Source organism: Pseudomonas fluorescens, from assembly GCF_002837185.1.
GTDB lineage: Bacteria > Pseudomonadota > Gammaproteobacteria > Pseudomonadales > Pseudomonadaceae > Aquipseudomonas > Aquipseudomonas fluorescens_AM.
Genome location: NZ_KZ477992.1, coordinates 47,865 through 105,535, shown reverse-complemented (window position 1 = coordinate 105,535; position 57,671 = coordinate 47,865). Strand labels below are relative to the sequence as shown.

Below are 57,671 nucleotides of genomic sequence, written 5' to 3'. Positions count from 1 at the left end.
CTCGACCTGCAATGCTTGAGGGCAACTTCATATCCCGCGTGATCGAACCGGGAAGCATCCCCGAGTTCGAGTCACTGCTCGAGCCGCTGGTGTCAGCGCGTACCTCGCTCTCCGAAAGGGACACTGCCGACGTCGTCTGGTTTATCCGAAAGTACAAGAGCGATGTATTCCGGCTGCTGCCGGACACCGTCCCGTTCCGGGAGATCCGGGCGCAGGTTGGCAGTGCACTTATTCAGAATGTAGCTGGGGATGCACGGGTAGACGCATTCCTGCAGCGAAACGTCGACACGGCGACTGACGTGCTACGGCTCGCTGTCGCGCTGAATGGTGGAGACGTGTCACTCGCGACAGCCTCGACACGTTTCACGGCGATGAAGCGCTCGATGCGGCGCCTGCTGTTGCGCCTGCTCGATCATGCACCCAACGCTGCAGAAGACGTAATGCGCCATGCTGAGCGATGGAAACGCCTGGCTGAAGTACTGCATCCCGGCGATTACGCCGACAAGTACCCACGAGCGCTAGCTGCCATCACGGCGGCGCGTCGCAATGAAGCGCCAGACTCATTTGGATCACGTGTCGAAACATTACTTGCCCAGCGTCACATCGCCACGCTTATCCCCATACTACAAAACCGTCCTGGCGAGTTCGCACGACGGCTGGATGTAATCCTGCGGCGCGCGACGGAACCTGAATCGGTTCTCGACGCGTTCGAGGCGGTTGCGCCACAAGTCTCCTCACCTGTCCTGCTGCAGTTGCTGGCTCAGGTACGCGCTCCCCGCCCACTTCCCCTGCGAGCGTTCACACCGAAAGGAGCATTCGCCAAGGTCTATGGTATTGAGGATCGACGCGAACATCTCGCCCCAGACGTATTGGCTAGTGCGGCCAGAATCTGCGAGGAGGCTCTCGTAGCGCGTTTTGCATCGCTTGCGCCATTAGGCCGCTGTTTCATCGATCCAGCATTACGCGAATATAAAGTGCCGCTGGCGCAGCGGGCCTCATCGAAGTCGCTACGTACGCTGGTGCGGGGCAGTCGGCTGCCTATGCCTGACACGCGTTTCATACGCCTGTTCCTGTGGTGGAAGAACGGCCGTGAACGCACGGATATCGACTTGTCCGCCGCATTTTTCGACGCCAACTTCGTGTTCAAACAAACGGTGGCGTACTACAACCTGAAGGGCTTCGGCGGCTACCACAGCGGCGACATCGTCGACGCGCCCGAAGGGGCTTCGGAATTCATCGACTTCGACCTTGATGTCCTTGCCGAAAAGGGTATCCGTTATGTCGTCACGTCTATCAACTCATTCACCGAACAGCCGTACTGCGATCTTCCAGAATGCTTCGCTGGCTGGATGGCCCGCGCCGACACCGCGTCGGGTGAAGTCTTTGAGCCGCGCTCCGTGTTCGACCGTATCGATATCGCATCCGATACAGCGATCTGTCTGCCATTCGTGATGGACTTGCAGGAACGACGCATGATTTGGGCCGATCTTGGGCTCACTTCATCCCCGCGGTGGAACAACGTCCAGAACAACCTCAGTGGGGTATCGTTGATGCTCAAAGCGCTGGTGCATACCCCAAGGCCGGATTTGGAGACATTGTTCGATTTACACGTTCGAGCACGGGGCGAACGAGTGGCTTCACTGCAACAGGCACAGGCGGTATTTGCCGAAGATCAAGGAATAACACCGTTCGATACGGATTTGATTCGATCTCAGTTTCTCTAACATCTATGCCAGCCTTTGCTGTTCTTTGAAAACGACAGTTCATGCTTCGCAGCGTTCTACCCGAAACAAAAATACCAGTCAGTATCATTCCCTGGCGTTGGCGGGCGACAGACATTGTTCGCGAGGGGCAGCTCTTGGCCAGCGGCGGCCGGTCACCAATACGGTGGGGTATGAAATCGCCTCGCAATTCAACCGAGCGTACGGACGGCTTTCTGGCCTGCCGTCTGCCCGTGACGCTGCGCAATTTAGGCCACCCTCCTCCGCCAGAGCGCGTGCATCAACCATTTGAATTGGCAGCACCAAAGTTAGAAGTGAGTAATTACCGTCCCGGCAATGCTCTCGGCAAAGCCATCTCCGAAGACTGCGGTTGGTGTCGCAAAGCCCGTGCGCCGTTCGCCATTCAGTACTCGACGCGCAGCTTCCACAGCTGCCAGTGGCGTATAGGAATAACCGTTCACGGTTTCGATTACAGACGTTGCGGTTGTTCCATCAGCACCTATGACCTCAACCACTGCGCGTGCGCGATGCGTATCCCGTTGCTCTGCCGTGGGTCCGTCAGGCAGTTGCGACAGATCACCTTCTGGAAACGCATCGCCCGCGATATGCACATACATCGCGATATTAGCAATGCCCGTCGAATGCCAACCGGTGACCAGGTCACCGAAAGATAGGGGCACGCAAAGCACCGGCCCCTGGCCAAAGTCAAAGTCCCGTGGCATCGCATCAGGCGCCGCAACCAATTCGCCGTCCACCCTTGCGAGTAGGCCTGCACCGATGATCTCACTCACGCTCATGGCCGACCCACGAGACATTGATCCTGGGACCTGAAGTGCGATGCTCATTGCAAGCGGATTTTCAACGCGCCTGGCAACCTGCACCGCCAGCGAATCAGTGGGGACGACGTCCCAACCAACGCCTGGCAACAGCATGACCTTATTGGCGGCGGCTTGAACGCCCAGTCTCTCAGCCAGCCGGTAGACGTTGATCTCGGCGGTGATGTCCAGATAGTCGACCCCAGCCTTGATGCACGCGCTCATCAATGGCTCTGCTGTCTGCGCGAATGGTCCCGCAAAGTTTAGTAATACCGAGATGCCAGACAGATCCGTTTCGAGAACTGCGCCAGCATCGAACACTCGATAGGGCACGTCCAACTGCGCGGCAAGGGTCGCAAGCCGTTGCTGGCTTCGCCCGGCGATTATAAAATTCAGATCAAGTGCTTTTGCCCGCTGGGCCGCCATACGACCGGTATATCCCGTGGCTCCGTAGATCAGTAGTGCGCTCATTGGACTTGCTGCCACTTTTTATAAACGAATTCCAGGCTGTACCCATCCGGGTCCAGTACATTAGCCGCGTAATAATCGGGGTCGTAGTGTAAGCGGGCCCCTGGCGCGCCATTGTCGACGGCGCCCTTTGCTATGGCGGCGGCATATGCAGCGTCAACTTCTGCCTTGTTGGTCGCGACGAAACCCACGTGGACAGTTCGCGCTTCAGGCAGCCCCTGACGCAACCAGAAAAACATTCGGCCATTGGCGCCAAAACCTTTAAGGTCGGGGTGTCCCGGTGGGCCGTCCTTGCCGTCGTAGTCCAAACGCGCGGTGATGCCCAGAGGCGTCAGTACAGCCTCGTAGAAACTGATAGAACGTGCGATATCGCTTACCGACAAAAAAATATGATCAAGCATGGGGGTAACCTCGTCTTTTCAGATGTTGTAGCCGCCAGCGACTTCAATGGTCTGGGCATTGATCCAAGTGCTCTCCTCGGACAGCAGCATGGCAATAACCCGCGCGACATCTTCAGGCTCACCCACCCTGCCTAGCGCTGTTTGCGCCGCCAGCATCGCTTCGAACTCATCGTTCAGCCCGCCCCCCAGCTCTGTACGGATGGCACCCGGTGATACGGCATTGGCCCGTATGTGCCGCTCGCCGAACTCTTTCGCCATATAGCGAGTGAGCACTTCGAGCCCGCCCTTGAAGGCGGCGTACGGTGCAACTCCGGCTGTAGCTACTCGGGTAGTGGCACTTGTCAGATTGACAATACTGGCGCCCTTCGCAAGGAGGGGCAGCAGTGCCTGGGTCAGAAAGAAAGGCCCTTTGAGGTGCACGTTGAACAGATCGTCAAACTGCACTTCGCTTACGGTGGCCAATGGGTTGAACAGGCCATAGCCGGCGTTGTTGACTAGGCCACTGAGCGTCGTGGCATTCCACGTTTCACGCAGGGTTACCACGACTGATTCGCGAAATGCCCCGAAACTGCCAACATCCGAGACATCGAGCTTGAGCGCGATGGCTTTCCCACCTGCGTCCTTGATGTGCTCCACAACCGAAGCCGCCGCCTGGGGGTTGGCGTTATAGGTCAGGATGACACCCATACCTTTCTTGGCAATATGCTCGGCGGCACTGGCACCGATTCCGCGGCTGCCGCCTGTGATCACGATGACGCTCATATCTGTCTACTCTGTGGTTGGAATGTGCGTCCAGAGTAATAATCAGCGCCTGGCAGGTCATATCGTTTCCTACTCGAAACCTGCCTGTTTCTACTTTTTTCTTGCGCGAAGAGTGGTTATACCTTCAGCATGCCAACCATGGACAACCAACTCAAAGAACTCAGGTTACTGGCGGCCGGCGCTGAAAATCGCCGAACCGAAACAGGCATCCCGCGTGTGGCCATGGTTCAGGGCAAGATCCCCGAGCACCTGCTCGCGGCGGTCTATGACCCCATGATCAATCTGATTCTGCAAGGCAGCAAAAGCATGACGGTGGGTAATCGCACGCTTAGGTATGATCCTGCGACCTACTTTGTCATGTCCATCGATCTACCAGCCGTGGGTTCAGTACATCCCTGCGCATCTGGCGAGCCATACCTGGCAGTCAGTCTGACGCTTGATCCGGCAGTCCTGGCGACATTATTCGCCGACTTGCCCAAACCTGCCGTACGTATGGAAAATAATCCCGGCTTTTCGGTGGCCTCGGTTACGACCGAGTTGATGGACGCCTGGATACGCATGCTCCGACTGATGGGAGATCCAGATGCCATCGCAGCTTTGGCCCCGGTTTACGAACGGGAGATCATCTTCCGCGTCCTACAAGGGCCGCATGGATGGATGCTCAGAGAGATCGCAGCGCCTGATACCGCCATGGCCCGCGTTAACATGGCTATTCAATGGATTCGCCGCGACTTCGCCGAGCCCATCGGCGTAGAACGCTTGGCGGCACGAGCATCGATGAGCGTCTCGGCATTTCATCGCCATTTCAAGGCGGTTACCAACTTGAGCCCTTTGCAGTATCAGAAACGCGTGCGCTTGCTCCAGGCGCGAACACTGATGGTGGCAAATGCCAAAAGCGTCATGGCTGCGGCCTTCGAGGTCGGCTACGAAAGCGCCACGCAATTCAGTCGCGATTATGCTCGGGTGTTCGGGCTACCCCCTGCAAAAGATGCGGGGCGGATCCTCGGGGAAACGAGAGACGTCAGCCGCTAGTCAGTGAAGTGAGCACTCAACCGACGCCTCTCAGGCCGTGCTGCACGGAGTCAATTGAAGCCAAATCAGTGAGCGGCAATACCGGAACGAATAGCGATCACGGCATACTTTACCTGATCCACCTTGGGCCTCTCCTGACGCTGAGGACTCCACCATGAAACACCATTGGAAAACCTCTGACATTGCTGCCTGCAAAGCATCCGGAATTTGGTGGACCGACGCGCAGAAGCGTCCATCCATAGCGGCTGCTCAGTGCCCAGGCAAGCCAACGATGTGAAGAATATCGCTAAATTTTGTGAGATAAACGGCTTTGCAATCGTCAGGCAGGGATCCATAGCCCCAACTGGCAAAAGCAAACGGTATTCCGTATCCGCGTGCAGCTTCAAAATCGTTCCTATTGTCTCCGATCATTATCTTGGGAAGCTTTGCGTGACAGGCACGCGCGGCCAATGCACCCAGGTGTCTGGGGTCAGGCTTCTTGAAAGACACGGTATCCCCACCACAAACGATATCCATAAACCTCAACAGGTCGGTTTGCCTAAGGATATCGATGGCAATGGATTCGTCTTTATTCGTACAGACAGATATTTGCCAGCCCGCTTCTCGCAACGCGCCAAGGGTTTCAATTACCCCGTCATAGGGTTTTGTCATCGGATGGTCAGTGTGTTTGTAGCGCGAGATGAAGGTATCAATCGCTTCTTCCCTATCATCCACCCCTCGCAGGGAGAACGCTCGCCCGGCAAATGAGCGCATTCCGTCACCGAGGAATGTTGAAGCCGTTGCGACCAAAAGAGGCTCAAGATCCCGCTCGATAAGAATTGCGTTCAGTTGCGCTGTCATGTCGCCCGCAGAGTCGACGAGCGTGCCGTCCAGGTCAAAAATGATTGCGTCTGTCTCTACTGGATGTGCAATGTTCAGGTCGCTTATCGACATGGAATTTTACTCACGTTTTGCAGAACGCCTTTCAGATTGCAGGGCTCTGGGAACAGCTTCGTTCGCTGCGCATCAGCCCATACACCGCAGCGGATGCGAGTAGCGAGAACATAGCGGCAATCACAAATGCGCCCGCGAATCCCTGGCTGTAGCTCTGCTGAGCGAGCCCATTCAGCGTTTCGGTTAATTCGTGGGGATACATCGCGATAGCACGTTCGAAGTCGCCTGCCATGACGTACTCGAAAAATCCGGGTTTAGCAGAAACCCCCGCGTCTATCAGTTTGTTTTCAATCGCAGATTTCACTCCGCTGGCGAGCACCGCTCCCAGCCCGGCGAAACCCAGCAAGATGCCGGTGAACCTGGATGTGGTGCTGATGCCGGACGCCATTCCGGCGCGACTCCGAGGAACCGTGCCCATGATGGCCTTCTGGGTTTCGCCATTCAGCAATCCACCGCCTGCTCCCAGAATTGCCATGCCGGAAATCAGCAACCGTGGTCCCTGCTGAACGGCGGCGAACATCAGAATAAGGTTACCCAGTGCAACGATTAAAAGGCCCAGTGCCAGGATTTCTGCGCTCCCAAGATAGCGCGAAAGGCGCCTGCCTACTTGCGGAAAGACCAGCATCGCAGTGGCAAAGGGAAGCATGGCGATACCCGCTTCGACTACCCCGTTTCCACGGCCATTTTGTAGAAAGAGTGGCAGCAGCGATGCCATGACCTGTGCAGATGAGGCATACGCGAGCATCGCAAGCACGGCGCCGACGAAGGGTCGGGCTTTGAACAATTGGAGATCAAGCATTGGGTGGGTGCGACGTTTTTCAACCCAGACAAAAACGGCGAACAACAGCAGGCCTGCGATCATGCTCAGGAGAACAGGGGTGCTCGACCATCCACGACCGGGGCCAGCGATCAGTGCCCAAGTGGCACTGAACATCCCTAGCGCGAAAAGCCCGATTCCCGGTATGTCCAGAGTCCTGGGCGTGGGGTCACGAGATTCATCCACCAGCGTCACGACCGCTGCCGCCAGCAATAAGCAGACTGGGATGTTAATAAAGAAAGCCCAACGCCATCCCAGTGAACTGCTGATTACTCCACCAATGAGCGGCGAAACAACCATCGTAAGTCCCATGATTGCACCCCATATCGCCCAAGCGTGGCTGCGTGCTTTTTCATCGTGAAAAGTGTGTCCAATGATGGCTAGGGCAGGAGCAAGCAGGAAAGCAGCGCCGACTCCTTGCACCGCTCGCGCCAGATAAAGGCCTGGCGCTGAAGGCGCCAGACCGCAGGCCAGAGAAGAGACTGCAAAGAGAGCTATTCCAACCAGGAAGACGCGTCGTCGGCCATATCGGTCAGCGATGGAACCGGCTGGAAGCAGGAGGGCAGCGAAGCAGAGCACGTAGGTGCTTATGACCCACTCGATCTCTGCAAATGAAGCATGAAGATCCCTGGCAATGGTTGGCAAAACGATGCCCACGACGTTCGTATCCAGAACTGTCATGGCACAGCCTGCCGATGCGACAACCAATATGGCCGCTTCTTTTCTCATGCAATGACAGCCTCTTCTAATAACGGGAACGGTAACCGCACTGTTTGAAAAGGGCTTTTATTTAAAGGCAGCTAGCCCGGCTTGAGCGATCTCTTCATCGTGCTGTGGTGTGTCCGCAGATACCCCTACAGCCCCAACGGTGTGTCCATTGACGATGATCGGAAAACCACCACGCATCAGCACAAAGCCTTGGGCGGTGATGGCGGCAGGTCTAGTGCCGTTGATGGCATCTTCCAGCGCGCCACTGGGACGACGGAATAGAGCGGCTGTGCGTGCTTTTCCGGGGGCCAGCTCAACGCCTGCCGGCACAGCAGCGTTGTCCATTCGAGCGAGGAGAACAGGCGAGCCGGCGTTATCGACAACTGCGATCACGCACGGCCATCCAGCCGTTTGCGCTTTTGTTTGCGCTGCTGTGAGGATTTGTTGAGCCGCGGCAAGCGTCAGAACGGGCTGGCTGGGCAAACTCGATGCTGCGGCTGGCAGAGAGAGCAGAGCAAGGGATCCAGCAAGAGCCAAGGCAGTCGCGAGGTGAGGAAGACGGAACATGGTGAACTCCTGATGTCGTGAGTCCAATGATTGGAACAGCGGTGATAATTCAGTACAACAAAGCTTTATGGCTTTATAATTCAGAAAAACTGAATATCAGGTTCCGCTGCCATGGACATACGCCATCTCCGCGCCTTCGTAACAGTGGCGGAAAATCTACATTTTTCACGCTCGGCCGAGCAACTGGGCGTTTCTGCCCCAACTCTCACTGCGCAGATTCAGGAAGTGGAGAGCTTGTTAGACGCTCGGCTTTTTAATAGAACAAAGCGGACTGTCGCTTTAACGCCAGCTGGGGAAGCGTTTTTGACAGAAGCGCGCGCCACTCTCGAACAATTCAAAAGAGCTGTTAACGTGGGCCAACGTGCAGGCCGAGGCCAGGTTGGCCGAGTGGAAATCGGATACGTGGGTTCAGCCGCCTTTTTCGGGGTACTCCAGGACCAGGTCCAGCGCTTTCGCAATCAGTGGCCAGCCGTCATGGTGAACACCAAGGAACTCCCTACCGAGCAGCTCACGGCACTTCTTGAGGACGGTCGGATTGACGTGGCCTTTGTACGGATGCCGGTGCATCTGCCCGACGCTATCTCCAGCCGTATATTGGCCCGAGACCGATTCTGCGTTGCGTTGCCAGCGGACCATTTTCTGGCAAAGACAGTTGATGACATTCGCCCGAGTGCGCTTGCTGGCGAGTCGTTTGTGCTACCTGAACAAGGATTAGGGTTGCGTGAAGTGGCCAAGCGCGGGAAATTCGATCCATACATTGGTTCGGTGCCCGGAAGTCTGGTCGCCGTGCTGACACAAGTGGCACTGGGTGTGGGTATAGCCGTCATTCCCAGCGTTCTGATTCAAACTGTTCAACTGCCCAATGTGGTCTTTAGGGAGATCGCTGGGCCTCCCATTTTTTCAGAGGTGGGTGCTTTGTTTCGCCGCCATGAGAAGTTGCCAATTGTGTGCAACCTGATTAGCCAGATCCTAGAGACCGACGAAGGCGTATGGAACAGCGACCCCCTTCGAAGTTCGCAGAAATAAATGCCCTGAGGCGTAGGCTTGCGGTGGGAGATAGGCCGAGGTGGCTGCTTCTCAAGGGTCTCCAATAACGGGGTGGGTATGGGAGACACCCATCAGCATGTCATCATTGTTCACGTTTTTTAAACGTTGCGGCCAGTTGCGACTGAAGGCTATCGGCTAGATGCTGTTCCTCGTTTAGCAAAGGAATGAATCAAAAGCGGACAGCGGGTGGCCTGCAAGCACCGCTCCCGACGAGGATCGCCCCTGTGCGCATGGCATTGCCCTTTTCGCTTGATGCGCAGTGATATTTACGATTTCGCGGGCGCCAATTACATCGACGATTAGGCGATCTGATCTGTCCCCCCAAAAAGCCGAAAGCCCGCAATTACGCGGGCTCCAGGGCATTTCTTGCTAGTAGGTGCCGGACGCTGCCGGACGTCCCATCATTCCCACTCAATCGTCGCCGGCGGCTTGCTCGACACGTCATACGTCACGCGTGAAATACCTTCGATTTCATTGATGATACGGCCACTGACAGTCTCCAGCAGTTCGTACGGCAGGTGTGCCCAACGCGCCGTCATGAAGTCGATCGTCTCAACGGCACGCAGGGCCACGACCCACGCGTAACGACGGCCATCGCCGACCACGCCTACAGACTTGACCGGTTGGAACACCACGAACGCCTGGCTGACCTTGTGGTACCAGTCGGCCTTGCGCAGTTCTTCGATGAAGATGTGGTCGGCGCGACGCAGCAGGTCGGCGTATTCCTTTTTCACTTCACCGAGGATGCGCACGCCCAGGCCCGGGCCCGGGAATGGGTGGCGGTAGACCATGTCGTACGGCAGGCCGAGCTCCAGGCCCAGGCGACGGACTTCGTCCTTGAACAGTTCGCGCAGCGGCTCGACCAGTTTGAGGTTCATTTCCTCAGGCAGGCCACCCACGTTGTGGTGGGACTTGATCACGTGGGCCTTGCCGCTCTTGGCGCCGGCCGACTCGATCACGTCAGGGTAGATGGTGCCCTGGGCGAGGTACTTGATGTTGTCCAGTTTGTTGGACTGGGCATCGAAGACGTCGATGAAGGTGCGGCCGATGATCTTGCGCTTCTTCTCCGGGTCGGACTCGCCGGCCAGGTTGTTGAGGAACTGCTCCTCGGCGTTGGCGCGGATCACCTTGACGCCCATGTTCTCGGCGAACATGGCCATTACTTGCTCACCTTCGTGCAGGCGCAGCAGGCCGTTGTCGACAAAGACACAGGTCAGTTGGTCGCCAATGGCTTTGTGCAGCAGCGCAGCGACCACAGAGGAGTCAACACCGCCGGACAGGCCGAGCAGCACGTTGTCGGTGCCGACCTGGGCGCGCACTTGGGCGATGGCGTCTTCAGCGATTTTCGACGGGGTCCACAGGGCTTCACACTCACAGATGTCGAGGATGAAGCGCGACAGGATGCGCCCGCCTTGCTTGGTGTGGGTCACTTCCGGGTGGAACTGCACGCCGTAGTAACGACGCTCGTCGCTGAACATGCCGGCGATCGGGCAGCTTGGGGTACTGGCCAGGATGTGGAAGTCCTGCGGCATTTTGGTGACCTTGTCACCGTGACTCATCCACACGTCGAGACCGAACAGGCCATCGGCGTCGATGTGGTCTTCGATACCGTCCAGCAGGCGGCTCTTGCCGACCACGTCGACACGCGCATACCCGAATTCACGCAGCTCGGAGCCTTCAACCTTGCCGCCCAGTTGCTCGGCCATGGTCTGCATGCCGTAGCAGATGCCGAACACCGGTACGCCCAGGTCGAAGACCGCTTGCGGGCAGCGCGGGCTGTCGGCTTCGTGCACGGACTCGGGGCCACCGGCGAGGATGACGCCTTTGGGTGCGAATTCGCGGATCGCTTGGTCGTCCATGTCGAACGGATGCAGTTCGCAGTACACGCCGATTTCACGCACGCGGCGGGCGATCAGCTGGGTGTACTGGGAACCGAAGTCGAGGATCAGGATGCGGTGGGCGTGAATGTCGAGGGCCATGAAAGAAACTCTGAAAAGCAGTTGCAAGCTTCAAGCTGCAAGCTGCAAGTAATCGGAAGCCGCGCGGAGACTGCTTCAACACAGCTCCGCTTGCAGCTTATAACTTGTGGCTTAGAGCTGTCGGCCTCAGCCGACCCGATAGTTTGGCGCTTCCTTGGTGATCTGCACGTCGTGGACATGGGATTCAGCCATGCCGGCGCCGGTGATCCGCACGAACTCTGGCTTGGTGCGCATTTCTTCGATGTCGGCGCTGCCGGTGTAGCCCATCGAGGAACGCAGGCCGCCCATCAGTTGATGGATGATCGCGCTCAGGGTGCCCTTGTACGGCACACGGCCTTCGATGCCTTCCGGGACGAGCTTCTCGGCGCCTGCCGAGGAGTCCTGGAAGTAACGGTCGGAAGAACCTTGCGCCTGGGACATGGCACCCAGCGAACCCATGCCGCGGTAAGCCTTGTAGGAGCGGCCCTGGAACAGTTCGATCTCGCCCGGCGCTTCTTCGGTACCGGCGAACATCGAGCCCATCATCACGCAGGAAGCACCGGCTACGATGGCCTTGGACAGGTCACCGGAGAAACGGATGCCGCCGTCGGCGATCAACGGAACGCCAGTGCCTTCAAGGGCCGCGGCGACGTTGGCGATGGCACTGATTTGCGGCACGCCGACACCAGCAACGATACGCGTGGTGCAGATCGAGCCAGGACCGATACCGACCTTGACCGCATCGGCACCGGCTTCGGCCAGGGCTTTGGCGGCAGCGCCGGTGGCGATGTTACCGCCGATCACCTGGACATCAGGAAAGTTCTGCTTGACCCAGCGCACGCGGTCGATCACGCCTTTGGAGTGACCGTGGGCGGTGTCGACCACCACCACGTCAACCCCGGCAGCGACCAGCGCCGAAACGCGATCGCCAGTGTCTTTACCAGTGCCGACCGCAGCGCCAACACGCAGACGACCTTGGTCATCCTTGCTGGCCAGCGGGTAAGCCTTGGCTTTTTCGATGTCGTTGACGGTCATCATGCCCTTGAGGGCGAATTTGTCGTCGACGATCAGCACGCGCTCGATGCGGTGCTTGTGCAGCAATTCGCGCACATCGTTCTTGTCGGCGCCTTCCTTGACCGTGACGAGGCGCTCTTTAGGCGTCATCACTTCGCGGACGGTGACTTCAAGACGGTTCTCGAAACGCACGTCACGGGACGTGACGATGCCGACCAGGTCGCCATCGTGCAGTACCGGAACGCCGGAGATGTTGTGCAGGCGGGTCAGTTCGAACAGATCGCGCACGGTAGCGTCGGCTTCGATGGTGATGGGATCTTTCACCACACCGGCTTCGTAACGCTTGACCTTGCGCACTTCGGCAGCTTGCTGCTCGATGGTCATGTTCTTGTGGATGATGCCGATGCCGCCTTCCTGAGCCATGGCGATGGCCAGACGGGCTTCGGTGACGGTGTCCATGGCAGCGGAAACCAGGGGAATATTCAGCTCGATGCCACGGGTTAGGCGGGTCTTGAGACTGACTTCGTTAGGAAGCACCTCGGAATAACCGGGCACTAGGAGAATGTCGTCGAATGTCAGAGCTTCTTGGCTGATACGCAGCATCGCGGGGGCTCCCGAGCGGGAAAATGGAAGCGCGCCATTATATACATGCACCCTGTCGGGCTCAATGTAAAACTCTGACAAACTTGGTAATACTGATAGATGGAGAGAACCTGCTGCGTTTCTGTAGGAGCGAGCTTGCTCGCGAAGAACGCCAAGGCACCGCGTAAAACCAGGCAACCCGCGTTATCGTTGACGATTTTCGCGAGCAAGCTCGCTCCTACAGTTCGACTTTGACCCAACTCATTTTTTGATCGAGCCAATCGGCAAATTCATCGATAAAACTTTGCTTGAACCCCGCCTCCGCCCAGTTGTTGAAGATAAACCCCAGGTTGGAAAACCCGCACGCCTGCAGGAACAGAAAGCCGTTGATGTCATCTTCATGCCCGCACAGCGGGCAGGTGAAGTTGTCGGTGTGGCCGGGCATCCAGTCTTCCAGGCTTTCGAACAGCGCTTCGCCGACTTCCTTCAGGCACTCCGGGCAGCCGGCTTCTTCGAGAAAGCCCTTGGCCGGCGTGTAGATGCAGCGCTTGTAGATGATTTCAAGGCCATTGACGGGCTCGTTGAACGGCAGCGCTTCAGGGTGCAGCACCACCGCGCGGGCGCCGTCGGCCAGGGCGTAGGCCATGCGGTTGCCGGTGCGGCCGCAGGTGGTCAGCTGTTCCTTGATGATGTTCTTGCGCACCAGCCAGCGCACGATTGCCCGGGCGCGGGGTTCGTGGACGGGCAAGGTGGAGATTTTCGGGACAAGGATGCTTTGGGAATTCATGGGAGTCCTGCGGTGGGGCTGCTGACGTCATCGGCGGCGAGCCCCCTCCCACATTTTGAATTGTGAACACAGTCAACTGTGGGAGGGGGCTAGCCCCCGATGGCGCCCTGAAGGCTGGCAGCTTAATCCCTGCCCCACACAGGTCAAGTACTCAAATACCGTCCAATCAACGCAATCCCACTGGCCAGCACCAGCCACGTCACCAACCGCACAAACGCCTCGCGGGACATCCGCATCGTCAGCCGGCGCCCGCACCACAAGCCCAGCGCCATTGCCGGCAACAGGCACAGCGCCAACATCAGCAGCGGCAATTCGGCATACACCCCGGCAATCAGAAACAGGCTCAGGCGCACCACGGTGCTGCAACTGATCAACGCACTTTGCGTGGCCCGCGCCGCCTCCTTGGACAGACGGCTGTTCAGGTAGATCGCATATAAAAAGCCGCCGCTGCCGAACAGCGCACCAAACAAGCCGCCAACCGTGCCCATGGGAATCGACCAGCCCGCCGCCAATTGCGCAGGTCGCGCCTTCACCGCCAGGCTGTAGACCGCGTAGGCACTGATAAACAGCCCCATCAACAACAGCAGCAAGTCGGAATGCAGGTTGAGCAAAAACACCACACCCAAGGTGCAGCCGATGGCCATGCACGGCAGCAGTCGCAGCAACTCCGGCTTGCTGACATCCCGACGTGTTTGCAGCAGGCCACCGAAGGCGGCGACAAAATCGAGCAAGACCAACAGCGGTATGATCTTCGACAACGGCATGAACACAATGAGCACAGGCCCTGCCACCAACGCCGTACCGAAGCCGGCGATACCGAAAACGATATACGCCACAACGATACCGAGGCCGATCACCAGCCACTCAACCGCGCCAAACGACCACTGGCTCATCAGCTCAACCGGACTCATGGGTAATTCCTTGAAAGAGAATGCCGACACTTTAGTCATCCGTGAGCATTGCGCCAGCGCGAAGGCGCACGCAGGTGGAGCAGTTCTGTCAAACCTGGCACGAATGCCTATAAACTGCCGCCCATGATTAAAGATCCTTTTGCCCGATTGGGCCTGGACCGCGAAGTCCTGACTGTCAGCCAGCTCAACGGCCGCGCGCGGGTGCTGCTGGAAGACGTGTTCACCAATATCTGGGTGGAAGGCGAGATCTCCAACCTCGCCCGCCCGGCTTCCGGCCACGTGTATTTCACCCTCAAGGACAGCGGCGCCCAGGTGCGTTGCGCGCTGTTTCGCAACAACGCTGCGCGGGTGCGCCAGGCGTTGAAGGATGGCCTGGCGGTGAAAGTGCGCGGCAAGGTCTCGCTGTTCGAGGGCCGTGGCGACTATCAATTGATCCTCGACACCGTGGAGCCGGCCGGTGATGGCGCGTTGCGCCTGGCCTTCGATGCCTTGAAGGAAAAGCTCAGCGCCGAAGGCCTGTTCAGTGCCGAGCGCAAGGTGCCATTGCCGGCGCACCCTCGGCGCATCGGTATTATCAGTTCGCCGACCGGCGCGGTGATTCGCGACATCATCAGCGTATTCCGCCGCCGCGCGCCGAACATTGAACTGACGTTGATCCCGACCGCCGTACAAGGCCGCGAGGCCATCGCGCAGATTGTGCGTGCATTGAAACTGGCCGACGCCCGCGGTTTCGACGCGCTGATCCTGGCCCGTGGCGGCGGCTCGCTGGAGGACCTCTGGTGCTTCAACGAAGAAGCCGTGGCTCGCGCGGTGGATGCCTGTGTCACGCCCATCGTCAGCGCGGTCGGCCATGAAACCGATGTGTCGATCAGCGACTTCGTGGCGGACGTGCGCGCCCCTACCCCGTCCGCTGCCGCTGAACTGCTGGCACCGGACGCCAGCCACCTGGTGCGCCAGGTCGAAAACCTGCAGCGCCGCCTGGTGCTGTTGATGCACAACCGCCTGCGCCATGATCGCTTGCGCCTGGAGGGCATGGCCCGACGCCTGCGACACCCTGGCGAACGTCTGCGCCAGCAGGCCCAGCGCCTGGATGACCTGGACATGCGCCTGCGCCGCGCTTTCGAGCGCAGCCTCACTACCCGTCGCGAACGCCTGATTCGCCTGGAAACCCGCCTCGCCGGCCAACATCCGGGCCGTCAACTGGCCCTGCTGCGCCAGCGCCTGGACAGCCTCGCCGAACGCCTGCCCCGCGCCATGCGCGAAGGTCTCAAGGCGCGGCGCCTGCAGCTGCAAAGCCAGGTGCAGACGCTGCACGTGGTCAGCCCACTGGCCACCCTGGGCCGTGGCTACAGCATCCTGCTCGACGAGCGTGGCCAGGCGATTCGCAACGCCGCGCAAACCCACACCGGCCAGCGCCTGACCGCACGCCTCGGTGAGGGCCAATTGCAAGTACGGGTGGAAGACAACCACCTGACACCCGTCACCCTTTCGCTACTGGATTGACTGATGCCACGCTTTCTCAGCTTGTTGATGCTCGTTTGCCTGACCTTCAATGCCCATGCCGACAGCTACATCACCCGCTTGCTGAACAAGCCGGTGCCCGGCGGCGTCGCTGTCGTGGACCTGGGCACGGCGGCGACCGCGCCCAAGGCCACCTACCTCAACAGGCCGGTGCTGGTGGTGAAGGAGCAAAACACCTGGCTGGCGATTGTGGGCATCCCGCTGACGGTCAAGCCCGGCACCGAACGCATCACCAGTGGCGCGCGACAACTGCCGTTCGTGGTGGGCTTCAAGAAATACCCCGAGCAGCGCATCACCTTGAAGAACAAAAGCCAGGTCAACCCGCAACCGGCGCAACTCAAGCGCATCGAGGGCGAACTGGCCGTGCAGCTCAAGGCCTACCGCAGTTTCAGCCCGAACACACCGAGCAACCTGCTGCTGGACAAACCGGTCAACGGGCCGCTGTCGAGCAAGTTTGGGGTAAGACGGTTCTTCAATGGCGAGGAGCGCAATCCCCATTCGGGACTGGACTTTGCCGTGGGCGCGGGTACGCCGATCAAGACGCCGGCGGCTGGCAAGGTGATCCTGACCGGCAACTACTTCTTCAACGGCAACACCGTGTTCGTCGACCATGGCCAGGGCTTTATCAGCATGTTCTGCCATATGTCGAAGATTGACGTGAAAGTCGGCGACCAGTTGGGGCGTGGCGCGGTCGTGGGCAAGGTCGGCTCGACGGGTCGGGCAACCGGCCCGCATATGCACTGGAACGTCAGCCTGAACGACGCGCGGGTTGATCCGGCCATTTTCATTGGTGCGTTTCAGCCCTGACCGGCGTGTCAGTCGTTGGGCGCCGGCGAGAGCTGCCCCTCTTGTCCGGCGCCTCCACTGCGTGACATTCAATGCGATGCGCTGCCATCGCCTTACACTTTCGGCAGGAACTGTCTGATGCCCGATATTCACCCAATCAACGAATTACACGGAGCGTAATGAGCATGAACTGACACATGGACATCCAAATCCAGTGAGACTCACTCTATGTTCTCCCTTACCCCACCGCTATCAGAGCGGCATCAGCCACTCTCCTCGACTTCTTCCGCCACCCTTGCGCCCCTTGTATCACCCCCCGCTTTACCAACGCCCGCCTTCACCGCACAAGAACCTGCGCCCGCCTCAAGCTATGCCCCAGACAGCCCGGCCGCGCCCAACTCGTATGCCATGAATCCCGCCAAAATGCGGTACGCGCAGTTGGTGAAGCATTTCAAGCCCACCAAGCAATTAGCGCTGAGCCTTGAGCACGGTCTTCTGACTGAAGACATGCAACGGTTACACAGCAGGCAGCCGAAGTTTGAAACATTTGTACAGACACAGCTTGAAAAAGCGTTTCCGGACGTCAGGCCTCTCGATGCCCACCTTCTGTATTTCGACCGCTACCGCGTCGGCGGTGACGCTCAGTCGCCGGAATCTTCCGAACCCCTGATGACCGCGTTGGCCAGAATGGTGAAAAAAATCCTGGCCAACCCGAACGCGCTGATGCGCCCTGAGCGCAACATACGCACCGAATTTGCTACGCGACAAACCGCTGACGAACCTGGAACACCCGCCCTTACGTCAAGCTCATTGCAATCGATTGCCCGAAGCATTGCCACGCAATATCCCCAGGCACTTGAAGAATTCTGGAGTACGCCCGGGCAAGCGGAGGGGGAGCCGAAACTGCAGCTGTCGCCAAAAGACCATCTGTTGATCCTGCATAAAAAACAATTGTCGATCCTGGCCGCGCTGCGTGTGGCCGACGGCACCCTGAGTGCGCAAAGCAAGGAGCTGATCGACAACGCGCTGCGCTATCCCACCTTGGCTGCCCGGGAAAAGAAATTCGCCCATGGCGCTCGCCTGGGCGTATATCCCGTGACTGTCGATAACAAGACAGAACGCGGCGCGATGCTGGCCGGCGCATTTCTCATCACCCACAATGACGGCTCCCATGGCAGCCCGCCGACTTGGCCGAATGGGCGCACCTTTACGCTCAACGAGGCTAATGGCCCGGTGGTGCTTTACACACCCGGCGAAGGTTTCGAGGAGTTTGCCACGCCGGCCCAGGCACGCCAGGCCTTGGCCAACCGCCTGGATCAAGGCGCAACCGATGCGCAGCTGTTACTGCAGACCCTGCCACCCTCACTGCAAAACCGGCCTGGTTCGTTTACCGGGGAAGACCTGATGCGCAGTGTCGAGCCGTCATCAGGGGATGTACTGGCAGACGCCATACCCTGGATGCTCAAACGTCAGCAGGCAGAGATCGACACCCACCTGAGCAAAGCCCTGGCCCCCGCTGACGGCATCAATCCACTCACCGACAGCGCCTCACTCCAGAGCATTGACGATACGGCCGACGCGTCTTATCTGCTTGATGGCACCAACGCCATGCAGGCTCGCGATGCCAAACTGGCAGACAAATACCAACCCGAGTGGTTAAAAAATCTGAATCCGCTGCAAGAAGCGTTTTTCACGCGCCTGGAAGAGGAGCAAGAAAAAAGCTTGAACAAGCTGACTCCGCTGCTGGAGAAAATCCCTTCACTGCCGCGCTTCTCCCGTGAGCGGATGAATGCCGCCATCAAGCAGCAATACCCGAATGCACACATCGATGCCGATAAGCTCATGGTTCAGGTGCGCACCCGGACCGGTGTCCAGGGCGGCAGGGGAACCGGCCAGCCTCTCTACGCGAACCAGCAAAGCGTAAGCCTGACAGACCTGGCGTTGAAGAACCCCAGCGGCTTTCCAGCCGTGGAGAGAGGCACGTTCACCGATGTAAAAATGACCCTGCCGCTCGTTGACACCACAGGCAACCCCGTCCTCGATCTGGCGGGCAATCCGGTAACCCTGGGCACCGACGACCTCAAAAAACTGGTCAGCGTCACTGATGTCGGGGGTGAATACGTCAAACTGCTGAAACGCGAGATGACCACTGATGCCGAGTCGGGCAGCGCTGCGCAATTGCGTACGGCTTGGAAAGACAGCCTGAAAGCCACCCAGACTAAAGAGGCGTTTCTCGCAGAACTTAATCCCGAGGCCTACGCGGAACCGGCAACCGAAGACACCAGCACCAAGCGTGCGGCGCAATGGGTGGATGCGGTGGTGGAGCACCCCGATCCTGCAACGCGCCCCCAGGTGGATGGGAAAACCATTGTTGCCAACAGCCTTATCCACCGTGGGCTGGCGGTGCAGGGCGTGATGGTGATCGGCAACCAGAGTGACGCGTCACTGGTGCTCTACACCCCCAAAGCGCCTGACGGCATCACCTTTCGTGAGGTGGCTGACCACAAGAGCCTGGACACCCTGTTGGCCAAGGGCGAATGGGCATCCTATATCGCGCAAAGAAAATCACCGGTCAGCAAGGATCAAATTGAGGAGTTCAAGGACGCGCTTAAAAAGCGCGCCTACAACCCAATGAAGATGATAGACCCCAAGCTGGTCATCTCATCGGTCAAGCTATTGGGCGGCGCTTTGAGCCTTGAGCCCATCAACGCCAATGCTCAGGATCATCTGTACCAACAACATGTACAGATGATGATCGACCGAGCTGATCACCAGTCCGTGAGCAGCGCCGAGGTCGCAGAGCAATCAAAACTCAACAAAATCGAGTTCGGCATTGAAGTGGCCTTGATTTTCGCGGACTTGATACCGGTGGCCGGCAAAGGGATATCCACCGGGATTCGTCTGGGCAAGGCCGGCGTCACCGCGTTACGCGCCAATAGCCGAATCTTGCCGCACCTGATCAAAAAGCCCGGCCTGGCACGCGCGATCTACAGCGACTTCACTCTGGCGGGATCGCGTATCTACAATGTTCGCGCGGCGCCGATGCGTCCGGTATTCAGAGCGTCAACGACGGCGGGCACACTGACCCCACAGGCGGGCTCGAGGGCGTTAACTGCTCCGGTCATACCAGCGGCGCCCGCGCTCGCCGGCACCAGCAGTGGCATTGCCAGCATCGGTTCGCACACCCCCACCACCGTCGCCTTGCCAAGCCGTGATTTAAGCGCGTTTACCGTGCCCAGCGAGATCATCAGTGGCCGCCCCTTGAGACCCGATGGTACTTATAACGTTGACGACAACTGGTACGTACGCTTTACCGACAGCACCGGCACGAACGGGGTTTACCAGATCGACTCGGTATTTCACGCCCGCAGCGGACAAGTCAATATTGTTGATCCCAACGCCCCGTTGACAGCGCCCAGGGGGAGCCGAATCGTGGCGTCCCTGCAATCGGCTGGAAACGGCGAATGGCGACTGAATGCGTTACGGGGAGGAGCACCGACTCAGGGAGCAGAGACGCCAGTCAAAAAAGCCTTGCCCGAGACCGAATACCTCAGCCGCAACAACGGTCAACTGTTGGAAGCCGACTTCACCCCCAAGTCGCTGCCAGTGGCCAGGCATTGGTTCAGGCGAGATGCACAACGGTTCTACCACGCTATGACCGCAGGGGGACAAATGCCGCCACGCCCGCCTCGCCTTGACCTGGCACCCAACACATCGCCCGCTGGACTCCTTAAGGATGCCTATCAGATCAGTGACGTTGTGGTGCTGGGCGAGAGCCATAACGAAATCGCCAGCTTTCAACTGCTTAAAGAGAACATGCAAACCCTCAAAGACGCCGGCGTGAAAGCCATCTATCTGGAAAATGTCCAAACCAACGCCGCGGGCCAAGTCGTGCCTGCTGGAATGGGCAGTGGCCGCCCGCCCGGGGCGTCGCCGACACTCTTGGAATTAACCAGTCTCGCCCAGGAAAACGGTATAGCGATAAGAGCCTTGGACCATCGCTTCCTGACTCGACGGGAGGACATGCCGGGCTTCTATCGCGACATCGGCGACAATGACAAGGGCGTGACTCGTTTGCAGGAATTCAACTATTACGCAACGCGCATCCTGCAGAGACGCAAACCCGGCGAAAAAGTGCTGGCCCTGGTAGGCAGGGCTCACATGAATACGTCCCGAAACGTTCCAGGACTGGCCGAACTCAGCGGTGGCGTAGGGATAGGCGTGTACCCGGCCACGACCTATAACAAGAGCATTGCCATCAGCGGTCCATCAATCCCGAAAGACCCCGGACGCGTCGTGACGGGCAGCCACACGGCCGGAGACTATCAAGCCTTTCAGAAAATCACCTGAAGGAGCATCGCTGCAAGTACGGCAGGCAATGGTGAGTCCTTCACCATTGCACCACGCTGCTGAGCGCGCGCCCTCGACGCTCGTTCTTTAAATTGTGCACCTCAAGAAGGCTCGGCAATAAAACAAAAGAAAATTTATAAATCTGACAATAAATTTCTCAAAAGATAACAAAATGGAGAAATCCTATCGATTTTTCAAGATCACTTGCCATCTGCCGTGCCCACGATTAGGGTTGGGCTTATGAAAACCTCTCACACCCTCATTCAGCTCCGCCAGCACCGCAGCCTGTGCCTCGTCAGCGCACGACTGCCAGGCTGAATCGATCTGTCTCGCCCCAAGCGTCGCCCCCCAATAATAGTGAATCGGCAGGCCGCCTCTTCTCGGCCCTACAACAAAGGATTTTGCGATGAGCATGCTCAAAGACCCGTCTTCGAAGTACCGCGCGTTCCCGACCATCGATATCCCGGACCGCACCTGGCCGTCGAAAACCATCACCGCCGCGCCAATCTGGTGCAGCTCCGACCTGCGTGATGGCAACCAGTCGCTGATCGAGCCGATGGACGCCGCGAAAAAGCTGCGTTTCTGGAAGACCCTGGTCGCGGTCGGCGTGAAAGAAATCGAAGCCTCCTTCCCGGCCGCATCGCAAACCGATTTTGATTTCGTGCGCACCCTGATCGAAGACAACCACATCCCCGAGGACACCACCATCCAGGTGCTGACCCAGGGCCGTGAAGACTTGATCGCGCGCACGTTCGAATCCCTGCGCGGCGCCAAAAAGGCCATCGTGCATTTGTACAATGCTACGTCGCCGTCGTTTCGCCGCATTGTCTTCAACCAGGACAAGGACGGCATCAAGGCCATCGCGGTCAACGCCGCCAAGCTGTTCGTCAAATACGCCGCGCAGCAGCCGGAAACCCAGTGGACCTTCGAATATTCCCCCGAGACCTTCAGCGCCACGGAGCTGGAGTTCGCCAAGGAAGTCTGTGACGCGGTGATCGAGGTGTGGAACCCGACGCCCCAGCACAAGATGATCCTCAACCTGCCGGCCACCGTGGAATGCGCCACGCCGAATATCTACGCCGACCAGATCGAATGGTTCGGTCGCCATATCAACCGTCGTGACAGCGTGATCATCAGCCTGCACACCCATAACGACCGTGGCACTGGCGTGGCCGCCACCGAGCTGGGCCTGATGGCCGGCGCCGACCGTGTCGAAGGCTGCCTGTTCGGCAACGGCGAACGCACCGGTAACGTCGACCTGGTCACCGTGGCACTGAACATGTACACCCAGGGCCTCGACCCGCAGCTGGATTTCTCCGACATCGACGGCGTGCGCAAAGTCGTCGAGGAGTGCAACCAGATCCAGGTGCACCCACGTCATCCGTATGTCGGCGACCTGGTGCACACCGCGTTCTCCGGCTCGCACCAGGACGCGATCCGCAAGGGCTTCTCCCAGCAGAAAGACGATGCACTGTGGGAAGTGCCGTACTTGCCGATCGACCCGGCCGATATCGGTCGCAGCTACGAGGCGGTGATCCGTGTGAACAGCCAGTCGGGCAAGGGCGGCATTGCCTACCTGCTGGAACAGGAATACGACATCAGCTTGCCGCGCCGCATGCAGATCGAATTCAGCCAGGTGGTACAGGCCGAGACCGACCGCGTCGGCCTTGAGATGACCGCGCCGCAGATCTACGCCTTGCTGCAACGTGAATACCTGCAGGCCAACACCCCGTACGCGCTGGTCAGCCATCGCCTGCAGGAAGAGAACGGCAACAGCCATGTGGAAGTGGAAGTCTCCGGCAAGGGCCAGGGCGAAACCAACCTGCACTGGAAAGGCAAAGGCAATGGCGCGCTGGAAGCGCTGGTGGCCGGCTTGCCGATCGGCGTGGAAATCATGGATTACAACGAACATGCGATTGGCGCAGGCACCAACGCCAAGGCGGCGGCCTACATCGAACTGCGCGTGAATGGCGAGCGTCCGGTGCATGGCGTGGGGATTGATGAAAACATCACCACCGCAAGCTTCAAGGCGCTGTTCAGTGCGCTGAACCGCTCGTTGAGCCAGCAGGAAGCGAAGGCGGCGTAAGACGTTATCGGCACAAGCAAAAGGCCCCTGGGTGAGAATCCAGGGGCCTTTTTACTTTGGGCTATGGTGGTGCCCCCGATGGCGGCCTGTCAGACAAACTGAAAGCTATCGGCATCCAGATTCGCCGGGAACTTGGTGCGATACGCCGCCAACTCCGCTGCATTCAGAATCACCTGGAATACCCCATCAGCCTCCCCCGCGCTCAGCAATGTCTCACCCTGGAAATCCAACACCTGGCTATCGCCGGTGTAGGCAAAGCCCTTGCCGTCCGTGCCGACTCGATTAACCGCTGCCACATAACACAAATTCTCGATGGCCCGCGCCGGCAACAAACGGTTCCAGTGCTGGCGCCGCGCGCCCGGCCAGTTGGCGGTGTACAGCAGCAAGTCGGTGTCCTGGGCATCGCGACTCCACACCGGGAAGCGCAGGTCATAGCAAATCAGCGGGCGGATACGCCAGCCCTTCAACTCGAACTGCACCTGACGCTCGCCGGGTGTGTAGTGGTCGTGTTCGCCGGCCATGCGGAACAGGTGGCGTTTATCGTAATGCAGCACCTCACCGTCGGGGCGCGCCCAGAGCAGGCGGTTACGGTGGCTGCCGTCCGCCGCCTGGATGATCACACTGCCGGTGATCACCGCGTTGTATTTCGCCGCCTGGGCTTGAAGCCAACGCAGAGTCGGGCCGTTTTCCTGTTCGGCCAGGGCGGCCGATTCCATGGAGAAGCCGGTGGTGAACATCTCCGGCAATACGATCAGGTCAGCGCCGTTGGCCTGCTCCAGCAGCAGCTCGAAATGCTCAAGGTTGGCCTGGCGGTCATGCCACGCCAGGGTGGTCTGGATCAGGGCAACGTTCAGGTTCGGCAAGGCACTCAAATCACGCATAGTTTTTCCGCCGCTCGTTGCAGCGTCTCCTCGCGTTTGGCAAAGCACAGGCGCACCAGGCGCTGGCCTTGGGGTGGGTTGCGGTAAAACACCGAGATCGGAATCGACGCCACGCCGTGTTCGCGCGTCATCCATTCGGACATGGCGACATCATCCAGGTCCGGGCGGATCCGGGAATAATCCACCAGTTGAAAGTAAGTCCCCGCCGATGGGCTGAAGCTGAACCGCGACGGCGCCAGCAACTGGCAGAACAGGTCGCGCTTGGCTTGATAGAACGCCGGCAGCGCATCCACGTGCTCCGGGTGCTCAGCCATGAAATCGGCCAGCGCGTACTGCAACGGTGTCACGCCACAGAAGCTGACGTATTGATGCACTTTGCGCAGCTCGGCAGTGAGGGCCGGCGGTGCAACCACATAGCCGGTCTTCCAGCCCGTGACGTGATACGTCTTGCCGAACGAGCTGACCACGAACGCACGCGCGTACAGCTCCTCGTGGGCCAGCACGCTGACGTGGGGCACGTCATCGAACACCAGGTGTTCGTACACTTCATCGCTGAGCAGATAGATATCGCGGCCGCGAATCAGCTCGGCCAACTGGTCCAGTTCCTCACGGCTGACCAGCGCGCCACTGGGGTTGTGCGGTGTATTGAGCACAATCATGCGCGTGCGCGGCGACAGCGCGGCCTTGATGCGCTCCAAATCCAGGCTGAAATCCTGCAAGCCCAACTGCAGATGCACGCATCGCCCGCCGGCCAGCTCCACCGAGGGTGCGTAGCTGTCGTAGCAAGGGTCGAAGATGATCACTTCGTCACCGGTGCGGATAACCGCCTGGATAGCGCAGAAAATGCCTTGAGTAGCGCCGGGCGTGATGGTCACTTCAAGATCCGCATCGACGCTGACACCGTAACTGCGGGCGATCTTTGCCGCCACCTGCTGGCGCAGCGCGGGCAAGCCGCTCATCGGTGCGTATTGGTTATGGCCGTTGGCGACGTGCCGGCCCACGGCGTCGAGCAGGTCTTGAGGGCCGTTGAAGTCGGGAAAACCCTGGGACAGGTTGATTGCGCCGGTCTCGGCCGCCAACTGCGACATGCTGGTGAAAATGGTCGTGCCGACATTCGGCAGCTTGCTGGTGATCATGGGAGCCCCCTTCGGGTGAGCTGCAAGTTTTAAGCTGCAAGCTGCAAGCGGGTCAAGGGGCAAACCGCCGCGCACAAAAAAGGGCGCCAACGGCGCCCTCTCTTGCAGCTTGTAGCTTACAACTTGAAGCGGCCGTTATTTCTTGTCGCGGCGCTTCTTGTCGGCCTTCTTGTGGTGAGTCATCAAACGACGCTTCTTGTTCACCTGACGGTCGGTCAGTGTGTTCTTGTTGCCTTCGTATGGGTTCTCGCCACCCTTGAACTCGATACGGATCGGCGTACCGACCAGCTTCAAGACACGGCGGTAGGTGTTTTCCAGGTAACGCACATAGGACTTGGGCACCTTCTCGATCTGGTTACCGTGGATCACGATAATCGGCGGGTTGGCACCACCCAGGTGGGCGTAACGCAGTTTGATGCGGCGGTTGTTGACCATCGGCGGCGCGTGCTCGCCCACCGCGTCTTCCAGGATCTGGGTGAGGCGATTGGTCGGCCAGCGCGTGACCGCAGATTTGAACGAGTTCTGTACGGAGGCGTAAAGGTTGCCCACGCCGGTGCCGTGCAGCGCTGAGATGAAGTGAATATCGGCAAACTCAACGAAGAACAGGCGACGCTGCAACTCGATCTTGACGAAATCGCGCTCGCTCGGCGTCATGCCGTCCCACTTGTTGATCGCGATCACCAGGGCGCGACCGGCTTCCAGGGCAAAGCCCAGCAGGTTCAGGTCGTGGTCCACCACGCCTTCGCGCGCGTCCATCACAAAGATCACCACGTTGGCGTCTTTGATCGCTTGCAGGGTTTTGACCACGGAGAATTTTTCAACTTCTTCGTGGATCTTGCCGCGCTTGCGCACACCGGCAGTGTCGATCAGCGTGTACTTTTCCTCGTTACGTTCGAACGGGATGTAGATGCTGTCGCGGGTGGTGCCGGGTTCGTCATAGACGATTACCCGGTCTTCACCGAGCATGCGGTTGACCAGGGTCGACTTGCCGACGTTAGGGCGGCCGATGATGGCGATCTTGATACCGTCTTTTTCGCTCGGGCCAGGAATGCGCTTGGCTTCCTCGCCTTCGGCGACGATTTCCTCCTCACCCTCTTCTTCCTCATCGTCATCCTTGGGAAAGGTGCTGAGGGCAATTTCGAGCATCTGCGTGATGCCGCGACCGTGGGCGCCGGCAACCGGGATCGCGTCGCCCAGGCCCATCGGGCTGAATTCGGCACGGGCCGCCTCAGGATCGATGTTATCGATCTTGTTCGCGACCAGATAGGAGCGCTTGTTGCGCTTGCGCAGGTGCTCGCCAATCATCTGGTCGGCAGCGGTGTAGCCCGCGCGGGCGTCCACCAGGAACAACACGACATCGGCTTCTTCAATGGCCAGCAGCGACTGCTCGGCCATTTTTTCGTCCATGCCATGTTCGTCACCGGAGATACCACCGGTGTCGACAATAATGTAGGAGCGCCCTTGCCACTTTGCCTCACCGTATTGGCGATCACGGGTCAGACCGGACAAGTCGCCGACGATGGCGTCGCGAGTCCTGGTCAGGCGGTTGAACAAGGTGGACTTGCCGACGTTAGGTCGGCCCACCAGGGCGATTACGGGAACCATGCGGCTCTCCACTTCGTTATTTCAGAAAATACAAAAGCCGCTGCAGGGCAGCGGCTGGTGCTCGGGGCGGCATTTGAATGCCACATGCCCTGCTCTGACACCACCACTGCAGGAGCGAGCTTGCTCGCGAAAAACCCAAGGACGACGCGTTAACTCAGCAAGCCCGCGTTATCGTTGACGTTCCTCGCGAGCAAGCTCGCTCCTACAGAGAGCATTGAAACAGGGCCGCCTGGGGGATTACCCCAAGCATAGTCAAACCTTTACTTGATGGTCAGGGCTTCCAGCTTGCCGCTGTTGCCATACACATAAAGCATGTTACCCACCACCAGCGGACGCGCACGCAGGCCGTCGCTGTCGATCCGCTCGCGACCTACAAAGCGACCGTCCACCTGGCTCAGCAGGTGCAGGTAGCCTTCGAAGTCACCGACCGCTACGTAGCTGGAGAAGACTTCCGGCGCCGACAGTTGGCGGCGAGCCAGGGAGTCGTTGCTCCACAGCGCAGTGGTGGAACGCTCGTCGACACTTTCAACGGTGCCGGACGCCAGGCTCACGTAGACGCTGCCAAACCCTTGGGCGACACCGGCGTAGCTGGACGCATCACGCTGCCAGTTGACCCGGCCGCTCTGCAGGTCCAGTGCCGCGACACGGCCCTGATAAGTGGCGACATAGAGGGTCTCGCCGGACAGCAACAGGCCGCCGTCGATATCCACGACCCGATCCAACTCGGAACGACCTTGCGGAATAGCCACACGGGTTTCCCAGACCGGCACGCCGTTCTGGGTATTCAGGGCGACCACTTTACCGGTGGACAGCCCGGCAACGGCCAGATTGTTGGTCACAATCGGACCACTGGTACCACGCAGGGTCAACACCGCCGGGGTGCTGTCGTACAACCAGCGCTGTTCGCCGGTGCTGGCGTCCAGACCGATCACACGGTCATCCTGGGTTTGCACCACGACGATATCGCCGTTGGTGGCAGGCGGTGCGAGCACTTCACTGGTCACGCGGGCGCGCCATTTCTCTTCACCGGTGCTGGAGTCCAGCGCCACGACTTCGCCTTTGAGCGTGCCGAGCATGACCATGCCGTAACCCACGCCAACGGCGCCGGAGACAGGCAGTTCAAGGTCTTTCTTCCACTTCACGTCGCCGGTCATTCGATCCATGGAGGTCACGATGCCGGTTACGTCTGCGGCCACAATGTTGTCACCGTCGATTGCCGGTACCAGCATGTTGTAGGTTTCGCCCTGACCGTCACCGATGGAGCGGCTCCACTGCTTTTGCAGGACCACTTCCTCTTTGAAGCTGGTCAGCTCCGCAGGTGGCAGTTCTTTTTTACTGTTGCTGCTGCAACCCGCGGCCAGAACGGCCAGAGCCAGCAATGCTGCATGTTTCCAACGGATCACGTCACGCATCCCCTTTGGCCAAGTCGTCCAGCTTGATTTGTAAGCCACCGACCGCCGCTTCATCAGACAGCGCCGCCTTGGCTTTTTGGTACGCAGCATTGGCTTCGTCGGTACGACCCAATTGGACCAACAGGTCGCCCTTGAGCTCTTCGCGAGTGGCTACAAATGCCTTGTCAGCATCGCCGTCGAGCAGTTTGAGTGCCTCGTCAGCCTTGTTCTGTGCCGCCAATACCTGTGCCAGGCGTTGACGTGCGATTTCACCCAGGGTCGGGTTGGTCGGTTTGTCGGCAATGGCCTTGAGCTCAGTGGCAGCATCATCCAGCTTGCCGGTGTCGACCGCGACTTTCGCGACGAACAGGCTACCGTACTGGGCGTAGGTCGTGCCGCCAAATTCGTTCTTCAGCTTGCCGGCCAGGTCTGCCACCCGGGCAGGGTCCGGCTTGCCGTCCGGCGTCAGGGTAGTTTCCAGCAATTGCTGATAAACAATCGAGGCGCCCTGGGACTGGTTGGCCTGATATTTGGTCCAGGCTTGCCAGCCGAACACCACCACTAAAGCCAGCAGACCGCCAGTAACCAGGGGCTTGCCGTTACGCTGCCACCAGTCCTTGAACTCGGCCAGTTGCTCATCATCAGTACTCGACACCCCAATACTCCTTAATCGCTAAATTCGGCTGTTCGACAGCTTCAACCCTGCACGACGCAGGTGGCCAGGTGCGCAGCGAGCGCATCAAAGGCAATGTTCTGTTGTTCGCCCTGGCCACGCAGGGGTTTGAAACCTATCACTTGCTGGGCCAACTCGTCATCGCCGAGGATCAGCGCATACAACGCGCCGCTCTTGTCAGCCTTCTTGAACTGGCTCTTGAAGCTGCCCGCGCCGGCATTGATTTGCAGACGCAGGTTCGGCAGTTGGTCACGCACCTTTTCGCTCAGGGCCAAGGCTGCCAGTTCGGCGGCCTCGCCAAAAGCGCAAAGATACACGTCCACCTGGCGGGAAATCTCTTGCGGCACTTGCTCAAGGGTCTCGAGCAGCAGGATCAGCCGCTCGATGCCCATGGCGAAACCTACGCCCGTGGTCGGCTTGCCACCCATTTGCTCGACCAGGCCGTCGTAACGACCACCGGCACACACCGTGCCCTGAGCGCCGAGTTTGTCGGTGACCCATTCGAACACGGTCTTGCTGTAGTAATCGAGGCCGCGCACCAGCTTGGGGTTGATCACGTAGGGAATACCCGCCGCATCCAGGCGAGCCTTGAGGCCCTCGAAGTGCGTGCGCGATTCTTCGTCCAGGTAATCGGCCATTTTCGGCGCGCCGACCAGTACGGCCTGGGTATCGGCGTTCTTGGTATCAAGCACGCGCAACGGGTTGGTCGTCAGGCGGCGCCGACTGTCTTCGTCCAACTTGTCCACGTGGGCAAGCAGGTACTCGACGAGCGCAACCCGGTAGCGTCCGCGGGACTCGCTGGTGCCCAGGCTGTTGAGTTCAAGCTTGACCGCATCGCGGATGCCCAACTGGCCCCACAGGCGCCAGGTCAGGACGATCAGCTCGGCGTCGATGTCCGGACCGTCCAGGTTGAACACTTCGCAACCGATCTGGTGGAACTGGCGATAGCGACCTTTCTGCGGGCGCTCGTGGCGGAACATCGGGCCGATGTACCACAGTTTCTGGGTCTGGCCACCACCGGTGATGCCATGCTCCAGCACAGCGCGAACGCAGGCGGCGGTGCCTTCCGGACGCAGGGTCAGGGAGTCGCCGTTACGGTCTTCAAAGGTGTACATCTCTTTTTCGACGATGTCGGTCACTTCACCGATGGAGCGTTTGAACAGCTCGGTGAACTCGACGATCGGCATGCGGATCTGCTTGTAACCGTAGTTATCCAGCAGGCGCGCGACCGTGGCCTCGAAATAGCGCCACAGTGGCGTCTGCTCCGGCAGGATGTCGTTCATGCCACGAATGGCTTGCAGAGACTTGCTCACATCAAATCCTTAAATTCGTTCAATCAGCCGCGAGCGATCAGCGCTGCATCAGCGGCGACCTTTTCGGCCGCTTTCTCGCGGATCAGCTTTTCCAGCTCATCCACCAGATTGTCATTCGTCAATTTCTGCGACGGTTTGCCGTCGATGTAAATCAGGTTAGGTGTACCGCCGGTCAAGCCCACATGCGCCTCCTTGGCCTCGCCCGGTCCGTTGACCACGCAACCGATCACCGCGACATCCAGCGGCACCAGCAGGTCTTCGAGACGCAACTCCAGGTCGTTCATGGTTTTCACCACGTCGAAGTTCTGCCGCGAGCAGCTCGGGCAGGCAATGAAGTTGATGCCACGGGAACGCAAACGCAGGGATTTGAGTATGTCGTAGCCGACTTTCACTTCCTCTACGGGGTCTGCCGCCAGGGAGATGCGGATGGTATCGCCAATCCCTTCGGCGAGCAGCATACCGAGACCCACCGCAGATTTCACTGTGCCTGAGCGTAAACCGCCCGCTTCAGTGATGCCCAGGTGCAGCGGCTGCACGATTTCCTTGGCCAGCAGGCGGTAGGCTTCTACGGCCATGAACACGTCGGAAGCCTTTACGCTGACCTTGAAGTCCTGGAAATTAAGGCGTTCCAGGTGTTCAACGTGACGCAATGCCGACTCGACCAGTGCCGCCGGGGTAGGCTCGCCGTATTTCTTTTGCAGGTCTTTTTCCAGCGAACCGGCGTTGACCCCGATGCGGATGGGAATACCGCGATCACGGGCCGCATCGACCACGGCGCGCACACGGTCTTCACGGCCGATATTGCCCGGGTTGATCCGCAGGCAGTCCACACCCAGTTCGGCTACGCGCAACGCAATCTTGTAGTCGAAGTGGATGTCGGCAACCAGCGGCACCTTGACCAATTGCTTGATACGGCCAAAGGCTTCGGCAGCGTCCATGTCCGGTACGGACACCCGCACGATGTCCACGCCGGCCGCTTCCAGACGATTGATCTGGGCGACCGTGGCGGCCACATCGTTGGTGTCGCTGTTGGTCATGCTCTGCACCGCGATGGGGGCATCGCCGCCCACCGGCACCGAGCCGACCCAGATCTTGCGCGATACGCGACGTTTGATTGGAGATTCGCCGTGCATGACTATTGTCCCAACTTGAGGCGAGCGGTCTCGCCACTGGTGAACGGCGCCACGTCCACAGGCTGGCCGTTGTAGGCCACTTGCGCGCCACGGGCGAAGCCCAGACGCAGCGTCAAAGGAGGCTTGCCGCCCTGATCAAGCGTATCTCCCTTACGCTTCAGACCGCTAAACAGCACTTTGCCATTACCATCGCTGACTTGCGTCCAGCAGTCAGCGACGAAGGTGATCTGTACGCGCCCGTCACCGGCGATCAACGCGGGGGTGGTGGGCGGCGAAATCGCAGGCGCAGCCGGTGTGGCTGGCGCTGGAGCCTGGGCCGGAGCGGGCGCTGCGGGAACCTGGGCCTGGGCGGCGGGTGCTGCTGGAACCGGAGCGGGTACGGCGGCAGTTGCAGCAGGTGCGCTGCCGGTTTCTGGAGCAGGCTGTTCGGCGATGGCTGGCGTTTGCGGCGCAGCTTGTCCTTCGACGACTGCCTGGTCCTCCGGCTCATCCAGTGGATGAATCTGGGTGGTGCCGTCGGCGCTCTCGACTTCGACGTGCTCCAGCGCGTTGCTGGTCAGGTCTTTATTGCGTTGGGAAGTCTGGTCCTGCCACCAGACGAAGCCACCCCCGATCACGGCAATCAGCAGCAACAGGCTGACAATGCGCAGGATCGTGTGGGACACCCGGGTTGGCTCTTCAATACGCCCGAGGCCATGCACATTGCTGCCCTGGGAGTCGGTGCCGGTGAACTGGTCGAACTGCTGGACCAGTACGGTCTGGTCGATACCCAGCAACTTGGCATAAGCGCGGATATAGCCGCGGGCAAACGTGTGCCCCGGCAGCTTGTCGAACGCGCCAGCTTCCAGGTTGGCCAGGGAGGTGCTGGTCAAATTGAGCTTGAGGGCCACTTGCGCCAGCGACCAACCATTGCTTTCGCGGGCCTCACGCAAGGTGTCGCCTGGGTTTACGCGATTAGCTGCTACAACTTCCGGGTGCGCGGCTTTCATCATTGCTCCGACAGGTATTGCTGATATTCCGGCGTACCGGGATAGAGTCGCTCGAGTTGCTGGCCAAAACGTGCGGCCGTGTCGCGTTCTTCATGAACCGTCGCCAGGCGCACACCGAGCAATAGACTACGTGCATTGTGCCCGCTGAGCAGGCTGAAACGCTCGTAATAGTCACGTGCCGGCACATAATGCCTGTCTTCGTAGGACAACTCAGCCATTTCAAGCAAAGCGCGTGGCTGGCGAGCGTTCAGGTGCAGGGCTTTTTCCAATTGCTGGCGCGCAAGCTCGCGCTGTCCCAGGTGGATCGAAGTCACCCCCAGGTTCTCGAAGATGCGCGAACGCTGGGGATAAAGAGTGTCGGTGCTGGCCTGGCGGAAATAAGCGGCTGCCTGTTCATAACGTTTCTGCTCGAACAGGAAACTGCCGTAGTTGTTCAGCAACCGCGCGTCGCCAGGACGGGAAGCCAGCGCCCTGGTGAAATAGCGATCAGCCAACTCGGGCTCGGCCTGAGCCTGGAAAACCAGCGCCAGCGCGGCATTGGCATCCGCATCGTCGGTATCCAGCTCCAGGGCCTTCTTCAATGGCACCTTGGCCTGCTCGCTCATGCCTTGTTGCAGATAGCCCAGCCCCAGTTGCACATACGCCACTCGCGCCGCCTCACGCCCCTTGTCGGTTTGCAAAGGGCTATCGTGGCCCGATGAAACACAACCGGCCACGAGACCGGTAACCAGTAAAAGCAGCGCAAGGCGCAAGGGCATAGAGATCCTCTCTCAGATTCGATTCACAGCAATTTGCGGCAGATCGTCGGCGGCGTTCAGTTCACGCACGGCGATGTAACGCTCGCTGCGGCGGGTGCGGTCCATCACCTGCCCTACCAATTGGCCACAGGCGGCGTCGATGTCTTCACCACGGGTGGTGCGCACGGTGACGTTGTAGCCGGCCTGGTGCAGTTGATCCTGGAAACGGCGGATGGCGTTGTTGCTCGGCCGCTCGTAGCCAGAATGGGGAAACGGGTTGAACGGAATCAGGTTGATCTTGCACGGGGTGTTCTTGAGCAGCTCGATCATCTCGACCGCGTGCTCGACCTTGTCGTTGACGTCCTTGAGCATGGTGTACTCAATGGTCAAGACACGCTTTTCGCCCAAGGTCGCCATATAACGCTGGCAGGATTCGAGCAGCATCTTAAGCGGATACTTCTTGTTGATCGGCACCAATTGGTTACGCAATGCGTCATTGGGTGCGTGCAGCGACAACGCCAGGGAAACGTCGATGTGCTTGGCCAGCTCATCGATCATCGGTACCACGCCGGAGGTCGACAAGGTCACACGGCGCTTGGAGATGCCGTAGCCCAGGTCGTCCATCATCAGGTGCATGGCCGCAATTACGTTGTCGAAGTTCAGCAGCGGCTCACCCATGCCCATCATCACCACGTTGGTGATGGCACGGTCGACGGTCGCCGGGACGCTGCCAAAGGATTTGTTGGCAATCCACACCTGACCGATGACTTCGGCGGCGGTGAGGTTGCTGTTGAAGCCTTGCTTGCCGGTGGAGCAGAAACTGCAGTCCAGGGCACAGCCTGCCTGGGACGAAACGCACAAGGTGCCGCGCTTGCCCTGGGGAATGTACACGGTCTCGACGCAGCTGCCGGACGCCACGCGCACCACCCACTTACGGGTGCCGTCGCTGGAAATGTCCTCGCTGACCACTTCGGGACCACGAACTTCGGCAATGGCCTTGAGCTTGTCGCGCAGGGCCTTGCTGACGTTCGTCATGGCGTCGAAATCGTCGACGCCAAAGTGGTGAATCCACTTCATTACCTGACCGGCACGGAAACGCTTCTCCCCGATTGAGTCGAAGAATTTCTCCATTTCCGGCTGAGTCAGACCCAGCAGGTTGGTTTTAACAGTCGATGTAGTCATGGATTCACCCTCACTCTTTAAGCCGATGCTTAGCGAGCGGTTACTTCAGTAGCAGCGAAAAAGTACGAGATTTCGCGAGCAGCAGCGGCTTCGGAGTCCGAACCGTGAACAGCGTTGGCGTCGATGGACTCGGCGAAGTCAGCACGAATGGTGCCGGCAGCCGCTTCTTTAGGGTTAGTAGCGCCCATCAGTTCACGGTTCAGAGCGATAGCGTTCTCGCCTTCCAGCACCTGAACAACAACAGGACCGGAGATCATGAAGGCAACCAGGTCGCCGAAGAAGCCACGGGCGCTGTGCTCAGCGTAGAAGCCTTCAGCTTCAGCCTTGGACAGTTGCTTGAGTTTCGAAGCTACAACCTTCAGGCCGGCTTTTTCGAAACGAGTGGTGATCTCGCCGATGACGTTTTTTGCAACAGCGTCAGGCTTGATGATGGAGAAAGTACGTTGAACAGCCATGGTGTAACTCCAGAAACGGTAATTTACGAAAAATTAAACCCGCGAATTATACGCGGGTTATCAGGTATTGCCTAACTGCGTAATAAGGCGGCTCAGTCTGCTTCTTCGATCCACAGGCCTTGAATCGCCTCCAGGACCTTTTCGCCACCGCGATCCGGGATGTCGTCAAAATCCGGCAGTGCCATTACGAGGTTGCGCAGCTTGACGAAGTTCACCGTAAGAGGATTGACCTCAGGGTGAGCTTCAGCAAGTTGTATAGCGATTTCTTGTACATCAACCCATTTCAGGCTCATGACAGTTCCTTGAATCAATGCGGCGCTTCGGCCGCATGGTTGAGCGAATATTTCGGGATTTCGACCGTGATGTCTTCAGTGCCGACCTTTGCCTGACAGCTTAGACGCGAAGTCGCTTCCAGGCCCCAGGCGCGGTCGAGGAAATCCTCTTCCAGCTCATCAGCCTCTTCAAGGCTGTTGAAGCCCTCGCGAATGATGCAGTGGCACGTGGTGCACGCGCACACACCGCCGCAGGCACTTTCAATCTCGATGTGGTTGTCGTGGGCGACCTCAAGGATGGACTTGCCGGTCTCAGCCTCCACGACCATACCGTCCGGGCAATGCTCGGCGTGTGGCAGAAAAATGACCTGCGGCATCAGTTATTCCTCAATTTCATTCAGGTTGCGACCCGCCAGGGCGGCTTTTACCGTCTGGTCCATACGGCGGGCGGCAAAGGCATCGGTGACTTGTGACAGGCGCTTGGTCTGCTGCTCGATGGCGTAGCCATCGTTACCTTTCATCAGTTCGGCCAGCTCCTGCATTTGCAGGTCGATGACCATGCGCTCCTCGGCGTCCAGCAAGCGCTCGCCGTCGGCATCCAGGGCGCCCTGTACCGCTTCGAGCAGGCGCTGGGCATCGACTTGCTGCTCACGCAGCACGCGGGCGACCTTGTCATCGCCGGCATATTGGAACGAGTCCTTGAGCATTTTGGCGATTTCACCGTCAGTCAGCCCATAGGACGGCTTGACCTGGATACTGGCCTCGACGCCCGAGCCCAGCTCACGGGCCGCCACGCTGAGCAGGCCGTCGGCGTCGACCTGGAAGGTCACGCGAATCTTCGCCGCGCCCGCCACCATGGCCGGGATACCGCGCAATTCAAAACGCGCCAGGGAGCGGCAGTCGCTGATCAGCTCGCGCTCGCCTTGCAGCACATGGATCATCATGGCCGTCTGGCCGTCTTTGTAAGTGGTGAAGTCCTGAGCGCGGGCGACGGGAATGGTGGTGTTGCGCGGAATCACCTTCTCCATCAGGCCGCCCATGGTTTCCAGGCCCAGGGACAACGGAATCACATCGAGCAGCAGCAGCTCGCCACCATCGCGCTTGTTGCCGGCCAGGGTATCGGCCTGGATCGCAGCACCGATGGCCACCACTTGATCCGGGTCGATTTCAGTCAGCGGTTGGCGACCAAAGGCTTCGGCAACCGCCTCGCGAACCCGAGGAACACGGGTGGAACCACCGACCATGACCACGGCACCGACCTCTTCGAACTCGATACCGGAATCACGCACCGCACGGCGGCAGGCCTTGAGGCTGCGGGCAACCATCGGTTCGATCAACGCATCGAAGGCTTCGCGGGTCAGCTGGGCCGACCAGCTACCGTAGGAAACTTCAACGGTAGCAGCGTTGGTCAGCGCTTCCTTGGCCGCACAGGCGGTTTGCAGCAAGTTGCGCTGGGCGCCTGGGTCCAGGTCGGCGGACAAGCCCGCACTGCTGATGATCCAGCCTGCGATGGCGTGGTCGAAGTCATCGCCGCCCAGGGCGCTGTCGCCCCCGGTGGCCAGCACTTCAAAGACGCCGCCGGTCAGGCGCAGGATCGAAATATCAAAGGTGCCGCCACCCAAGTCATAAATGGCGACCAGGCCTTCGGCATGCTGGTCCAGGCCGTAAGCCACGGCAGCGGCAGTCGGCTCATTCAGCAGGCGCAGCACGGTCAGGCCGGCGAGTTTTGCCGCATCCTTGGTGGCTTGGCGCTGCGCATCATCGAAATACGCTGGAACCGTGATCACCGCGCCCACGAGTTCGCCGCCCAGGGTGGTTTCCGCACGCTGGCGCAGCACCTTGAGGATATCGGCCGACACTTCCACCGGGCTTTTCGGGCCCTGGACGGTGTCGATGAACGGCATATGGGACTCACCGCCGACAAAGCGGTAAGGCAGTTGGTCGCCCAATTGCTTGACGTCGGACAAGCCACGGCCCATCAAGCGCTTGACCGACAACACGGTGTTCAATGGGTCGTTAGACGCCGCCAGCTTGGCTGACTCACCCACTTCGATACGGTCGGGGTGATAGCGCACGGCGGACGGCAGGATTACCTGACCATCGGCATCGGGCAACGGCTCGGACAGGCCGCTGCGTACGGCAGCAACCAGGGAATTGGTGGTGCCCAGGTCAATCCCGACCGCCAGGCGACGCTGGTGCGGTTGAGGGCTTTGGCCGGGTTCGGCGATTTGCAGTAGAGCCATGGTAATCAGGTCTTATCTGTCTATCAGGCGTGCATCACGGGCAGCACACTGGGTTAATCGTCGAGGCGCTCTTCTAGCTGGCGCACTTCGTAGGTGAGCTTGTCGAGAAACTGCATGCGCCGCATCAGGCGTTCGGCCTGTTCGCGTTGCGCAGCATCATCCCAACAGGCTGCGAAGCTTTCGTTGAGCTCATCCTGGGCCGCTTTCAGACGACGCTTGAAGACCGCGACGCCAGCCACGTCGGCTTCGTCCTGCAAGTCTTCGAGTTCTTCGCGCCATTGCATCTGCTGCATCAGGAAGTCCGGGTCATGCACGGTGACTTCCATCGGCAACTCGCCGCCCTTCATCGCCAGTAGATAACGTGCGCGTTTCGGGGGGCTTTTGAGCGTCTGATAGGCTTCGTTGAGGCTGGCCGATTGCTCCAGCGCCAGGCGTTGCTCACGCTCGGAAGCATCGGCGAAGCGGTCCGGATGCACGCCACGCGCCAATTCTCGATAGCGCGTGGCAAGCTGCTCAAGATCCAGCCGAAAGCTCGGCTGCAGCTCGAATAAAGCGAAATGACAAGGAGTACCCACAAGAAGCCTCAGATGTTGAAGCTTTCGCCGCAGCCACATTCACCGCGTACGTTGGGGTTGTTGAACTTGAAGCCTTCGTTCAACCCTTCCTTGACGAAATCGAGCTCGGTGCCGTCCAGGTAGGTCAGGCTTTTCGGGTCGATGATCACTTTCTCGCCGTGACTTTCGAACACCTGGTCTTCCGCAACCACCTCGTCGACAAACTCCAGCACGTAGGCAAGGCCGGAACAGCCCGTGGTGCGAACACCCAGACGAATCCCCTCACCTTTACCGCGCCCATTCAGGGAGCGGCGAATGTGCTGCGCAGCCGCTTCTGTCATGCTGATAGCCATCGTTGACTCCTTACTCGTCGCCAAATACTTAGATCAAGCCTTTCTTCTGCTTGTAGTCGCGAACGGCCGCCTTGATGGCGTCCTCGGCGAGTACGGAGCAGTGAATTTTCACCGGCGGCAGGGCCAGTTCTTCGGCCAGCTGGGTGTTGCTGATGGTGACAGCCTCATCCAGGGTCTTGCCTTTCATCCATTCGGTCGCCAGGGAGCTGGAGGCGATGGCCGAACCGCAGCCGTAGGTCTTGAACTTGGCGTCTTCGATAACGCCAGCGTCGTTGACCTTGATCTGCAGGCGCATCACATCGCCGCACGCCGGAGCGCCGACCATGCCAGTGCCGACATCAGGGTCTTCCGCGTTCATCTTGCCGACGTTGCGCGGGTTTTCGTAGTGGTCGATGACCTTTTCGCTGTAAGCCATGGTACTGAATCCTCACTCATCAGGGCCGCTCTGGAACCCTGTAGTAACGCCTGCGTTTTCCGCCACGTTGCTACAGAGCTGGGGTGGCGGCTTCTATATTTAGTGTGCCGCCCACTCGATCTTGGAAATGTCGACACCGTCTTTGTACATGTCCCACAGCGGCGACAGAACGCGCAGCTTGTTGACGGCTTCGCAGACTTTCTGCGCCGCGTAGTCGACTTGCTCTTCAGTGGTGAAGCGGCCGAAGGTAAAGCGGATCGAGCTGTGTGCCAGTTCGTCGTTGCGGCCCAGGGCACGCAATACGTACGAAGGCTCAAGGGACGCCGAGGTGCAGGCCGAACCGGACGAAACCGCCAGGTCCTTGAGCGCCATGATCAGCGACTCGCCTTCGACGTAGTTGAAGCTCAAATTCAGGTTGTGCGGTACACGAGCCGTCATGCTGCCGTTGATGTACAGCTCTTCAAGGTTCTCGACCTGCTTGTAGAAGCGGTCGCTCAGGGCCTTGATGCGCACGTTTTCGGCAGCCATGTCTTCCTTGGCTACGCGGAAGGCTTCGCCCATGCCGACGATCTGGTGGGTCGCCAGGGTGCCCGAACGCATGCCGCGCTCGTGACCGCCGCCGTGCATGGTGGCTTCGATACGTACGCGCGGCTTGCGGCTTACGTAGAGGGCGCCGATGCCTTTGGGGCCGTAGGTCTTGTGGGCGGAGAACGACATCAGGTCGACTTTCAGCTTGGACAGGTCGATCTCGACCTTGCCGGTGGACTGAGCGGCGTCGACGTGCAGCAGGATGCCCTTGGAACGGGTCAGCTCGCCGATCGCTTCAATATCGTTGATCGTGCCGATTTCGTTGTTCACGTGGATCACGGAAACCAGGATGGTGTCTTCACGCAGCGCCGCTTCGATCATGGCCGGAGTGACGATACCGTCTGTGGTCGGCTCGAGGTAGGTGACCTCGAAACCTTCACGTTCCAGTTGGCGCATGGTGTCGAGGACAGCCTTGTGCTCAATCTTGGTGGTGATCAGGTGCTTGCCTTTGGTCGCGTAGAAATGCGCCGCGCCCTTGATTGCCAGGTTGTCGGACTCGGTGGCACCGGAGGTCCAGACGATTTCGCGCGGGTCGGCGCCCACCAGGTCGGCGACCTGACGACGAGCGTTCTCGACCGCTTCCTCGGCTTTCCAGCCGAACACGTGGGAACGGGAGGCCGGGTTGCCGAAGTTTCCGTCAACCAGCAGGCATTCACTCATCTTTTGCGCGACACGCGGATCAACCGGGGTGGTCGCTGAGTAATCAAGGTAAATCGGCAATTTCATGGACTTTCTCCTAAATCAGGCTGGCTGGCGTGCCGTTAGCTCTGCGGCTGTCACTCGACGGCGGACGCTTCGATCTTGTCCAGACGCGGCGCCTTGGTGTTGCAACGGCGCTGGTCCTGACGCTGGGCTACTTCTTGCACCTCACGGCGAGTCACAAGATCAGCCAAGCTGATACCACTCAAAAACTCATGGATCTGCAGGCTCAGGTCACACCACAAGTGGTGCGTCAGGCAGGTGTCGCCGGCGTGGCAATCACCCAGGCCCTGGCATTTGGTCGCATCGACGGATTCGTTGACCGCGTCGATCACCTGGGCTACCTGGATGCCCTGCATATCGCGGGACAATTGATAGCCACCACCTGGCCCTCTCACGCTGGAAACCAGGTTGCTGCGGCGCAATTTGGCGAACAGCTGCTCGAGGTAGGACAGGGAAATGCCTTGGCGCTCGGAGATATCGGCCAGGGACACCGGCCCAGTTTGCGCGTGCAAAGCCAGGTCAAGCATGGCAGTCACCGCGTATCGGCCTTTTGTAGTCAGTCTCATGGACAAGGTACCAAGGTGTTTCAGAATGGGAGCAAGTATGCGATTCCCGAGTATTTAAGTCAACTATAAGACCTAGTACTTTAGTCAGGATTACCCGTAAAAAGGGCGCGCGAATCATAGCAGGCTGGGCCGGGGTCGAACAGCGGCACCGGACAACCAGCGATGCCAGGCACAACAAAGGTCAAATGTGGGAGGGGGCTTGCCTCCGATAGCGGTGGGTCAGTTGCCAAATAGGCCGGCTGATCAACCGCCATCGGGGGCAAGCCCCCTCCCACAGGGGATCTCTGGTGATTCCGAGATCTCAGCTTGCCTTGGTAGCGGCTTCGTCCTTGATCTCGGCGAAGTCTTCTTCGCGGAGCTCAGGAAGATCCTTCGCACAGTACGGGCTGCCCAAGTCCTTCAGTGCGCCACACATGCCCTCCAGCTTGCCATCCACCGCTTGCAGGTGATCAAGCAATTGGCCAATGGCACGCGCCACCGGGTCAGGCATGTCTTCGCTGACGCCATAGGCATCGAAGCCGATCTTCTCGGCCATGGCCTTGCGCTTGGCCTCCTGCTCGTCGCCGACTTCCGGCTTGACGATGATCCGACCAGGAATACCCACCACCGTCGCGCCGGGCGGCACTGCCTTGGTGACCACGGCATTGGAGCCGACTTTGGCACCGGCGCCCACAGTGAACGGACCAAGCACCTTGGCACCTGCGCCCACCACCACGCCGTCGCCCAGCGTCGGGTGGCGCTTGCCTTTATTCCAGGTGGTACCGCCCAGGGTGACACCCTGATAGAGCGTTACGTCATCGCCAATCTCGGCGGTCTCGCCAATCACGATGCCCATGCCATGGTCGATAAAGAAGCGACGACCGACCTTGGCGCCCGGGTGAATTTCGATCCCGGTCAGCCAGCGCCCGAAGTTCGACACCAGCCGTGCCAGCCATTTCCACCCCATGCCCCACAAGGCGCCGGACAGGCGGTGAATCCAGATCGCGTGCATGCCCGGGTAGCAGGTCAGCACTTCAAAGGCGTTGCGCGCCGCCGGGTCCCGGTGGAAAACACTCTGGATATCTTCTCGCAAACGCTCGAACATCTTTAATCCTTCCGCTTAAGGAGCTCGCCACGGGCCGCTTTCTGGGTTTCCGTGAGGATGCCACGCAATATATTCATTTCCGCCCGGCTGACCGAGCTGCGTCCATAAAGGCGGCGCAGGCGCGCCATCAAGTGCCGTGGTTTTTCAGGATCGAGGAACTCGATGGCCACCAGGGTGTGCTCCAGGTGCTCATAGAACCGCTCCAGCTCGTCCATTGTGGCCAGCTCGCCACTTTTGGTCGACGCCACTTCGTCCTTCTCCATCTTGCTCGGCTGGCCTTCAGCCGCCAGCCAGGCCATGCGCACTTCGTAAGTCAGCACCTGCACCGCCGCACCCAGGTTCAGCGAACTGAACTCAGGGTCTGATGGAATGTGCACGTGGTAATGACATCGCTGCAGCTCTTCATTGGTCAGGCCGGAGTCTTCACGGCCAAATACCAGGGCGATTTCTGCGCCACCGGCCGCCTCTTCCACCACTTTGGTGCCGCACTCACGCGGGTCCAGCAGCGGCCAGGGAATGCGGCGGTCGCGGGCACTGGTGCCGAGCACCAGATTGCAGCCGACCAGGGCGTCTTCCAGGGTGGCGACAACCTGGGCGTTTTCCAGGATGTCATTGGCGCCGGATGCGCGGGCATCGGCCTCATGGTGCGGAAACACACGTGGCTCGACCAGCACCAGCCGCGTCAGCCCCATGTTTTTCATGGCTCGCGCCACCCCACCGATGTTGCCGGGATGACTGGTATTGACCAAAACGACACGGATGTTTTGCAGCAAGGGAGGCGCTCTCGGACACGGGAAAGGGGAGCAAATCTTACAGAAGCGCCCAGGGTTATGCCACGAAAGCTAACGTCGCCCTTCACCTGAAGAAAGTTTCTGCTAAACTGCCCGGCTTTCTTTAACAACCTTAGGTGACCTATCCATGCAGCCCATGCTGAATATCGCGCTGCGCGCCGCCCGCAGCGCCAGTGAATTGATCTTCCGCTCTATCGAGCGCCTGGATACCATCAAGGTCGACGAAAAAGACGCCAAGGATTATGTATCCGAGGTGGATCGCGCCGCCGAACAGAAAATCATCGACGCCCTGCGCAAGGCCTACCCTACCCACGGCATCCTCGGTGAAGAAACCGGCCTGCACAAAGGCAGCGGCGAAGGCGAAGACTACCTGTGGATCATCGACCCACTGGATGGCACCACCAACTTCCTGCGCGGCATCCCGCATTTTGCCGTAAGCATTGCCTGCAAATACCGTGGCCGCCTGGAACACGCCGTAGTTCTGGACCCGGTCCGCCAGGAAGAATTCACCGCCAGCCGTGGCCGTGGCGCCCAGCTCAATGGTCGCCGCCTGCGTGTCAGCGGCCGCACCAGCCTGGACGGCGCCCTGCTGGGCACCGGCTTCCCGTTCCGTGACGACCAGATGGACAACCTGGAAAACTACCTGGGCATGTTCCGCGCCCTGGTTGGCCAGACTGCAGGCATCCGTCGCGCTGGCGCAGCGAGCCTGGACCTGGCCTACGTGGCCGCCGGTCGTTTTGACGCATTCTGGGAGTCGGGCCTGTCCGAGTGGGACATGGCTGCGGGCGCCCTGCTGATTCAGGAAGCTGGCGGCCTGGTGAGCGACTTCACCGGCGGGCACGACTTCCTGGAGAAAGGCCACGTGGTTGCCGGCAACACCAAATGCTTCAAGGCAGTGCTGACGGCGATCCAGCCGCATCTGCCGGCTTCGCTGAAGCGTTAAGCGAGCGAGCACAAAAAAGCACCCCGAGGGGTGCTTTTTTTATGCCTGGGATTTGAGCCAGCCCCAGCCATCAGCAGCAATACAGATCAAATGTGGGAGGGGCTTGCCCCCGATTGCAGTGGGTCAGCAAATAACCAGCTGACTGATCCACCGCTATCGGGGGCAAGCCCCCTCCCACATTTTGAACTGCACAGGTTTTGAATCTGTTCCAAGCCGGGGATTACTGCTGGTTCTGGCCCAGGATCAGACGCCCTTCCTTGTCCACTGGAATCTGGCCGCCTGGATCACGCTCCATACGCACAGTACCTTCCTTGCCATCCAGGTTGTAACGCACGTCATAGCCAACAACCTTGTCGCTGATGTCGTTCACGGTGTTACAGCGAGTCTGGGTAGTGGTGTAGGTATCGCGGTTCTGCATACCTTCCTGAACCTTGTTACCCGCGTAACCGCCACCGACCGCGCCGGCAACCGTTGCCAGCTTCTTGCCGTTCCCGCCACCGATCTGGTTGCCGAGCAGGCCGCCTGCCAGCGCGCCTACGACGGTACCGGCGATTTGATGCTGATCCTGCACCGGACGCTGCCGGGTCACGGTGACGTCCTTGCAGACCTCACGCGGGGTTTTGATCTGGGTTTTTACCGGCTGTACCGCCAGCACTTGCGCATACTCAGGGCCGCTTTTTACCAGGCTGTAGGTGGCAACAGCGCCCCCGGCAGTCACACCGACAGCACCCAATACCGCACCAACCAGCAACGACTTGTTCACGTTGAACCTCCTGACCATCACAAGCGGACCGAAAGATCCGCGCTATACCCAGCCTTGGAGCCAAAAAAAAGGCACGAGTTCAATCTCGTGCCTTTCTTGTACCGCCGATCAACAAACGCCCATCAAGGACGGTCGTCGACCTCCTTGCCAGTGCTGGCCGGAGGAATCAGGTCTTCGCTGTTGAGGTTCAGCCAGATCAGTACCACGTTGGCGATATAGATCGACGAGTAGGTACCGGCCAGAACGCCGATGAACAGCGCCAGGGAGAAGCCCCACAGGTTGTCGCCACCGAAGATCATCAGCGCCGCGATCGCCAGCAAGGTGGAGATCGACGTCGCCATGGTCCGCAGCAGGGTCTGGGTGGTGGAGATGTTGATGTTCTCGATCAACGTGGCCTTGCGCAGTACACGGAAGTTCTCACGAACCCGGTCGAATACCACGATGGTGTCGTTGAGCGAGTAACCAATGATCGCCAGCACAGCCGCCAATACGGTCAGATCGAACGTGATCTGGAAGTACGCCAGGATACCCACGGTCACGATCACGTCGTGGATCAGCGACACGATGGCGCCGACCCCGAATTTCCACTGAAAGCGGAAGGCCAGGTAGATCATGATGCCGACCAGCGCCATCAGCATGCCGAGGCCGCCCTGGTCGCGCAGTTCTTCACCCACTTGCGGGCCGACGAACTCTACGCGCTTGACCGAGGCCGGGTTGTCGCCGCCGACCTTCTGCAAGGCCTCGGCCACCTGGTGGCCCAATTGCGGGTCTTCGCCAGGCATGCGCACCAGCAAGTCGGTAGTGGCGCCGAAGCTCTGCACCACCGCCTCGTGATAGCCGGCCTTGACCAGCTCGTCGCGTACCAGGGTGACGTCGGCCGGCTTCTCGTAGGTCAGCTCGATGAGCGTACCGCCGGTAAAGTCCAGACCGTAGTTCAGGCCCTTATGGAACCAGCTGAACAACGCCAGAACGGTAAGGAGCACGGTGACGCCGAACGCAACGTTGCGAACGCCCATGAAGTTGATTGTACGTAACATGGCAGCCCCTTAAATCCACAACTTCTTGAAGTCACGCCCGCCAAAGATCAGGTTGACCATTGCGCGGGTCACCATGATGGCCGTGAACATCGAGGTAAAGATACCGAGGGACATGGTCACCGCAAAACCTTTGACCGGGCCGGTGCCCATGGCAAAGAGAATCCCGCCGACCAGCAAGGTGGTCAGGTTGGAGTCGAGAATCGCGGTAAATGCCCGGCCGAAGCCTTCGTTGATTGCACGCTGTACGGTCATGCCCGCCGCGATCTCTTCGCGGATCCGCGAGAAGATCAGCACGTTGGCGTCCACCGCCATACCCATGGTGAGAACGATACCGGCGATACCCGGCAGGGTCAGCGTGGCGCCCAGCAGCGACATCAGCGCCAGCAGCATGACCATGTTGCCCGCCAGGGCCACGGTGGCGATCACGCCGAAGAAGCGATAGATGGCGATGATGAACAGCGACACGAACAACATGCCCCACAGCGCCGCATCGACCCCCTTGGTAATGTTGTCGGCACCCAGGCTCGGGCCGATGGTGCGCTCTTCAGCGAAGTACATCGGCGCCGCCAGGCCACCGGCACGCAGCAGCAGGGCCAGTTCCGAAGATTCGCCCTGGCCGTTCAAACCAGTGATACGGAATTGCGCACCCAGCGGCGACTGGATGGTCGCCAGGCTGATGATCTTCTTCTCTTCCTTGAAGGTCTGTACCGGCACGTCTTTCTCGACGCCGTTGACCATCTGCTTGGTGTAGGTGGTAACCGGGCGCTGCTCGATGAAGATCACCGCCATGCTGCGACCGACGTTGCTGCGCGTGGCGCGGCTCATCAGCTCGCCGCCGTGGCCATCCAGGCGGATGTTCACTTCAGGCGTGCCGTGCTCGCCGAAACCGGCCTTGGCATCGGTGACCTGGTCACCGGTGATGATCAGGCCACGCTCGATCAGGGCTGGAGGACGGTTGCCTTCACGGAACTCGAACTCTTCGGAAGTCGCACGGGTAGCACCCGGCTCAGCCGCGAGGCGGAATTCCAGGTTGGCGGTTTTACCCAGGATACGCTTGGCTTCAGCGGTGTCCTGCACGCCCGGCAGTTCAACCACGATGCGGTTGGCGCCCTGGCGCTGCACGATCGGCTCGGCCACACCCAGCTCGTTGACGCGGTTACGCACCGTGGTCAAGTTCTGCTTGATGGAGTATTCGCGGATTTCCGCGATCTTGGCCGGGCTCATCGCCAGACGCAGCACCGCCTGACCGTTGAGGTCGGCCGGTACGATGTCGAAATCATTGAAGCTCTTGCGGATCAGCGTACGAGCCTGTTCGCGGGACGCTTCGTCAGCAAAACCCAGCTGGATGGCACCGTTGAGCTGCGGCAGGCTGCGATACCGCAGCTTCTCTTTGCGCAGCAGGCTCTTGACGTCGCCTTCATACACTTTCAGGCGTGCGTCGAGGGCTTTGTCCATGTCGACTTCCAGCAGGAAGTGCACACCACCGGACAAGTCCAGACCCAGCTTCATCGGGTGCGCGCCAATGCTGCGCAGCCATTGTGGCGTGGTCTGTGCCAGGTTCAGCGCGACAACATAGTCGTCACCCATGACCTTGCGTACGACGTCCTTGGCCGGCAATTGGTCTTCTTGCTTGGTCAGGCGCAACAAGCCGCCTTTGGAACCAGCTGCCAAGGTTGCCGCTTTAACCTGGATGCCCGCGTCAGTCAGCGCTTTGCTCGCGCGTTCCAGATCAGCCTGATTGACCTGCAGCGAAGTGCTGGCGCCAGAGATCTGGATCGCCGGGTCATCAGGATAGAGATTGGGAGCGGAATAAATAAAACCGATCGCCAGCACCGCCAGGATCAGTACGTATTTCCACAGAGGGTATTTGTTCAGCATCACGCCGCCCGCTTATAACGCGGGGCGCCTTGCGCGCCCCGTCGATTGGTAAAGGTTGTTACTCAGATCGCTTTGAGCGTGCCTTTTGGCAGCGTGGCGGCGATGGCGCCCTTCTGGAACTTCATTTCCACGGTGTCGGAGACTTCCAGAACCACGAAAGCATCGGAAACCTTGGTGATCTTGCCGGCGATACCGCCAGTGGTCACGACTTCGTCGCCTTTCTGCAGGCTGCCCAGCAGGTTCTTCTGCTCTTTGGCGCGCTTGGCCTGTGGACGCCAGATCATCAGGTAGAAGATGACCAGGAAGCCGACCAGGAAAATCCACTCGAAACCACCGCCCATCGGGCCGGCAGCAGCAGGCGCGGCGGCGTCAGCCATGGCGTTAGAGATAAAAAAGCTCATTTAGCACTCCAGTTGCAAATAGTGAATCTTAGGGTCGGGAAACTCAGTCCAAGGGCGGCACAGGGAGCCCGCGCTTGGCATAGAAGGCATCGACGAAGGCGGCCAATGTACCCTGTTGAATAGCCTCGCGCAAACCAGCCATCAGGACTTGGTAGTGACGCAAATTGTGGATGGTATTCAACATGCTACCCAGCATTTCCCCGCACTTGTCCAGATGGTGCAGATAAGCACGGGAGAAGTTCTGGCAGGTGTAGCAATCGCAGGTTGGATCGAGCGGCGAATCATCATGGCGATGGAACGCGTTACGGATCTTCAGCACGCCTGTATCGATGAACAGATGCCCATTGCGGGCATTACGGGTTGGCATCACGCAATCGAACATGTCCACACCGCGGCGCACACCCTCTACGAGATCTTCCGGTTTGCCAACGCCCATAAGGTAACGAGGTTTTTCTGCGGGCATCAGGCCCGGCAGGTAATCGAGCACCTTGATCATCTCGTGCTTGGGCTCGCCCACCGACAAACCGCCGATGGCCAGGCCGTCGAAGCCGATCTTGTCGAGGCCTTCCAGCGAGCGCTTGCGCAGGCTTTCATGCATGCCACCCTGGACGATGCCGAACAGCGCCGCGGTGTTGTCACCGTGGGCATTCTTCGAACGCTGGGCCCAACGCAGGGACAGTTCCATGGAGATGCGCGCCACGTCTTCGTCAGCCGGGTACGGCGTGCACTCGTCAAAAATCATCACGATGTCCGAGCCCAAGTCGCGCTGCACCTGCATCGACTCTTCCGGGCCCATGAACACTTTGGAGCCGTCCACCGGCGAGGCGAAGGTCACGCCCTCCTCCTTGATCTTGCGCATGGCGCCCAGGCTGAACACCTGGAAACCACCGGAGTCGGTGAGGATCGGGCCTTGCCACTTCATGAAGTCATGCAGGTCGCCGTGCTTCTTGATCACTTCCGTGCCCGGGCGCAGCCACAGGTGGAAGGTGTTGCCGAGGATGATCTCGGCGCCGGTGGCGACGATGTCACGGGGCAGCATGCCCTTGACGGTGCCGTAGGTGCCGACCGGCATGAACGCCGGGGTCTCCACGGTGCCGCGCGGGAAAGTCAGGCGACCACGACGGGCCTTGCCGTCGGTGGCCAGCAGTTCAAACGACATACGACTCATAAGTTGTCCTCAGGGCCGCGCGGCGCCGGGTTACGGGTGATGAACATCGCATCACCGTAGCTGAAAAAGCGGTACTCGTTGGCAATGGCCGCTTGATAAGCCGCCATGGTTTCCGGGTAACCGGCAAAGGCCGACACCAGCATCAACAGCGTGGATTCCGGCAAATGAAAGTTGGTGACCAGGCAATCGACCACATGAAACGGCCGGCCCGGGAAAATAAAGATATCGGTATCGCCACTGAACGGCTTGAGCACACCATCGCGCGCCGCGCTCTCCAGCGAGCGCACGCTGGTGGTGCCCACCGCCACCACCCGCCCGCCGCGCGCCTTGCACGCGTTAACCGCATCCACCACGTCCTGGCCGACTTCCAGCCATTCGCTGTGCATATGATGGTCTTCGATGTTCTCCACACGCACCGGCTGAAACGTCCCAGCCCCCACGTGCAGGGTCACATAGGCGGTTTCGACGCCCTTGGCGGCAATCGCATCCAGCAGCGGCTGGTCGAAATGCAGCCCTGCCGTCGGCGCCGCAACGGCACCGAGGCGCTGCGAGTACACCGTCTGATAGCGCTCGCGGTCCGCGTCTTCGTCGGGGCGGTCTATATAAGGAGGCAACGGCATATGGCCGACACGCTCCAGCAGCGGCAACACCTCTTCGGCAAACCTGAGCTCGAACAACGCATCATGACGCGCGATCATCTCGGCCTCGCCACCGCCATCAATCAGGATGCTCGACCCCGGTTTCGGCGACTTGCTGGAGCGCACATGGGCCAGCACGCGATGGCTGTCCAGCACCCGCTCCACCAGAATTTCCAGCTTGCCGCCGGAAGCTTTCTGGCCAAACAGCCGCGCCGGAATCACCCGGGTATTGTTGAACACCATCAAATCGCCCGGGCGCAAATGCTCAAGCAAATCAGTGAATTGACGGTGTGCGAGGGCACCGCTCGGCCCGTCCAGGGTCAGCAGTCGACTGGCGCGACGCTCGGCCAAAGGGTGGCGAGCGATCAGCGAATCAGGGAGCTCAAAAGTAAAGTCAGCAACGCGCATGATGGGGTTCGTCTAGCAGGGCCGGGGAGTCTAGCGGAAATAGTCAAAATTGACCATGAAACGTGATTGACCAACGGTAATCTCATCTCTATACTTCGCCGCCATTGAGCCCTGATGGCGGAATTGGTAGACGCGGCGGATTCAAAATCCGTTTTCGAAAGAAGTGGGAGTTCGATTCTCCCTCGGGGCACCATCTTAAAGAAAGACCTTGAAATTCAAGGTCTTTTTTTTCGTCTGTAGAAAAGTGACACCAGCGGATTCATCCCCCACCGCCCACTTCCAACCTGAAAAACAGTCCAAATGTGGGAGCTGGCTTGCCTGCGATTGCGCCAGCCCCAACACTCTCAAACCACCTGCCTACACACCAACCGCATTACCTTCCTCCACCACGCGGTCCCGCGGGCTTCTGACCCCTTACCGCGAGCATTGCCTCAGGGTCCCCCTCGAACAAAAAACTCCAATCTCAATCGGTACCGAGGTCGAATGCCAATAGCGAGATGATCACCCTTCTCTCATTATCTTGCGGCAGAGAAAACACATAACGGTCACTCGTTTCATCCAAGTTTACAGGGCCGCTCACGTAGCGAGGATGGCTCTTTATCAACACTCGCATCTTCTGAATTACCGCTGTGAAGCTGGAATTCCGATTGAACATCACAATCGCTGTCTTAGTGTCACGCCAAGAGAGGTAGCTCAGTAGCTGATCAATCGTGGCCAGGAAACGCTTGTCCCCACCCCAGATCTTGAACTCAGCTACAAAGAGGTTGCCCTCGCCATGCCGTATGAGCACGTCGGTTTTACCTTGATAGTTGAATGCCTCTCCTGTGGCAGTTCCGAAATGGGCGTTCAGGGGAACCAAGAAGAGATCTCTGAGCGATTCTTCATCTAGCTTTCGCGTGCGGGATGAGCTTTGCTCGATACTTCTACCAGCACCTCGCACAAGGCCAAGGATCGTTTCGTATTGCTTCAAATCCAGTGTTGGCTCAGGAGCAACGGCGGGAGTCATCGGAGGTAATTGGGGGATTACCTTTTGTTTCACAGTCGGAGAAATGTAGCTACGAGCATCTCCTTCCTTTTCTTTTAGGCGAATCCCCATGCCAGAAAGCTTCGAGGCATTTTCCTTTTGCGCAAGGAGCTTGCTGCGGCGTGCATCGATCTCAGCTCTCAGCGCATTTGCCAATTGCTGGGGAAAGCCTGCCCACTGACGACGATGTGATTCTAAATATTTTTCAACCGAAGCTAAGGTCGAATCTAACTCAGACTTTACCGCTTCCGGCGTTAGTGAACGATCCGAGATAGTAAAGGCTAGCTGCTGCTTGCGAACCAAAGCTCTCGGAGGTGACATGTCGAATGAATTGGGACGCAGTTTAAAAACATCCGCCTCCCCCACGAAAGGGACTTCAAAATCGTATGCTTCACCGGGCACCAGCCTGATCTGCTTGTCCCAATGATCGTAGATCTCGACTTGACGTTCATGCTGAGACGCCACGATTTCATCGCGAAGCAGAGTAGGTATTTCAACGCCGTACTTTTCCACGAAGTAAGCAACCAACGCCTCAGGATCAGTCTCAAGTAAACGGCGTTCAGGCAGCTTGCTTGCTTCCGCACAAGCGCCGTTGATTTGGGCTGTCATGGAGTTCGATGCATCCCCATCACAAAAAAGATAATCTCTCGCTTCCCTACGATTCATCATTGCGCCCTGCAGTATGATCAAATGGCCATCAAAGTTAATCGTGATTTGATTCACAAGCAACGTCGAGTACAAACGAAGCACTATGCCTTATGTATCCCCAGGTGTATCCCTAACTTCCAAACTCGCCTGAAACCCTTGTAAAATATGGCGGAAGCGAGTTTCCCTCAGACACCATCTTAAAAAAAGACCTTGGAATTCAAGGTCTTTTTTTCGCCTGTCGAAAAGTGGGCAGTCCACAGATTCATTCCTCACCGCCCACTGCCGACCTGAAACACGGCCCACTGTAAGAGCTGGCCTGCGAAGACGCCAGCCCAAACACCCTCAAACCACCTGCCTACACACCAACCGATTCCCCTCCTCCACCACCCCATTCGGCAACATCCCCTTCGCCAAATCATCCACAACCGCCTTCGCCATCTCCCCCAAATAATACGCCGCCCAGGCATAGCGATCTGCGCTGTTATCCATCGCTGCATCAAATGCCAGCATTTTGGAACAGTGCAGAAGCTCGGAGGCATGCTCCAGGGCATCGCAGATGGGTACGCCGGAATTGACGCGGAAAAGGCGGTGGAGGTTGGGCTGTTTGCCGCAGGTGGAAAAGGTGATGACGCCGAGGGTTTTGTCGAGGGGTGGGTTGATCATTGGGCACCACCGAAATGCGCGGAGGTTTTGAGGACGGTGTTGCGAGGGTATGTCCTTTCAGAAATGCTCATTGGCTTGGCTCCTACTGTAGAAAAGGGCCGCCACGTTCGCTCCCAGGCGAATGGGTGGCAGCTATGCGCAGGCTGGAAAACCGGGACAATAGGAACCCGGCAGACCCGAGGGCCTCCCGCGCACAGCCGCCATAACACGGATATGCTGGCACAACAATACCAGCAGTCGTGATGAAATAGTGGCACCTGTACGCTATTGTTCCACGGGTTTCCAGGCCCGGTCGCAATATAAAAGCGACAATGCAAATTTAGCGGAGGGAATGGCAAACCGGCACAGCAGAGTTGTCTCGAAGATTTACTAAAGATGACAACACACCTGACCGAATACAGAACTCCACAACCAATGAAAATTCCCCATAGACAAAGCAATGTCAAAATAGTAGCGTAAATTACAAATTTATTCCTAAAGCTTGATCTTTCGGCTCACAACTACCCCAGCCTGCAGAAGACATCTAACCTTCTCTGAGCATCAATATAAGGATATTCTTCATGTCCAAAAAATATCAGGTATTTATAAGCTCAACCTTTCAAGACCTAAGAGATCACAGAGATCAGGCAATGAAAGCAGTATTAGATATGGGTCATATACCTATGGGAATGGAGATGTTCAGCGCGGCAGACGAAGAGCAGTGGGCTATAATTACTCGGCAAATCCGAGACAGCGACTACTATGTTCTTATAGTAGCCCATAGATATGGCTCTTTAGATACTCAAGGAATTAGCTACACAGAAAAAGAATATGATTATGCAATTTCTTTAGGAGTACCAATTTTAGCTTTTATTATTTCGGATGGAGCGCTATGGCCAAACGACCAGCAAGAGCCAGATTCAGATTCAAGAAAAAAGCTTACTGACTTCAAACGAAAAATAAAAACCAAACTTATACAATTTTGGCAAAATAAAGACGAATTGCACGGGAAAATTTCAATTGCACTGATGAAGGCAATTACTGCATACCCCAGGACAGGATGGATAAGAGCGGATGAGGTCGCTGGCCCTGAGGTAACTCGTGAGCTAACAAGACTTAGCCATGAGAACTCCGAGCTTCGAACAGAGCTCGAAAATCACAAAAAAACGCAAGTACTCCAAGAAGATGAAGTGCACGCATCAGTTCGAATTTTGTCATCTAATAAAATGTATATTCGCATCAGAAAAACCTCAAAGTGGGAAAATGGAAAAATCCACGAAACCACTCTTGCCAATATTTTCCAGCATATCGGCCCACACTTACTTGGTGAAAACAGTAAGTTAGGAATTGCCCAAAATATCGCACTAGGGTTATCGGGAACAGGATACTTCAAAAATTACCCAGTAGGATCCAATATCGTCGCTGGAATATTAGCCGACTTAGCAGCTTTAGACTTAGTGGAACCATCAAAGAAGAAACACTCCTTGAGTGACAATGCGGAATATTGGTCATTAACGACACTAGGCAAAAAAGTCATAAAAAACATACGCCGTTTTCAACTGGAAGCGGGATTACCTTCCATTGTTGAAGCATCTGAAACTTCAGACGATACAACTGAACCCGTTTAGTCAGAGAAAAAACAGATAAGGGACGGATATATTTACATGAGCATTTTGCGTTCCGCGTCGTGCGCCCGGCTTCAAAGTCATCCCCTTCGACGTGCCGCAAGGCTGTTGCGCCGCGTACTACCCGGAAACCAACGGTTTGCTGCCACTGGCAAATCGGGATAGCCGCAGTAACACACCGGCGGCGAAATCCATTCCAGTGAACCTGGTGCGGATGAATCCAGAGGAGGCGCAAGTGGCTTTGCAACGACGCGGGTTGATTGCGGCGGCCAGTTGATCGTTCCCACGCTCTGCGTGGTAATGCCGCCCCGGACGCTCCGCGTCCCACTCTCAGCGCAGAATCCGGCAATTGCGCTAGAGTGGCGCGCAGCGTCACGGGATGCATTCCCACGCGGAGCGAGGGAGCGATCATATGTCCGGGAAAAAAAAGAAAATCATGGCATTCACTGCTACTTGCATTGTGTCCCTGTTTTTTTTGGACTGTTGTTTCAGCAGTCACAGGGACTAAAGAGCCTTGGGACCTGGCCAGTTATTGGACCCTCATCTATCCCGCAGCGCTTGCTCTGTCAGCGCTGCTTGGAGCCGCGCTGAAAAGCGCCCAGTGGTCCGCAGGTGCCGTCGTAATGCTTGCTCAGATCCCAGTGATGTTGGTTACCTCAGGTGTTTCCCCGTTGCTGGGTGTCGGCATCCTGTATGCGGCTTTTCTCTCGATTCCGGCGATGGCGCTATCTTGGCTCGCGGGCAAATTGCGGCAGGCTTGAATTCGGAACAGCGCAGTGACGCCTATTGCATGATCGTTCAAGCCCTGCGCCATTCTTCTGGCTAACCTGACTGTCCTCACCTACCCGAGTATCCGTCATGGCTCAGCCTCCCGCCGCCCCCATAAACCTCACCCAAAAAGCCGCCCTTAAAACCGGGGTCAAACCACGATTATTTCAAATCTAATCTGCCCCTGATTCCAGTTCGGGTCGGCAACAACAACTGAGAGTTGCCGGTCGCGCACGGCAGCAACCGGCCAGAAACGCTCACTCGGCGACCTCATGAATCCTGGGACGATTCACTTCACGCATTACGTTGAACACAGCACCAGAGCCTGACTCCAAAACCGACCGAAGGCACCTCCAGTTTTTTTTATAGATGGCTGTGCAGCGGGCATGAATGACATCATGCCTGCTCTATTCTCGCAGCGTATTGGCCACCTTTTGGCCGAGGGAGCTTTCAAGTACATGGTTTCGTTTGACCTCCCTGCCGGTGGCGGAGATATGGGGCGCCTCATACGCGAAACGGATTGGTCTGCAACCCCTCTGGGGGCCAGAGAATCTTGGCCTATGGCGCTCAAAAGTTCACTCAGTCTGATGCTGAACTCCCCCGACAGCATGTACCTCGTGTGGGGAGACACGTTACAACTGTTCTTCAATGACGCTTACCTCATCAATCTCCCGTGCGCGCCAGAAGTTGCCTTAGGCGCGCCGATTCATTGGATTTGGGGCCAAGCATGGGAGCAAGTACGCACCATTGCGCAAAGCGCGCTTCAGGGGCAGGCAAGCCGCTTTGAAAACCATCCGATTACACTTGTTCGGGAGGGGGTGACCGAGCTGACTTTCTGGTCATTCTCGTTTTCGCCACTGCATGGGGATACTGGAAAGCCTGAAGGAATGTTCTGCCTTGTCCACGAAACCACGACGCAGGTTCACGGAGCGCTGAAACTGGAGGAGAACGAGGCATTCACCGACCGTGTTCTCGCGAGCATAAACGACTGCATCAAAGTACTGGATCTGGACGCCCGCCTGACGTTCATGAGCGAGTTGGGTAAAGAGATCATGGAAGTCAGTGATTTCAATGAAATACGGGGCTGTCCATGGCCTGACTTCTGGCAGGATCAGGGAAACTTGGATGCCAAGGCTGCGGTGCAATCTGCTCGCGAAGGTAAGAGTGCCAGCTTTATGGGATCTGCTTTCACCATGGGCGGGACGCTGAAATGGTGGCACGTTCAAGTCAGTCCTATTTTTGGCTCGGATGGGAAACCCGAAAAAATCCTTAGCGTGTCTCGCGACATGACAGCCCTGCGTGATGCCCAAAATGCATTGGCCAAACTCAACGAGTCGTTGGAGCAGCAAGTTGTCGAGAAAACCCAGGACCGAGATCGAATTTGGCGGCTTTCCGCAGACCTCATGCTGGTCGCTCATTTCGATGGGAAAATCTCGGCGGTCAACCCTGCGTGGAGTAAAACGCTGGGATGGCCTGAAGAACATCTCATAAATAGCCAATTTCTTGACTTCGTTCACCCTGATGACTTGGAGCGGACGATTGATGCGATGACCGATCTGAAACGAGGGGAGCATTTCCCTACTTTCAAGAATCGCTACCGGCATTCGGATAACTCATATCGCACCATCTCCTGGACGGCGGTGCCGGATAAAGACTTTATCCACGCTGTTGGCCGGGATACTCAAGCGGAGGAAGATGCCAACGAGGCATTGAAGCGTTCAGAGGAGGCGCTGCGGCAATCGCAAAAGCTGGAAGCCATTGGGCAGCTCACGGGTGGTGTCGCCCACGATTTCAATAATCTACTGACGGTTATCAAGTCCTGTACAGATCTTCTCAGCAGCCCAGTCCTATCAGAAGATCGCCGCGATAAATACATCAAAGCGATTTCAAGTACGGTAGAGCGTGCGGCGCGGTTGACCAGCCAGTTGTTGGCATTTGCACGACGACAAAAGCTGCAACCGGAAATCTTTAACGCTGGCGAGAGTGTTGTGCGAATAGGCGAAATGATGGACACACTCACTGGGTCACGGATCAGTGTGACCATCGATATCTGTGATGAGCCGTGTTTTATCAATGCCGATGTAAGCCAGTTCGAGACCGCGCTGGTAAACATGCTCGTTAACGCTCGGGACGCAATGGGCGGTGTTGGGGAGCTTTCAATCAGCGTTAATACGAATACATCGCTCCCCGCAGTACGCTCACACCCCGAACGTCCTGGAAATTTCGTGACGGTTTCTATATCCGATACCGGCACAGGAATTTCTGCAGACAAATTAGAGCGCATCTTTGAGCCCTTCTACACGACCAAAGGTGTGGGGCAAGGCACCGGACTCGGTCTGTCTCAAGTCTTCGGGTTTGCAAAGCAATCAGGCGGAGAGGTCCTGGTCAGTAGCTGTGAGGGTGTTGGCAGCACGTTTACTCTGTATCTGCCACGGGTCGAGGCATTCGTGCAAAAGACCATTGATGCCGCACCTGCAGTTACGGAGTGCGGCGAGGGATATGCGGTGCTGGTTGTAGAGGACAATGAAGATATCGGGACTTTCACTTCTGCTACTCTGCAGCAGCTGGGTTATACCGTCCATTGGGTACCTGGCGCGCGGGAGGCGCTTACCGCGCTCTCAACTAACCCGGAAAATTTTCATGTCGTCTTCTCAGATATCACGATGCCCGGCATGAGCGGGATCGAGTTGTTCGAACGTATCGAAGTACTTTATCCATGGTTGCCAGTGGTCCTCACCACAGGCTACAGCTCCGAGTTCGCCAAAATTGAAGCGGGTGGTCAGCGGTTCGAGCTATTGCAGAAACCTTATTCAATCGAATCGCTTTCCCGCTTGCTTGCCAACGTGGTAAAGCGCAGGGCTTCACTGCGATCGAAATAAATTTCGATTGCGTCCAACGGCCTTTCGACAAAGTGAAATAGGAAAATCATGGCACTCATCGCCACCTGTGTTGTTTCCCTATTTTTTTGGACTGTTGTTTCAGCAGTCACGGGGACTAAAGAGCCATGGGACCTGGCTAATTATTGGACCCTCATCTACCCCGCCGCGCTTGCTCTGTCGGTGATTCTTGGAGCCCTGCAAAAAAGCGCCCAGTGGTCCGCAGGTGCCGTCGTAATGCTTGCTCAGATCCCAGTGATGTTGGTCACCTCAGGTGCTTCCCCGTTGCTGGGTGTCGGCATCCTGTATGCGGCTTTTCTCTCGATTCCGGCGATGGCGCTATCTTGGCTCGCGGGCAAATTGCGGCAGGCTTGAATTCGGAACAGCGCAATGACGCCTATTGCATGATCGTTCAAGCCCTGCGCCATTCTTCTGGCTAACCTGACTGTCCTCACCTACCCGAGTATCCGTCATGGCTCAGCCTCCCGCCGCCCCCATAAACCTCACCCAAAAAGCCGCCCTC

At 58.4% G+C, this 57,671-nt stretch carries 51 protein-coding genes, 1 tRNA gene and 1 pseudogene (1 of these 53 only partly in view); 14 read left to right on the top strand and 39 right to left on the bottom strand.

All coding sequences use genetic code 11. The features are described 5' to 3' along the window. On the top strand, window positions 1-1,724 hold the 3' portion of the coding sequence (locus tag CIB54_RS10160; RefSeq protein WP_101219707.1) for a TerD family protein. 349 nt of this gene lie to the left of the window's left edge; the window shows 1,724 of its 2,073 coding nt (coding positions 350-2,073); its start codon lies off the left edge, out of view; the stop codon is at window positions 1,722-1,724. A 305-nt stretch (window positions 1,725-2,029) separates the two neighbouring features. On the opposite strand, the gene CIB54_RS10150 is transcribed toward CIB54_RS10160, so the two are convergent. Genes CIB54_RS10150 through CIB54_RS10140 form a run of 3 tightly spaced genes read right to left on the bottom strand, consistent with a single transcriptional unit; the run spans window position 2,030 to window position 4,167 of the window. After that, complete coding sequence (locus CIB54_RS10150; RefSeq protein WP_065951271.1) at window positions 2,030-3,007, bottom strand: saccharopine dehydrogenase family protein; 978 nt, start codon at window positions 3,005-3,007, stop codon at window positions 2,030-2,032. Beyond that, on the bottom strand, window positions 3,004-3,405 hold the full coding sequence (locus CIB54_RS10145; RefSeq protein ID WP_065951270.1) for a VOC family protein: 402 nt from the start codon (window positions 3,403-3,405) through the stop codon (window positions 3,004-3,006). The genes CIB54_RS10150 and CIB54_RS10145 overlap by 4 nt, the downstream gene beginning before the upstream one ends. Window positions 3,406-3,423: 18 nt before the next feature. Then, a complete protein-coding gene (locus tag CIB54_RS10140) occupies window positions 3,424-4,167 on the bottom strand; it encodes an SDR family NAD(P)-dependent oxidoreductase (protein ID WP_101219706.1) in 744 nt (247 codons plus the stop codon). A gap of 138 nt (window positions 4,168-4,305) precedes the next feature. Here CIB54_RS10140 and CIB54_RS10135 point away from each other — a divergent pair, with 138 nt between their 5' ends. Further along, complete coding sequence (locus CIB54_RS10135) at window positions 4,306-5,199, top strand: AraC family transcriptional regulator (protein WP_101219705.1); 894 nt, start codon at window positions 4,306-4,308, stop codon at window positions 5,197-5,199. A gap of 249 nt (window positions 5,200-5,448) precedes the next feature. Here the strand turns inward: CIB54_RS10135 and CIB54_RS10130 are convergent, their stop codons facing one another. The 3 genes from CIB54_RS10130 to CIB54_RS10120 are packed head-to-tail and all read right to left on the bottom strand — an operon-like array spanning window position 5,449 to window position 8,224. Continuing rightward, window positions 5,449-6,132, bottom strand: a complete 684-nt coding sequence (locus CIB54_RS10130) for an HAD hydrolase-like protein (protein ID WP_065951268.1) — start codon at window positions 6,130-6,132, stop codon at window positions 5,449-5,451. Window positions 6,133-6,163: 31 nt separating this feature from the next. Then, window positions 6,164-7,678 carry an MFS transporter gene (locus CIB54_RS10125; RefSeq protein WP_101219704.1) on the bottom strand — a complete coding sequence of 505 codons (1,515 nt, stop codon included), beginning with the start codon at window positions 7,676-7,678 and terminating at the stop codon, window positions 6,164-6,166. Between the two features lie 57 nt (window positions 7,679-7,735). After that, window positions 7,736-8,224, bottom strand: coding sequence for a GlcG/HbpS family heme-binding protein (locus tag CIB54_RS10120; protein ID WP_101219703.1), 489 nt, complete (start codon window positions 8,222-8,224; stop codon window positions 7,736-7,738). Window positions 8,225-8,335: 111 nt separating this feature from the next. On the opposite strand from CIB54_RS10120, the gene CIB54_RS10115 reads away from it, so the two are divergent. Further along, window positions 8,336-9,250, top strand: coding sequence for a LysR family transcriptional regulator (locus CIB54_RS10115; RefSeq protein ID WP_101219702.1), 915 nt, complete (start codon window positions 8,336-8,338; stop codon window positions 9,248-9,250). A gap of 422 nt (window positions 9,251-9,672) precedes the next feature. Here CIB54_RS10115 and guaA read toward each other — a convergent pair whose 3' ends face one another. From guaA to CIB54_RS10090, 4 genes are all read right to left on the bottom strand, one after another. After that, the gene (gene guaA / locus CIB54_RS10110; RefSeq protein ID WP_101219701.1) at window positions 9,673-11,250 is read right to left on the bottom strand and encodes a glutamine-hydrolyzing GMP synthase; all 1,578 of its coding nucleotides are present in this window, start codon (window positions 11,248-11,250) and stop codon (window positions 9,673-9,675) included. Window positions 11,251-11,376: 126 nt separating this feature from the next. Further along, window positions 11,377-12,846: an IMP dehydrogenase gene (guaB, locus tag CIB54_RS10105; protein ID WP_015885726.1), complete on the bottom strand. Its 1,470-nt coding sequence runs from the start codon at window positions 12,844-12,846 to the stop codon at window positions 11,377-11,379. A 217-nt stretch (window positions 12,847-13,063) separates the two neighbouring features. Then, window positions 13,064-13,612, bottom strand: coding sequence for a sugar ABC transporter ATPase (locus CIB54_RS10095; protein ID WP_065951263.1), 549 nt, complete (start codon window positions 13,610-13,612; stop codon window positions 13,064-13,066). A 143-nt stretch (window positions 13,613-13,755) separates the two neighbouring features. After that, the gene (locus tag CIB54_RS10090) at window positions 13,756-14,523 is read right to left on the bottom strand and encodes a sulfite exporter TauE/SafE family protein (protein ID WP_065951262.1); all 768 of its coding nucleotides are present in this window, start codon (window positions 14,521-14,523) and stop codon (window positions 13,756-13,758) included. A gap of 123 nt (window positions 14,524-14,646) precedes the next feature. On the opposite strand from CIB54_RS10090, the gene xseA reads away from it, so the two are divergent. The 4 genes from xseA (at window position 14,647) to leuA (ending at window position 23,266) form a co-directional block, all read left to right on the top strand. After that, on the top strand, window positions 14,647-16,026 hold the full coding sequence (gene xseA, locus CIB54_RS10085; RefSeq protein ID WP_065951348.1) for an exodeoxyribonuclease VII large subunit: 1,380 nt from the start codon (window positions 14,647-14,649) through the stop codon (window positions 16,024-16,026). A 3-nt stretch (window positions 16,027-16,029) separates the two neighbouring features. Next, complete coding sequence (locus CIB54_RS10080; RefSeq protein ID WP_065951261.1) at window positions 16,030-16,851, top strand: peptidoglycan DD-metalloendopeptidase family protein; 822 nt, start codon at window positions 16,030-16,032, stop codon at window positions 16,849-16,851. 387 nt (window positions 16,852-17,238) lie between these two features. Next, entirely contained in the window at window positions 17,239-21,180 is a 3,942-nt protein-coding gene (locus CIB54_RS10075; protein WP_232790541.1) for a membrane-targeted effector domain-containing toxin, read from the top strand. Window positions 21,181-21,586: 406 nt separating this feature from the next. Beyond that, window positions 21,587-23,266 (top strand): 2-isopropylmalate synthase, encoded by a 1,680-nt coding sequence (gene leuA, locus CIB54_RS10065; protein ID WP_101219698.1) that lies wholly within the window; start codon window positions 21,587-21,589, stop codon window positions 23,264-23,266. 89 nt (window positions 23,267-23,355) lie between these two features. Here leuA and CIB54_RS10060 read toward each other — a convergent pair whose 3' ends face one another. The 21 genes from CIB54_RS10060 to trmJ all read right to left on the bottom strand — a co-directional run bounded on the left by CIB54_RS10060 (window position 23,356) and on the right by trmJ (window position 42,311). After that, entirely contained in the window at window positions 23,356-24,147 is a 792-nt protein-coding gene (locus tag CIB54_RS10060; RefSeq protein WP_065951258.1) for an amidohydrolase, read from the bottom strand. After that, the gene (locus tag CIB54_RS10055; RefSeq protein ID WP_101219697.1) at window positions 24,135-25,283 is read right to left on the bottom strand and encodes a pyridoxal phosphate-dependent aminotransferase; all 1,149 of its coding nucleotides are present in this window, start codon (window positions 25,281-25,283) and stop codon (window positions 24,135-24,137) included. The genes CIB54_RS10060 and CIB54_RS10055 overlap by 13 nt, the downstream gene beginning before the upstream one ends. A 135-nt stretch (window positions 25,284-25,418) precedes the next feature. After that, window positions 25,419-26,888: a ribosome biogenesis GTPase Der gene (gene der, locus CIB54_RS10050; protein WP_057723953.1), complete on the bottom strand. Its 1,470-nt coding sequence runs from the start codon at window positions 26,886-26,888 to the stop codon at window positions 25,419-25,421. A gap of 260 nt (window positions 26,889-27,148) precedes the next feature. Then, window positions 27,149-28,300, bottom strand: coding sequence for an outer membrane protein assembly factor BamB (gene bamB, locus CIB54_RS10045; RefSeq protein ID WP_065951256.1), 1,152 nt, complete (start codon window positions 28,298-28,300; stop codon window positions 27,149-27,151). Beyond that, a complete protein-coding gene (locus CIB54_RS10040; protein WP_065951255.1) occupies window positions 28,293-28,934 on the bottom strand; it encodes a YfgM family protein in 642 nt (213 codons plus the stop codon). The genes bamB and CIB54_RS10040 overlap by 8 nt, the downstream gene beginning before the upstream one ends. 41 nt (window positions 28,935-28,975) lie before the next feature. After that, the gene (gene hisS, locus CIB54_RS10035) at window positions 28,976-30,265 is read right to left on the bottom strand and encodes a histidine--tRNA ligase (RefSeq protein WP_101219696.1); all 1,290 of its coding nucleotides are present in this window, start codon (window positions 30,263-30,265) and stop codon (window positions 28,976-28,978) included. A 23-nt stretch (window positions 30,266-30,288) separates the two neighbouring features. Continuing rightward, entirely contained in the window at window positions 30,289-31,398 is a 1,110-nt protein-coding gene (ispG, locus tag CIB54_RS10030; RefSeq protein ID WP_003175952.1) for a flavodoxin-dependent (E)-4-hydroxy-3-methylbut-2-enyl-diphosphate synthase, read from the bottom strand. Window positions 31,399-31,400: 2 nt separating this feature from the next. Further along, the gene (locus CIB54_RS10025; protein ID WP_065951253.1) at window positions 31,401-32,387 is read right to left on the bottom strand and encodes a RodZ domain-containing protein; all 987 of its coding nucleotides are present in this window, start codon (window positions 32,385-32,387) and stop codon (window positions 31,401-31,403) included. After that, entirely contained in the window at window positions 32,387-33,145 is a 759-nt protein-coding gene (gene pilW, locus CIB54_RS10020; RefSeq protein ID WP_065951252.1) for a type IV pilus biogenesis/stability protein PilW, read from the bottom strand. The genes CIB54_RS10025 and pilW overlap by 1 nt, the downstream gene beginning before the upstream one ends. A 12-nt stretch (window positions 33,146-33,157) precedes the next feature. Then, window positions 33,158-34,306: a dual-specificity RNA methyltransferase RlmN gene (gene rlmN / locus CIB54_RS10015; RefSeq protein ID WP_065951251.1), complete on the bottom strand. Its 1,149-nt coding sequence runs from the start codon at window positions 34,304-34,306 to the stop codon at window positions 33,158-33,160. A gap of 29 nt (window positions 34,307-34,335) precedes the next feature. After that, on the bottom strand, window positions 34,336-34,761 hold the full coding sequence (ndk, locus tag CIB54_RS10010) for a nucleoside-diphosphate kinase (protein ID WP_003175956.1): 426 nt from the start codon (window positions 34,759-34,761) through the stop codon (window positions 34,336-34,338). 92 nt (window positions 34,762-34,853) lie between these two features. Next, window positions 34,854-35,054, bottom strand: coding sequence for a Fe-S cluster assembly protein IscX (iscX, locus tag CIB54_RS10005; protein ID WP_032879605.1), 201 nt, complete (start codon window positions 35,052-35,054; stop codon window positions 34,854-34,856). Between the two features lie 14 nt (window positions 35,055-35,068). Further along, the gene (gene fdx, locus CIB54_RS10000; RefSeq protein ID WP_003175958.1) at window positions 35,069-35,410 is read right to left on the bottom strand and encodes an ISC system 2Fe-2S type ferredoxin; all 342 of its coding nucleotides are present in this window, start codon (window positions 35,408-35,410) and stop codon (window positions 35,069-35,071) included. Window positions 35,411-35,413: 3 nt separating this feature from the next. Further along, window positions 35,414-37,276 (bottom strand): Fe-S protein assembly chaperone HscA, encoded by a 1,863-nt coding sequence (gene hscA / locus CIB54_RS09995; protein ID WP_101219695.1) that lies wholly within the window; start codon window positions 37,274-37,276, stop codon window positions 35,414-35,416. 53 nt (window positions 37,277-37,329) lie between these two features. Continuing rightward, window positions 37,330-37,851 carry a co-chaperone HscB gene (gene hscB, locus CIB54_RS09990; RefSeq protein WP_065892372.1) on the bottom strand — a complete coding sequence of 174 codons (522 nt, stop codon included), beginning with the start codon at window positions 37,849-37,851 and terminating at the stop codon, window positions 37,330-37,332. Between the two features lie 8 nt (window positions 37,852-37,859). Further along, on the bottom strand, window positions 37,860-38,183 hold the full coding sequence (iscA, locus tag CIB54_RS09985; protein WP_003175963.1) for an iron-sulfur cluster assembly protein IscA: 324 nt from the start codon (window positions 38,181-38,183) through the stop codon (window positions 37,860-37,862). A 28-nt stretch (window positions 38,184-38,211) separates the two neighbouring features. Then, window positions 38,212-38,598 carry a Fe-S cluster assembly scaffold IscU gene (gene iscU / locus CIB54_RS09980; RefSeq protein ID WP_003175965.1) on the bottom strand — a complete coding sequence of 129 codons (387 nt, stop codon included), beginning with the start codon at window positions 38,596-38,598 and terminating at the stop codon, window positions 38,212-38,214. Window positions 38,599-38,697: 99 nt separating this feature from the next. Beyond that, a complete protein-coding gene (locus CIB54_RS09975) occupies window positions 38,698-39,912 on the bottom strand; it encodes an IscS subfamily cysteine desulfurase (RefSeq protein WP_065951249.1) in 1,215 nt (404 codons plus the stop codon). A gap of 50 nt (window positions 39,913-39,962) precedes the next feature. Then, window positions 39,963-40,454 carry a Fe-S cluster assembly transcriptional regulator IscR gene (gene iscR / locus CIB54_RS09970; RefSeq protein ID WP_003194020.1) on the bottom strand — a complete coding sequence of 164 codons (492 nt, stop codon included), beginning with the start codon at window positions 40,452-40,454 and terminating at the stop codon, window positions 39,963-39,965. A 301-nt stretch (window positions 40,455-40,755) separates the two neighbouring features. Then, window positions 40,756-41,538: a serine O-acetyltransferase gene (cysE, locus tag CIB54_RS09965; RefSeq protein WP_065951248.1), complete on the bottom strand. Its 783-nt coding sequence runs from the start codon at window positions 41,536-41,538 to the stop codon at window positions 40,756-40,758. A gap of 2 nt (window positions 41,539-41,540) precedes the next feature. Beyond that, the gene (gene trmJ / locus CIB54_RS09960; protein WP_065951247.1) at window positions 41,541-42,311 is read right to left on the bottom strand and encodes a tRNA (cytosine(32)/uridine(32)-2'-O)-methyltransferase TrmJ; all 771 of its coding nucleotides are present in this window, start codon (window positions 42,309-42,311) and stop codon (window positions 41,541-41,543) included. Window positions 42,312-42,456: 145 nt separating this feature from the next. Between trmJ and suhB the strand changes: the two genes are divergently transcribed. Next, the gene (suhB, locus tag CIB54_RS09955; RefSeq protein WP_003175971.1) at window positions 42,457-43,272 is read left to right on the top strand and encodes a type III secretion system regulator SuhB; all 816 of its coding nucleotides are present in this window, start codon (window positions 42,457-42,459) and stop codon (window positions 43,270-43,272) included. Between the two features lie 220 nt (window positions 43,273-43,492). Here the strand turns inward: suhB and CIB54_RS09950 are convergent, their stop codons facing one another. The 6 genes from CIB54_RS09950 to queA form a co-directional block, all read right to left on the bottom strand. Then, the gene (locus CIB54_RS09950; protein ID WP_005791197.1) at window positions 43,493-44,035 is read right to left on the bottom strand and encodes a glycine zipper 2TM domain-containing protein; all 543 of its coding nucleotides are present in this window, start codon (window positions 44,033-44,035) and stop codon (window positions 43,493-43,495) included. Window positions 44,036-44,157: 122 nt separating this feature from the next. Beyond that, window positions 44,158-45,072, bottom strand: a complete 915-nt coding sequence (secF, locus tag CIB54_RS09945; protein ID WP_065892375.1) for a protein translocase subunit SecF — start codon at window positions 45,070-45,072, stop codon at window positions 44,158-44,160. A gap of 9 nt (window positions 45,073-45,081) precedes the next feature. Then, entirely contained in the window at window positions 45,082-46,950 is a 1,869-nt protein-coding gene (gene secD / locus CIB54_RS09940) for a protein translocase subunit SecD (RefSeq protein ID WP_101219694.1), read from the bottom strand. 62 nt (window positions 46,951-47,012) lie between these two features. Next, window positions 47,013-47,351, bottom strand: a complete 339-nt coding sequence (gene yajC, locus CIB54_RS09935; RefSeq protein WP_003175975.1) for a preprotein translocase subunit YajC — start codon at window positions 47,349-47,351, stop codon at window positions 47,013-47,015. A gap of 43 nt (window positions 47,352-47,394) precedes the next feature. After that, window positions 47,395-48,510 carry a tRNA guanosine(34) transglycosylase Tgt gene (gene tgt, locus CIB54_RS09930; RefSeq protein ID WP_162303237.1) on the bottom strand — a complete coding sequence of 372 codons (1,116 nt, stop codon included), beginning with the start codon at window positions 48,508-48,510 and terminating at the stop codon, window positions 47,395-47,397. A gap of 5 nt (window positions 48,511-48,515) precedes the next feature. Next, window positions 48,516-49,565, bottom strand: a complete 1,050-nt coding sequence (gene queA, locus CIB54_RS09925) for a tRNA preQ1(34) S-adenosylmethionine ribosyltransferase-isomerase QueA (protein ID WP_101219693.1) — start codon at window positions 49,563-49,565, stop codon at window positions 48,516-48,518. Window positions 49,566-49,673: 108 nt separating this feature from the next. On the opposite strand from queA, the gene CIB54_RS09920 reads away from it, so the two are divergent. Continuing rightward, window positions 49,674-49,758: transfer RNA gene (locus CIB54_RS09920), tRNA-Leu, on the top strand. A gap of 270 nt (window positions 49,759-50,028) precedes the next feature. Here the strand turns inward: CIB54_RS09920 and CIB54_RS09915 are convergent. Together CIB54_RS09915 and CIB54_RS09910 are read right to left on the bottom strand one after the other, a co-directional pair. Then, window positions 50,029-51,312 (bottom strand): hypothetical protein, encoded by a 1,284-nt coding sequence (locus CIB54_RS09915; protein ID WP_232790540.1) that lies wholly within the window; start codon window positions 51,310-51,312, stop codon window positions 50,029-50,031. A gap of 267 nt (window positions 51,313-51,579) precedes the next feature. Then, on the bottom strand, window positions 51,580-51,900 hold the full coding sequence (locus CIB54_RS09910; protein WP_101219692.1) for a DUF3077 domain-containing protein: 321 nt from the start codon (window positions 51,898-51,900) through the stop codon (window positions 51,580-51,582). 560 nt (window positions 51,901-52,460) lie between these two features. On the opposite strand from CIB54_RS09910, the gene CIB54_RS09905 reads away from it, so the two are divergent. The 5 genes and pseudogenes from CIB54_RS09905 (at window position 52,461) to CIB54_RS09885 (ending at window position 57,523) form a co-directional block, all read left to right on the top strand. Continuing rightward, window positions 52,461-53,507: a DUF4062 domain-containing protein gene (locus CIB54_RS09905; RefSeq protein WP_101219691.1), complete on the top strand. Its 1,047-nt coding sequence runs from the start codon at window positions 52,461-52,463 to the stop codon at window positions 53,505-53,507. Window positions 53,508-53,559: 52 nt separating this feature from the next. After that, a pseudogene (locus CIB54_RS09900) lies at window positions 53,560-53,781 on the top strand (hypothetical protein); the annotation flags it as partial. A gap of 346 nt (window positions 53,782-54,127) precedes the next feature. Continuing rightward, on the top strand, window positions 54,128-54,265 hold the full coding sequence (locus tag CIB54_RS27280) for a hypothetical protein (RefSeq protein WP_157829702.1): 138 nt from the start codon (window positions 54,128-54,130) through the stop codon (window positions 54,263-54,265). Between the two features lie 501 nt (window positions 54,266-54,766). Beyond that, complete coding sequence (locus tag CIB54_RS09890; protein WP_101219746.1) at window positions 54,767-57,151, top strand: PAS domain-containing protein; 2,385 nt, start codon at window positions 54,767-54,769, stop codon at window positions 57,149-57,151. Window positions 57,152-57,199: 48 nt separating this feature from the next. Further along, window positions 57,200-57,523 carry a hypothetical protein gene (locus CIB54_RS09885; protein WP_065951242.1) on the top strand — a complete coding sequence of 108 codons (324 nt, stop codon included), beginning with the start codon at window positions 57,200-57,202 and terminating at the stop codon, window positions 57,521-57,523. Window positions 57,524-57,671 lie beyond the last annotated feature (148 nt).

Coding starts and splice junctions, on each gene's coding strand:
- CIB54_RS10150 (WP_065951271.1), bottom strand. CDS start 3,007: ATGAGCGCACTACTGATCTACGGAGCCACGGGATATACCGGTCGTATG.
- CIB54_RS10145 (WP_065951270.1), bottom strand. CDS start 3,405: ATGCTTGATCATATTTTTTTGTCGGTAAGCGATATCGCACGTTCTATC.
- CIB54_RS10140 (WP_101219706.1), bottom strand. CDS start 4,167: ATGAGCGTCATCGTGATCACAGGCGGCAGCCGCGGAATCGGTGCCAGT.
- CIB54_RS10135 (WP_101219705.1), top strand. CDS start 4,306: ATGGACAACCAACTCAAAGAACTCAGGTTACTGGCGGCCGGCGCTGAA.
- CIB54_RS10130 (WP_065951268.1), bottom strand. CDS start 6,132: ATGTCGATAAGCGACCTGAACATTGCACATCCAGTAGAGACAGACGCA.
- CIB54_RS10125 (WP_101219704.1), bottom strand. CDS start 7,678: ATGAGAAAAGAAGCGGCCATATTGGTTGTCGCATCGGCAGGCTGTGCC.
- CIB54_RS10120 (WP_101219703.1), bottom strand. CDS start 8,224: ATGTTCCGTCTTCCTCACCTCGCGACTGCCTTGGCTCTTGCTGGATCC.
- CIB54_RS10115 (WP_101219702.1), top strand. CDS start 8,336: ATGGACATACGCCATCTCCGCGCCTTCGTAACAGTGGCGGAAAATCTA.
- guaA (WP_101219701.1), bottom strand. CDS start 11,250: ATGGCCCTCGACATTCACGCCCACCGCATCCTGATCCTCGACTTCGGT.
- guaB (WP_015885726.1), bottom strand. CDS start 12,846: ATGCTGCGTATCAGCCAAGAAGCTCTGACATTCGACGACATTCTCCTA.
- CIB54_RS10095 (WP_065951263.1), bottom strand. CDS start 13,612: ATGAATTCCCAAAGCATCCTTGTCCCGAAAATCTCCACCTTGCCCGTC.
- CIB54_RS10090 (WP_065951262.1), bottom strand. CDS start 14,523: ATGAGTCCGGTTGAGCTGATGAGCCAGTGGTCGTTTGGCGCGGTTGAG.
- xseA (WP_065951348.1), top strand. CDS start 14,647: ATGATTAAAGATCCTTTTGCCCGATTGGGCCTGGACCGCGAAGTCCTG.
- CIB54_RS10080 (WP_065951261.1), top strand. CDS start 16,030: ATGCCACGCTTTCTCAGCTTGTTGATGCTCGTTTGCCTGACCTTCAAT.
- CIB54_RS10075 (WP_232790541.1), top strand. CDS start 17,239: ATGAATCCCGCCAAAATGCGGTACGCGCAGTTGGTGAAGCATTTCAAG.
- leuA (WP_101219698.1), top strand. CDS start 21,587: ATGAGCATGCTCAAAGACCCGTCTTCGAAGTACCGCGCGTTCCCGACC.
- CIB54_RS10060 (WP_065951258.1), bottom strand. CDS start 24,147: ATGCGTGATTTGAGTGCCTTGCCGAACCTGAACGTTGCCCTGATCCAG.
- CIB54_RS10055 (WP_101219697.1), bottom strand. CDS start 25,283: ATGATCACCAGCAAGCTGCCGAATGTCGGCACGACCATTTTCACCAGC.
- der (WP_057723953.1), bottom strand. CDS start 26,888: ATGGTTCCCGTAATCGCCCTGGTGGGCCGACCTAACGTCGGCAAGTCC.
- bamB (WP_065951256.1), bottom strand. CDS start 28,300: ATGCGTGACGTGATCCGTTGGAAACATGCAGCATTGCTGGCTCTGGCC.
- ispG (WP_003175952.1), bottom strand. CDS start 31,398: ATGCACGGCGAATCTCCAATCAAACGTCGCGTATCGCGCAAGATCTGG.
- CIB54_RS10025 (WP_065951253.1), bottom strand. CDS start 32,387: ATGAAAGCCGCGCACCCGGAAGTTGTAGCAGCTAATCGCGTAAACCCA.
- pilW (WP_065951252.1), bottom strand. CDS start 33,145: ATGCCCTTGCGCCTTGCGCTGCTTTTACTGGTTACCGGTCTCGTGGCC.
- rlmN (WP_065951251.1), bottom strand. CDS start 34,306: ATGACTACATCGACTGTTAAAACCAACCTGCTGGGTCTGACTCAGCCG.
- ndk (WP_003175956.1), bottom strand. CDS start 34,761: ATGGCTGTTCAACGTACTTTCTCCATCATCAAGCCTGACGCTGTTGCA.
- iscX (WP_032879605.1), bottom strand. CDS start 35,054: ATGAGCCTGAAATGGGTTGATGTACAAGAAATCGCTATACAACTTGCT.
- fdx (WP_003175958.1), bottom strand. CDS start 35,410: ATGCCGCAGGTCATTTTTCTGCCACACGCCGAGCATTGCCCGGACGGT.
- hscA (WP_101219695.1), bottom strand. CDS start 37,276: ATGGCTCTACTGCAAATCGCCGAACCCGGCCAAAGCCCTCAACCGCAC.
- iscA (WP_003175963.1), bottom strand. CDS start 38,183: ATGGCTATCAGCATGACAGAAGCGGCTGCGCAGCACATTCGCCGCTCC.
- iscU (WP_003175965.1), bottom strand. CDS start 38,598: ATGGCTTACAGCGAAAAGGTCATCGACCACTACGAAAACCCGCGCAAC.
- CIB54_RS09975 (WP_065951249.1), bottom strand. CDS start 39,912: ATGAAATTGCCGATTTACCTTGATTACTCAGCGACCACCCCGGTTGAT.
- iscR (WP_003194020.1), bottom strand. CDS start 40,454: ATGAGACTGACTACAAAAGGCCGATACGCGGTGACTGCCATGCTTGAC.
- cysE (WP_065951248.1), bottom strand. CDS start 41,538: ATGTTCGAGCGTTTGCGAGAAGATATCCAGAGTGTTTTCCACCGGGAC.
- suhB (WP_003175971.1), top strand. CDS start 42,457: ATGCAGCCCATGCTGAATATCGCGCTGCGCGCCGCCCGCAGCGCCAGT.
- secF (WP_065892375.1), bottom strand. CDS start 45,072: ATGTTACGTACAATCAACTTCATGGGCGTTCGCAACGTTGCGTTCGGC.
- secD (WP_101219694.1), bottom strand. CDS start 46,950: ATGCTGAACAAATACCCTCTGTGGAAATACGTACTGATCCTGGCGGTG.
- yajC (WP_003175975.1), bottom strand. CDS start 47,351: ATGAGCTTTTTTATCTCTAACGCCATGGCTGACGCCGCCGCGCCTGCT.
- tgt (WP_162303237.1), bottom strand. CDS start 48,510: ATGTCGTTTGAACTGCTGGCCACCGACGGCAAGGCCCGTCGTGGTCGC.
- queA (WP_101219693.1), bottom strand. CDS start 49,565: ATGCGCGTTGCTGACTTTACTTTTGAGCTCCCTGATTCGCTGATCGCT.
- CIB54_RS09910 (WP_101219692.1), bottom strand. CDS start 51,900: ATGATCAACCCACCCCTCGACAAAACCCTCGGCGTCATCACCTTTTCC.
- CIB54_RS09905 (WP_101219691.1), top strand. CDS start 52,461: ATGTCCAAAAAATATCAGGTATTTATAAGCTCAACCTTTCAAGACCTA.
- CIB54_RS27280 (WP_157829702.1), top strand. CDS start 54,128: ATGCTTGCTCAGATCCCAGTGATGTTGGTTACCTCAGGTGTTTCCCCG.
- CIB54_RS09890 (WP_101219746.1), top strand. CDS start 54,767: ATGGGGCGCCTCATACGCGAAACGGATTGGTCTGCAACCCCTCTGGGG.
- CIB54_RS09885 (WP_065951242.1), top strand. CDS start 57,200: ATGGCACTCATCGCCACCTGTGTTGTTTCCCTATTTTTTTGGACTGTT.